Source organism: Calyptranema fuscum S582 (genome assembly GCF_055793305.1).
The window spans coordinates 1-48,588 of sequence record NZ_JBSLYH010000053.1 but is presented as its reverse complement, the minus strand read 5'-3'; the positions used below and the strand labels follow the sequence as shown (position 1 = coordinate 48,588).

Annotated in this window: 37 protein-coding genes and 2 pseudogenes; 26 read left to right on the top strand and 13 right to left on the bottom strand. The window is 48.8% G+C overall.

Annotated elements, in window-relative coordinates:
* The first annotated feature begins 340 nt into the window (after window positions 1-340).
* The gene (locus tag ACR6Z4_RS26640; protein WP_479720376.1) at window positions 341-3,256 is read left to right on the top strand and encodes a hypothetical protein; all 2,916 of its coding nucleotides are present in this window, start codon (window positions 341-343) and stop codon (window positions 3,254-3,256) included.
* A gap of 84 nt (window positions 3,257-3,340) precedes the next feature.
* Here ACR6Z4_RS26640 and ACR6Z4_RS26635 read toward each other — a convergent pair whose 3' ends face one another.
* The 4 genes from ACR6Z4_RS26635 to ACR6Z4_RS26620 form a co-directional block, all read right to left on the bottom strand.
* The gene (locus ACR6Z4_RS26635) at window positions 3,341-3,529 is read right to left on the bottom strand and encodes a hypothetical protein (RefSeq protein ID WP_479720375.1); all 189 of its coding nucleotides are present in this window, start codon (window positions 3,527-3,529) and stop codon (window positions 3,341-3,343) included.
* A 761-nt stretch (window positions 3,530-4,290) separates the two neighbouring features.
* Window positions 4,291-5,604 (bottom strand): M16 family metallopeptidase, encoded by a 1,314-nt coding sequence (locus tag ACR6Z4_RS26630; RefSeq protein WP_479720377.1) that lies wholly within the window; start codon window positions 5,602-5,604, stop codon window positions 4,291-4,293.
* 91 nt (window positions 5,605-5,695) lie between these two features.
* Window positions 5,696-6,967: a M16 family metallopeptidase gene (locus tag ACR6Z4_RS26625; protein WP_479720374.1), complete on the bottom strand. Its 1,272-nt coding sequence runs from the start codon at window positions 6,965-6,967 to the stop codon at window positions 5,696-5,698.
* 312 nt (window positions 6,968-7,279) lie between these two features.
* A complete protein-coding gene (locus ACR6Z4_RS26620; RefSeq protein WP_479720373.1) occupies window positions 7,280-8,383 on the bottom strand; it encodes a glycosyltransferase family 2 protein in 1,104 nt (367 codons plus the stop codon).
* A 128-nt stretch (window positions 8,384-8,511) separates the two neighbouring features.
* On the opposite strand from ACR6Z4_RS26620, the gene ACR6Z4_RS26615 reads away from it, so the two are divergent.
* The 4 genes from ACR6Z4_RS26615 (at window position 8,512) to ACR6Z4_RS26600 (ending at window position 14,462) form a co-directional block, all read left to right on the top strand.
* Window positions 8,512-8,994, top strand: a complete 483-nt coding sequence (locus ACR6Z4_RS26615; protein ID WP_479720372.1) for a type IV pilin-like G/H family protein — start codon at window positions 8,512-8,514, stop codon at window positions 8,992-8,994.
* Window positions 8,995-9,959: 965 nt separating this feature from the next.
* A complete protein-coding gene (locus tag ACR6Z4_RS26610) occupies window positions 9,960-10,445 on the top strand; it encodes a type IV pilin-like G/H family protein (RefSeq protein ID WP_479720371.1) in 486 nt (161 codons plus the stop codon).
* A 368-nt stretch (window positions 10,446-10,813) separates the two neighbouring features.
* A complete protein-coding gene (locus ACR6Z4_RS26605; RefSeq protein ID WP_479720370.1) occupies window positions 10,814-13,018 on the top strand; it encodes an O-linked N-acetylglucosamine transferase, SPINDLY family protein in 2,205 nt (734 codons plus the stop codon).
* A gap of 184 nt (window positions 13,019-13,202) precedes the next feature.
* Entirely contained in the window at window positions 13,203-14,462 is a 1,260-nt protein-coding gene (locus ACR6Z4_RS26600; RefSeq protein WP_479720369.1) for an SAM-dependent methyltransferase, read from the top strand.
* Here the strand turns inward: ACR6Z4_RS26600 and ACR6Z4_RS26595 are convergent.
* The 3 genes from ACR6Z4_RS26595 to ACR6Z4_RS26585 form a co-directional block, all read right to left on the bottom strand.
* Window positions 14,446-17,046: a tetratricopeptide repeat protein gene (locus ACR6Z4_RS26595; protein WP_479720368.1), complete on the bottom strand. Its 2,601-nt coding sequence runs from the start codon at window positions 17,044-17,046 to the stop codon at window positions 14,446-14,448. The genes ACR6Z4_RS26600 and ACR6Z4_RS26595 overlap by 17 nt on opposite strands.
* Window positions 17,047-17,257: 211 nt before the next feature.
* Window positions 17,258-18,277 carry a long-chain acyl-[acyl-carrier-protein] reductase gene (locus ACR6Z4_RS26590; RefSeq protein ID WP_479720367.1) on the bottom strand — a complete coding sequence of 340 codons (1,020 nt, stop codon included), beginning with the start codon at window positions 18,275-18,277 and terminating at the stop codon, window positions 17,258-17,260.
* Between the two features lie 353 nt (window positions 18,278-18,630).
* Window positions 18,631-20,448 (bottom strand): dipeptide ABC transporter ATP-binding protein, encoded by a 1,818-nt coding sequence (locus ACR6Z4_RS26585; RefSeq protein WP_479720366.1) that lies wholly within the window; start codon window positions 20,446-20,448, stop codon window positions 18,631-18,633.
* A 310-nt stretch (window positions 20,449-20,758) separates the two neighbouring features.
* On the opposite strand from ACR6Z4_RS26585, the gene ACR6Z4_RS26580 reads away from it, so the two are divergent.
* The 3 genes from ACR6Z4_RS26580 (at window position 20,759) to ACR6Z4_RS26570 (ending at window position 23,202) form a co-directional block, all read left to right on the top strand.
* Window positions 20,759-21,235: an Lrp/AsnC family transcriptional regulator gene (locus ACR6Z4_RS26580; RefSeq protein ID WP_479720365.1), complete on the top strand. Its 477-nt coding sequence runs from the start codon at window positions 20,759-20,761 to the stop codon at window positions 21,233-21,235.
* A gap of 122 nt (window positions 21,236-21,357) precedes the next feature.
* Complete coding sequence (locus tag ACR6Z4_RS26575; RefSeq protein WP_479720364.1) at window positions 21,358-21,978, top strand: LysE family translocator; 621 nt, start codon at window positions 21,358-21,360, stop codon at window positions 21,976-21,978.
* Window positions 21,979-21,990: 12 nt separating this feature from the next.
* Window positions 21,991-23,202: a murein hydrolase activator EnvC family protein gene (locus ACR6Z4_RS26570; protein WP_479720363.1), complete on the top strand. Its 1,212-nt coding sequence runs from the start codon at window positions 21,991-21,993 to the stop codon at window positions 23,200-23,202.
* A 74-nt stretch (window positions 23,203-23,276) separates the two neighbouring features.
* On the opposite strand, the gene ACR6Z4_RS26565 is transcribed toward ACR6Z4_RS26570, so the two are convergent.
* Window positions 23,277-23,462 (bottom strand): hypothetical protein, encoded by a 186-nt coding sequence (locus tag ACR6Z4_RS26565; RefSeq protein ID WP_479720362.1) that lies wholly within the window; start codon window positions 23,460-23,462, stop codon window positions 23,277-23,279.
* Between the two features lie 216 nt (window positions 23,463-23,678).
* Here ACR6Z4_RS26565 and ACR6Z4_RS26560 point away from each other — a divergent pair, with 216 nt between their 5' ends.
* Window positions 23,679-23,858, top strand: a complete 180-nt coding sequence (locus ACR6Z4_RS26560) for a DUF4278 domain-containing protein (RefSeq protein ID WP_479720361.1) — start codon at window positions 23,679-23,681, stop codon at window positions 23,856-23,858.
* Between the two features lie 315 nt (window positions 23,859-24,173).
* Here the strand turns inward: ACR6Z4_RS26560 and ACR6Z4_RS26555 are convergent, their stop codons facing one another.
* Window positions 24,174-26,213 (bottom strand): DNA polymerase III subunit gamma/tau, encoded by a 2,040-nt coding sequence (locus tag ACR6Z4_RS26555; protein WP_479720360.1) that lies wholly within the window; start codon window positions 26,211-26,213, stop codon window positions 24,174-24,176.
* Window positions 26,214-26,593: 380 nt separating this feature from the next.
* Here ACR6Z4_RS26555 and ACR6Z4_RS26550 point away from each other — a divergent pair, with 380 nt between their 5' ends.
* The 3 genes and pseudogenes from ACR6Z4_RS26550 to ACR6Z4_RS26540 all read left to right on the top strand — a co-directional run.
* Window positions 26,594-27,823 (top strand): M20 metallopeptidase family protein, encoded by a 1,230-nt coding sequence (locus tag ACR6Z4_RS26550; protein WP_479720359.1) that lies wholly within the window; start codon window positions 26,594-26,596, stop codon window positions 27,821-27,823.
* Window positions 27,801-28,409: a DUF3318 domain-containing protein gene (locus ACR6Z4_RS26545; protein ID WP_479720358.1), complete on the top strand. Its 609-nt coding sequence runs from the start codon at window positions 27,801-27,803 to the stop codon at window positions 28,407-28,409. The genes ACR6Z4_RS26550 and ACR6Z4_RS26545 overlap by 23 nt, the downstream gene beginning before the upstream one ends.
* A gap of 180 nt (window positions 28,410-28,589) precedes the next feature.
* Window positions 28,590-28,772: pseudogene (locus ACR6Z4_RS26540) on the top strand (response regulator transcription factor); the annotation flags it as partial.
* A 72-nt stretch (window positions 28,773-28,844) separates the two neighbouring features.
* Here the strand turns inward: ACR6Z4_RS26540 and ACR6Z4_RS26535 are convergent.
* Together ACR6Z4_RS26535 and ACR6Z4_RS26530 are read right to left on the bottom strand one after the other, a co-directional pair.
* Entirely contained in the window at window positions 28,845-29,306 is a 462-nt protein-coding gene (locus ACR6Z4_RS26535) for a hypothetical protein (RefSeq protein ID WP_479720357.1), read from the bottom strand.
* Window positions 29,307-29,505: 199 nt separating this feature from the next.
* On the bottom strand, window positions 29,506-30,666 hold the full coding sequence (locus tag ACR6Z4_RS26530; RefSeq protein WP_479720356.1) for a hypothetical protein: 1,161 nt from the start codon (window positions 30,664-30,666) through the stop codon (window positions 29,506-29,508).
* Between the two features lie 453 nt (window positions 30,667-31,119).
* On the opposite strand from ACR6Z4_RS26530, the pseudogene ACR6Z4_RS26525 reads away from it, so the two are divergent.
* From ACR6Z4_RS26525 to ACR6Z4_RS26470, 12 genes and pseudogenes are all read left to right on the top strand, one after another.
* Window positions 31,120-31,248: pseudogene (locus ACR6Z4_RS26525) on the top strand (NADH-quinone oxidoreductase subunit NuoH); the annotation flags it as partial.
* 122 nt (window positions 31,249-31,370) lie between these two features.
* Window positions 31,371-31,961, top strand: coding sequence for an NAD(P)H-quinone oxidoreductase subunit I (gene ndhI / locus ACR6Z4_RS26520; protein WP_479720355.1), 591 nt, complete (start codon window positions 31,371-31,373; stop codon window positions 31,959-31,961).
* 132 nt (window positions 31,962-32,093) lie between these two features.
* Entirely contained in the window at window positions 32,094-32,687 is a 594-nt protein-coding gene (locus ACR6Z4_RS26515) for an NADH-quinone oxidoreductase subunit J (RefSeq protein ID WP_479720354.1), read from the top strand.
* Window positions 32,688-32,807: 120 nt separating this feature from the next.
* A complete protein-coding gene (gene nuoK, locus ACR6Z4_RS26510; RefSeq protein ID WP_479720353.1) occupies window positions 32,808-33,113 on the top strand; it encodes an NADH-quinone oxidoreductase subunit NuoK in 306 nt (101 codons plus the stop codon).
* Window positions 33,114-33,274: 161 nt separating this feature from the next.
* Window positions 33,275-34,192 (top strand): NAD(+) kinase, encoded by a 918-nt coding sequence (locus ACR6Z4_RS26505; protein ID WP_479720352.1) that lies wholly within the window; start codon window positions 33,275-33,277, stop codon window positions 34,190-34,192.
* Window positions 34,193-34,460: 268 nt separating this feature from the next.
* A complete protein-coding gene (gene ruvA, locus ACR6Z4_RS26500; protein ID WP_479720351.1) occupies window positions 34,461-35,087 on the top strand; it encodes a Holliday junction branch migration protein RuvA in 627 nt (208 codons plus the stop codon).
* A 54-nt stretch (window positions 35,088-35,141) separates the two neighbouring features.
* A complete protein-coding gene (locus tag ACR6Z4_RS26495) occupies window positions 35,142-36,308 on the top strand; it encodes an aminotransferase class I/II-fold pyridoxal phosphate-dependent enzyme (RefSeq protein ID WP_479720350.1) in 1,167 nt (388 codons plus the stop codon).
* Complete coding sequence (locus ACR6Z4_RS26490) at window positions 36,301-36,984, top strand: alpha/beta fold hydrolase (RefSeq protein WP_479720349.1); 684 nt, start codon at window positions 36,301-36,303, stop codon at window positions 36,982-36,984. The genes ACR6Z4_RS26495 and ACR6Z4_RS26490 overlap by 8 nt, the downstream gene beginning before the upstream one ends.
* 190 nt (window positions 36,985-37,174) lie before the next feature.
* Window positions 37,175-38,017, top strand: a complete 843-nt coding sequence (locus ACR6Z4_RS26485) for a methyltransferase domain-containing protein (protein ID WP_479720348.1) — start codon at window positions 37,175-37,177, stop codon at window positions 38,015-38,017.
* A 3-nt stretch (window positions 38,018-38,020) separates the two neighbouring features.
* Window positions 38,021-38,659 (top strand): dethiobiotin synthase, encoded by a 639-nt coding sequence (gene bioD, locus ACR6Z4_RS26480; protein ID WP_479720347.1) that lies wholly within the window; start codon window positions 38,021-38,023, stop codon window positions 38,657-38,659.
* Window positions 38,660-38,668: 9 nt separating this feature from the next.
* The gene (gene bioA, locus ACR6Z4_RS26475; protein WP_479720346.1) at window positions 38,669-39,943 is read left to right on the top strand and encodes an adenosylmethionine--8-amino-7-oxononanoate transaminase; all 1,275 of its coding nucleotides are present in this window, start codon (window positions 38,669-38,671) and stop codon (window positions 39,941-39,943) included.
* Between the two features lie 104 nt (window positions 39,944-40,047).
* Window positions 40,048-42,060: an ABC transporter ATP-binding protein/permease gene (locus ACR6Z4_RS26470; protein ID WP_479720345.1), complete on the top strand. Its 2,013-nt coding sequence runs from the start codon at window positions 40,048-40,050 to the stop codon at window positions 42,058-42,060.
* A 102-nt stretch (window positions 42,061-42,162) separates the two neighbouring features.
* Here ACR6Z4_RS26470 and ACR6Z4_RS26465 read toward each other — a convergent pair whose 3' ends face one another.
* Both ACR6Z4_RS26465 and ACR6Z4_RS26460 read right to left on the bottom strand, forming a co-directional pair.
* Window positions 42,163-45,123: a glycerol-3-phosphate acyltransferase gene (locus tag ACR6Z4_RS26465; RefSeq protein WP_479720344.1), complete on the bottom strand. Its 2,961-nt coding sequence runs from the start codon at window positions 45,121-45,123 to the stop codon at window positions 42,163-42,165.
* 9 nt (window positions 45,124-45,132) lie between these two features.
* Window positions 45,133-45,996: a mechanosensitive ion channel family protein gene (locus tag ACR6Z4_RS26460; protein WP_479720343.1), complete on the bottom strand. Its 864-nt coding sequence runs from the start codon at window positions 45,994-45,996 to the stop codon at window positions 45,133-45,135.
* A 471-nt stretch (window positions 45,997-46,467) separates the two neighbouring features.
* On the opposite strand from ACR6Z4_RS26460, the gene ACR6Z4_RS26455 reads away from it, so the two are divergent.
* Window positions 46,468-47,889 (top strand): hypothetical protein, encoded by a 1,422-nt coding sequence (locus tag ACR6Z4_RS26455; RefSeq protein ID WP_479720342.1) that lies wholly within the window; start codon window positions 46,468-46,470, stop codon window positions 47,887-47,889.
* On the top strand, window positions 47,886-48,588 hold a 703-nt coding region (locus ACR6Z4_RS26450), incomplete at its 3' end, for a DUF1822 family protein (RefSeq protein WP_479720341.1). The genes ACR6Z4_RS26455 and ACR6Z4_RS26450, both read left to right, overlap by 4 nt.

The following is a 48,588-nucleotide window of genomic DNA, read 5'->3' as shown; positions in this document are numbered from 1 at the left end:
GACTAAATTTCATGCCGTTTTGCTCACAGATCTATATATAGAGAGATTGGATAGGGAGAGAGTGCAGAGCACTGCTTAACAACGGGATGAATTTGAACGTGAAACCCTTGGTTTCACGTTCAAATTCATCCCCAAAATCAGCAACGCCGATTGCAGATCTTCCAAAACTTGAAGAAGGTGTGCCGCGTTCGTAGATACATCCGCTAACATCAGCCTGTCCGTGATGAATGGGCAGACTCCTAAATTAAATGGTTATTAAGTAGCCGGACTGCGGTTGAATTGAGGAGAGAGGAACCTTTATCCGATATAGTTCCCTATAGTTCTCTATGGACAGACTTTTTTGAACGTTAGATTGGCGATCGCCCAGGAGCGTAGTGGCGTGTTGGGTATTCAGTGGGGCTGGAAGAAGATGAAAGGATTGCTAGCGGTTTTGTTAGCCATAGTGCTGAGTGTGGGTGTTGTAGGGTGTGGCGATCGCCCTAAAGTTCGCAGTTCCACCCCTGCACCTGGGGCTGCCAGTTCTTTAGGTGCAAAACTAACCGAAGTCTCTCCGCCAGAGATTTTCCAGGAACTTCGTCCGGCGTTAGACGCTTACCAACCGCAGGTGAAGATTTTGAGCCCGCGAGCAGACGAAGTTTTAAAGGATACCCGTGTGTCTGTGCAGCTCCAGGTCAAAGACTTTCCGACGTTTAAGAATGAAGATTTGGGGCTTGGTCCTCATCTCCATTTCATTGTGGATAATCAGCCTTACCAGGCAATTTACGATCCTGAGCAACCTATTGAACTAACGGATCTATCCCCCGGTAGTCATACCTTGCGAGTATTTGCGTCTCGTCCCTGGCATGAAAGTTTTAAAAACGAAGGAGCCTACGCTCAGACGACGTTTCATGTGTTTACGCAGACTGCCGACAATAATCCCCTGCCGAACCAGCCTTTGCTAACCTATAGCCGACCCCAGGGGACGTACGGGGCAGAACCCGTCATGTTGGATTTTTATCTAAATAATGTGCCGCTGCATTTGATTGCGCAAGACAATCCAGATGACGACATTTTGGATTGGAAAATTCGTTGCACTGTCAATGGCGAGAGTTTTCTCTTAGATACCTGGCAACCGATTTATCTGAAAGGACTAAAGCCTGGAAAAAATTGGGTGCAACTGGAGCTGATCGACGAAAAGGGCAACCCATTTGCCAATGTTTTTAATGACACCGTTCGTCTGATTACCTATGAACCGGGTGGACAAGATACCCTGTCTAAGCTGGTGCGTGGTGAATTGGCGATCGCCGACGTTATGGGCATTGTTGATCCCAATTACAAACCTGAAATTCCAGAGCCGGAGCCAGAGCCAGAGCCAGAGCCAGAACTGGAAATTACGCCTATCGAACCACCTACGCCAGAACCGAGTCCATCTCCTGAACCAATTGAAATTCCTGTTGTTATTCCATCTCCAGAACCATCTCCAGAGCCAGCGATGGAACTGCCATTCGTCAGCCCTGAGGTTGAGGAACCGTCAGAAAGTGAAGACTTACCTGCCTTACGCGAACCTGTGGTCGAACCTTCTGTCGAAGCGCCACTCAAACCTGACTTCCGCGATCAGTTAAAAAGACGTTGGCAACGGCAAGAGCGATCGCCTGCGGTTGAGCTATCTCCGTCGCCCGAAGAAACAGTGATCCCGACCCTTGAAGGAACAGAAGACAACCCAACAGACATAGTGCCGATTGCACCCGACGCGTCAGAAACATTGCCAGAATTCCTACCTGAAGCCCCTCAACCGTCACCGTCACCTCAATCGAAATTCAATCAATTTTTCCAAAAGGCGCGTCAGCGTGCCCAGGAATTAACGAAGCCCAAGAGCCTCCCAACTCCTTCTGTGGAAACGAACGCTCCATCAGAAACAGTTCCAAACGAAGATCTAACTCCTGAGGCTGTTCCGACAGAGTTGGAGGCACCCGGATCTGCTGAACCAGACGTTGTTCCAGACGTGAGTCCGGCGATCGCTCCATCTCCAGCTGCGTCTCCCGGTTCTGCCTCAGCTAAATTCAATCAATTTTTCCAAAAGGCGCGTCAACGTGCCCAGAAATTAACGAAGCCAAAGGTGCTCCCAACACCTTCTGTGGAAACGGACGTGCCATCAGAACAAATTCTGGACAATAACTCAACGACTGAGGCTGTTCCGACAGAGTTGGAAGCACCCGGATCCGCTGAACCAGACGTTGTTCCAGAGACAAGTCCGGCGATCGCCCCATCTCCGGCGGCGTCTCCCAGTTCTGCCTCGACTAAAGTCAATCAGTTTTTCCAAAAGGCGCGTCAACGTGCCCAGGATCTGACGAAGCCAAAGGTGCTCTCAACACCTTCTGTGGAAACGGACGTTCCTTCAGAACAAATTCTGGACGATAACTCAACGCCTGAGGCTGTTCCAGCAGAGTTGGAAGCACCCGGATCCGCTGAACCAGATGTTGTTCCAGACGCGAGTCCGGCGATCGCTCCATCTCCGGCTGCGTCTCCCAATTCTGCCTCAGCTAAATTCAATCAATTTTTCCAAAAGGCACGTCAACGTGCCCAGGAATTAACGAAGCCAAAGGTGCTCCCAACACCTTCTGTGGAAACGGACGTGCCATCAGAACAAATTCTGGACAATAACTCAACGCCTGAGGCTGTTCCAACAGAGTTGGAAGCACCCGGATCAGTTGAACCAGACGTTGTTCCAGAGACAAGTCCGGCGATCGCCCCATCTCCGGTTGCGTCTCCCAGTTCTGCCTCGGCTAAATTCAATCAATTTTTCCAAAAAGCGCGTCAACGGAGTCAAGAACTGACCGCTCCCCGCACCCCCTCTCGGCTGACTAGCCCAACTGAGACTCAACAGGCAGAGGAAAGTCCAGCGAACGATCGGTTAGAATCTGCTACGCCTGGGGCAACGGTTGAAGATGCGATCGATGCGATCGAATCCTCAGATGGCTCGTTTTCTAATCCGGCGAACCAGACCGACGGGTTAGAAACTCCTATCGGTTCCCCAACCCTGTTCCGACCCTCATCTAGTGCTAAAGCAAACTCTGATCCGTTTGATCAAGTCAATCAATTTCTCAATCGGTTTCAACGTCCTCAGTCAACTCCCATCCAACCTGACGCTGGCAAAATGTCAACCTCTCCTGCGGGCGACACATTAGAGTTGGAAGAAGCGATAGAAAATAACCTAAAACCTGAGGCTGTCCTAGCGCCAGAGCAGGTTCCTGAAGGTGTGCTTCCATTTGGGCGTTGATCCGGTTGCTCGTGTTCTGAACCTGATTGGTGATTGTGTTCTGAACCTGATTGGACCGTTGAATCTCAGAACCGAATCTTAGACCTAAGATTCAACAATTTCAACTTCATCCGCAGCAAATGGTCCATATACCAGGGGACGAATGGATGGATCTCCCCAAATCACATAAACGCCGTGTTGGGTGCTACCTGATAGCAGTCCTGTAACGCCTTTGAGTGTTCCTTTCGTAACTCGAACCTGCACACCACGCTGACACATTTCAACTGAGTTCATTGAAGTATTCTCCAAGAATAAATGACCCCTGAATGAAAGACCTCTTGGAAGATTTCGCTCTACCTTCATGCAAAAGTCTTAAGAGATCGTAAAGTGAAGTTAGAAAAACTCCATCTCCAATAGGGTAGATCTAGAGGCTCTACTAACGTGTGCAGAGACGGATTACAGTGACTCTGCACTCATTGTTCGAACTTCAGGCATCAGGTTCTACCCGAAATGATGCCTCTCAGGACTAAGACTTGAAAGCAATGATGCAAGGAGCTGACTTGCCAGGTTTAAGCTTGAACCAAGTGTTGTGACTTTCTTAAGGGAAGTTACAGTTGGGAGCTATTAAAACAGGTTAGTAAAGGTAGTATTGCTGGATTCACAATGGGTCTGAGCGCGGAGTATGAACTCCTGGGTTCAGGTTCACTGCGAACGATTTGCAATATCTGAGGATCACAAATTAATCAGCCTGCAATTCTTTTGAGAGTGACGGCAAAGTCGCCACTCCCAAAAAGAACTGAGTTTTATGAAATCTACGATCCTTAATCAACAGCTAAATAGTGCGACGAATCCACGTCGTACAGTCGGACTCAAGACACAACGGGAGGCAAGCACACAACTGAAGTAGCGTTTTGTCAGGCTTATTTGCCAATTTCTGCGTGTGTTTACTTAGAGTACAGTAATAAACTTTCAAACCATCGGTAATTACACCGTTCTTAATATAGCAATCCCAAATGAGTTGTAAGAGGCGCACCCCATCGCGGTGCGCCTTTGCTCTATGGAGTAACAGCAAGTTCCAGGTGTGTGACAGCGGACTCTGGTCCAACTAAGGAAACATAGGGGCGATCGAAATATCGGCGGGCAACTACTTGAGCGATGTCGGGTGTAACGGCTGTGACTTGCTCTTGGAAGTCTTGATCAAACTCGATGCCTAAACCTAATGCTTCATACCAGCCATAGATCTGAGCGATTTGAGCGTTGGTCTGTTTGCCCAAGGCATATTGCCCGAGCAGCTTGTTTTTAGCAGTTTGCATTTCTTCTGCCGACAATGGCGTGTGGCATAGCCGATCGACCTCTCGTTGTAACCCTTCCAGGGCGATCGCTGTATTGGCGGGAGCAGTTCCTAAGTAAGCCACAAATTGTGATACATCAATGCGGGTCGGGTAAAATGCCGAAACTTCGTAAGCTAACCCTTGCTTTTCTCGTAATTCAACAAATAAGCGGCTCGACAGTCCATTGCCCAGATAGGTGTTGAGTAGCTTGAGTGCAACATAATCAGGGCTTTGTAAGGAGGCTGCTAAATACCCCAGCATCACCACCGATTGCTGCGTATCTTGAGCCGTAATGATCGACTCGGGTCGGGGGCTAATGTTCGGTAGCTGTAGCTCTGGCAATGGCTGGGGGCTGCTATTCGGTTGAAGCGGAACCTGCCAATCGCCAAATGCCTGATGAACCAGGGCGATCGCCTGTTCTGCCGGAATCCGACCGACGATGCTGACTACAAGATTGTCGGGACGAAAATAGGTTTGGTGATAGTGCAATAAATCCGCTTGCGTCAGTTGCGATACGGTTTCTTCTGTTCCCAGACTGGGGAGAGCATAGGGATGATCTTGATACATGGCACGGCGCAGTTGTTGCTGAGCTACCGAAAACGGCTGCTCTTGAATCGAGCGAATTCCTTGCACCGTTAATCGACGCTCTAGTTCCACTTCCGACTCAGGAAAGGTGGGCGATCGCAATAATTCAGCCGCCAGTTGCAAAATCTCTGAGAAGTCTGACGACACCGTTTTAAGGCTGAGGAGACAATAATCAGCCGCCGCGTCAGCAGATAAGCTTGCCCCCACAGATTCCACTTGCTCAGCAATTTGCTGCGAAGATAGGCGTTCGGTTCCCTTTGTCATCACCGACATCATCAGATGCGAGATTCCCGACTGATCTGGTGCTTCATATCGGCTACCGACCCGCACAAAAATCCGAGCAGCCACAATATCGGCAGCCGGATTTTCGACGGCTAAAACCACGATTCCGTTATCCAAAACGGCACGGTGAACGTTACGGTCTTGGATAACCTGCGCTACGCCTAAATTCATTGACATATGGTTTCCTAAAATGGCTGAACCTTAAAGGCTCGATGTCGGTTTGTATTTGTAAACATTTTAGAAGACTGTATCGCGGATTGACTCACTCCAGGGGTTCTAAAACGGTAGATGCGTAGTGATATGGCGATAGATATTGCCGCACGATCGCCTGTAATTCTTCGGCTTGAAGGCTTTGGATGTGGTCTGGATAGGTAACGGCTAACTCAACCTGCGCAATGGTGTTGTAGTAACCATATAAACCGGCTAACTGACTCGATGTTTCCGTAGAAAACGCATAGTCGTTGCAGAGTAAGCGTTTCTGGCGAGCAAGTTCGGCTTCAGGGATCGGATGGGCAGCCAGTTCAGACAGGCGATCGCAAATAATGGCTTCTACCCGATCTACATGCTCTGGATCTAACCAGGCACTGATGGTAAATAGGCTAGAGTCTCGTTGCAGTGAAAAACTACAATCAATGCCCTGTACCAATTGCCGCTCTTCGCGCAACTCGCGCACCAATCGAGACGATCGCCCCCCTGCCAACAATACAGAGATCAGATCCAGCCCGTAAGCCGTCCGCAATTGCTCAACTCCAGGGCCCACCCATGCCATCATCAACCGACCCAACTCCAATCGAGGTAGCTGTAGGCGTTGACGACGAATTTCGGTGATGGGTGGCTCAAGCTCAATCTGCCCTTTCGGACAAATGATGCGATCGGCAAATGAGTTAAATGACCGATGAACCAGGTCTAGCGTCGGTTCTAATGCCACATCGCCGACGACTACCACGGTCATATTTTCGGGTTGGTAATGGGCACGATGAAACCGCCGCATTTCTTCAGGCGATCGCTCTAGCAACCCTTCGGCATAGCCCAATACAGACCGTCCATAGGGATGACATTGGTAGGTCAACTCCAGTAATGCTTGAAACCCAAGCCAATCTGGATCATCTTCTGCCTGTCGAATTTCTTCCAAGACGACATCGCGTTCGCGTTCAAACTCTTCATCTGGAATCGCAGCGTTTAGCAGCAAATCTGCCAAAGCCGGAAACGTTTCATCCAAATAAGCGGAGGCGGTATGAATAAAATAATGGGCGTAATCGTGGCTGGTTGCCGCATTCGTTATCCCTCCACGACTTTCAATCACCTGATCAAACAAACCCGGTGGCAGCCGATCGGTGCCCTTAAAAATCATGTGCTCTAAGAAATGGGCAATGCCCCACCAAGGCTCGGGCTCAATCATTGCTCCGGCTCTGACCCAGACATCGGCAGCAACAACTGGAGCCGTTGGAATTTCTTGGTGAATAATAGTCAGCCCATTATCAAAGCGATAAAGGTTGGCTGGGAATTGGGTAAATGGAGCTAGAAGTGTTGACAAATACTCTTAACTCAATCTTGATTAGACTTTAGCAATTCACTAACTCATTCATATTAACCCCTTAAAAGAACTTTACTCCTATTTTCGTGATGCCAGTCTGAATTTGGGGGTAGTGCTGAAGCGCAGCTCTCAGGATCCTGACAATTTTAAAAAGCCGTGGCTTATTGGGGAGGGTGCGGCTCTGCCGCACCCTCCCCAATAAGCTATTCCCGTTATTGTTGTGAGGCTCCTACAGCGATTTTCAATCGCTTACAACCAGGTTATTTTTGTGAGAACTGTGCGGAGCGCGGTTCTCACAAAAATAATTGTGGCTTACTCAAGCGCAAAGTGCTGTAAGTGTGTAAGTGCGTCTAAAACTGGGGTGTAATTGGGGTCAAAAGTCAGTGCCCGGTTGAATGCGGCTACTGCATCAGAGGGTCGGTTTAGATCCCCGTATGCCAAGCCCAATTGATGCGCCGGAAAAACGCCCATATATCGTTGGTCAAATGATTCTTGGCGCAGATAATTCCCCAGCTGACCCATCTCTAAACACGCCTCAAAATAGGCGATCGCCCCTAACGGAAAGCCCATGTCTCGCAAGATTAGACCTGCTAGATAATTCAGCGGTGGATAGTCAGGAAACCACTCCACCCCTCGACGACTGATCAACACAGCCGCATCATAATTTTGTTGCTCTAGTAAGAAATCTAACCCCAACGTCAACAAAATTGCAGGTAGTCGCAATTTCTCCAGAGGCTTCTCTCCACTGAGCAAATTTGGCAAAATCCGCTCAAAAATTTCTGCCCAACACTCCCTCGCTTTATCAATTTGGTCTGTTCGCAGATAATTGTCAGCCAACGTCCCGAGTAATAACAAACTCAAGCCTTGTTGTTGGTGAATTCGTGCCAACATCGGAATATCCCGCTGCAAATTTTTGCGCAGAATTAAATCAGGGTCATATCCATAATGTCGAATCTTGATGCAGCTTTGGTGAGAAACAACATTCTCATTCGGATCGGGACCCAGGTATTTCAGGTCTTCATGGTAAGGCTCTACATAGCGTAGATGTGGGGAATTTCTGAACAATCTGGGGTAATAAACCGGAGTAATGGCTTGCTCAGGATTGTCGATCGATACCCAGTACGCCAAAATCGACGGTTTTAAGAGGTGTTCCCGCCAGTCGGGGTTCTCGACGACTAATTCATCATCAGCATCCAGGGTTAAAATCCAATCTCCCTGAACCTGGGAAAGAGCAAAATTTCGGGCTGCCGAAAAATCATCACACCAGGTAAAGTGTGCCACTCGCGCCCCATACTGTTTGGCAATTGCGATCGTTTCATCGGTAGACCCCGTGTCTACAACCACTATCTCGTCTACATAGGGTTGAACGCTGGCGAGGCAACGCCTAATTCGGTGTGCTTCGTCTTTGGCAATCATGCAAAAAGAAACGGCAGGTTTAAGCACAGCAAAAAAAAGTTTGAGAGTGATATGAAACGCCTAAGAGTTGGGCAAGTTATATCCAGGAGTTAGAAATCCAGTATCCCGCAACTCAAGGAGAAACTTCAATGAAGACCGAACTGAAAGCCAAATTCCTTCAGCACCTACTCCAAAACAAAGACGAAAAGGGTTTCACCCTGATCGAACTGCTCGTAGTTATCATCATCATTGGTATTCTGTCTGCGATCGCTCTGCCTTCCTTCCTCAACCAGGCAAACAAAGCCAGACAGTCTGAAGCCCAAACCTACGTGGGTTCCATCAACCGGGGTCAGCAAGCTTATTTCTTGGAAAAGAACACCTTTGGTAACCTCTCCAACCTGGAGCTAGGCATCAGCAACACCAAGAACTACACCTACACCACAACGCCTTCTGGTAGTGGCATCACTGGAGCTGCTCTCACCAACGCTTCTCCCGCTGGCACTCTTAAGGGCTACGCAGGTCGCGTCTTTATTGGCACCGGCACTGACGGTACTGCAACTGCTTTGGCAATCCTTTGTGAAGGCACCGCTGGCACCATTCCTGCTGTTGGTACTGGCACCGTTTGTCCATAGGAATTGAGATGCTAACGATCCTGTCGTAAAGGATGTTGTAAACGATACAGGCACGAACCTCAACGTTCCACCATCCCTTTCTCAGACAGTCTTGCAAAATGTAGAAATTGAAAAGCTACCAGGCGAGTATCCCACCTCCTGGTAGCTTTTATCTATTTTTAGGCAAATTGGAGGAGTTAGGGCACCTGATCCAACACTCAAAGTGCTTCAATTCTAACTTCAGTTTAGCTAATGTCAAGAGCCAGCGTTTTCCTATGGCACTTCTCAAGTCTATGAAGGATAGCGGTACGCATTAGGGTTAGGACGGGGTGCAGAGGTTTCACCCCTGCGTGGGGACACCGCCCCCACCCCACCCCGATGTTCTAACTGGATCGCGTAGAGCCATACAAGTTTTTGATAGAGAGCCCCGTGGAGCGCAGCTCTCTATCAAAAACCGTAATTCATTCAGGTGCGAAGCACTATATTTTTGTAGAACTGATAAACCCGGAGAGGTTTTGTGAATGCTAGCTTAGCCGTAGTTTCACAGAATCTCTCCGGGTTTTTTTAATTCTTGGCGCATAGCTAAATAGGGTGTGTTGGATTTGTTAGACGCGCCAGCACACAGTGTAGCCATGCACTGCCAAATTTACACGACGCTTGCATGAACTGGCTGATGGTTATCAACAGGTAGGATGTCTATCCCTCAAAATAGCCGCTCCTTCAGAGTGATGTCTAAAATATGACATCATTTTTGGAGTGCTCTTTTGAAACGAAATTTTTTTGAGACTATTTTTCTTGCTCTGCGGGCATTTTTGAGAAAATGCCCGCAGTTTTATTGAGTGAAAACACGCATTTAATAAAGTAAAAAATAGTTTAATTGGGTGATATGAAGTACTGAGAATTTGGGCAAGATAGCTCTAGAAATGAGAAACGACATACAGGGGCTATAAATACCAGCATCCAATTACTCTAAGGAGACCATTTCAATGAAGACTGAACTCAAAGCCAAATTTCTTCAGCATTTAGTACAGAGCCAGAAAGGAGAAAAAGGTTTTACCCTGATTGAGCTACTGGTTGTCATTATCATCATTGGCATTCTGTCTGCGATCGCTTTGCCGTCTTTCCTCAACCAGGCAAACAAAGCCAGACAGTCTGAAGCGCAAACCTACGTCGGGTCAATTAACCGGGGGCAACAAGCGTATTTCTTGGAGAAGAATATGTTTGGCGCACTCTCCAACCTGGAACTGGGCATTTCTAACACCAAAAACTATACCTACGTGACAACCCCTACGGGTTCAGGCACGACCGCCGATGCCATCACCAATGCGTCTCCGGCTGGTACGCTCAAGGGTTATGCCGGTCGCGTGTTCATTGGGACTGGTTCTGACGGTACTGCTACTTCTCTAGCCATTCTGTGTGAAGGTACAGCGGCTACTATTCCGTCAGTCTCCGGTTTGACCCTGTGTCCATAATCAGGATGGATGCTCACACTAATGAGGTGTCGTGTTAGGGGAATAAACCTAAACGTCGTGCTTCATTGTTGACTGGTATCGGTCGAAATATAGCCCGTAAATTAAACAGCTACCAGGTCAGTATGCTTCACTCCTGGTAGCTTTTTTACTTTTTGATGAGATTGAGAAGGAATGTGGGGCATCCAGTCCAGCATTCAAGTAGTCTATAGCGTTGCGCGTTTGGATAGATTACGGTTGTTGTGTGAGAGCCGTGCGCCGCGCGGCGTCGCGTAACACCTTGCACTTCACGCCATTGAGAATTGCTATATCTCTCAAACTTTAGTGAGCTTATGTCAAGATCTACTGTGACGTCACAGGTTATATCTGAAATGTCCTTTGCCCTACAACAACAAGCTGACACATTCTGGGCACAGAAAGATTATGAACAGGCAGCTGCGCTGTATGAGCAGCTAATTGTCGCCCATCCTGATATTCAATTTTATTATTGGCGGTTGGGTTTGCTGCATCTTTTGCAAGGGCAGGAGTCTGAAGCCCAGTTTGTCTGGGCGATGGTCATGTCAGAAGCAGAAGCGGAAGATTTGGAGCCGAGCATTAACGAACTTGTAACTATTTTGCAGACAGAAGCGGAGCAGCAAGAACAGATCGGTCAGCTTGAAACCGCCTGGCTGATCCGGAGGCATATTTACGAGCTTGTTCCCGATGATATTAATAATGTGCTTCATAGTCTGCGGCAGTCGTTGACCTTGGGGCAATGGGATGAATCGCAACTTCTAGAGATCTCTGGTCTATTACAAGATCCTGCGATCGCCGTTGATTCCACATTACTGTGGCAGGTGTTGCAGCAACTGGTAGAACATGCACCTCGCAATACCGCTGTCATTGATGTGATAGAAGCGAGTTTGCCGTGGGCAAACGAAGATGCTGAAGTTTGGCTAGAACACTTGCTCGAAACAGCAACGATGTTGGGTCGGCGGGTGGGTGATACGGCAGTTGGTAGCCGTTACGCTGAGTTGTGTTTGCGTCTCAATCCTGATCATGCGATCGCTTTATTGCGCCTCAGTACTTTTTATCAAGATGAATTTCGTTACGACGAAGGCATTGAAGCAGCCAAACACTATTTTGCAAAATGTCAGACCCCGATCCAAAAAGTTTTGGGGAATGCCGTTATCTTGCGAGGGCTGATGGGTACGGGTGCCCGCTGGCAAGAAGCGCAGGCAACACTGCAACAAGAAACCCAATTAATTCAAGACTTTCTCGATCACTATGAAGTAGACCCAGGCTCTCATCTGGATGCGTCGATTGTCTGTACGCCCATGTTTTTCTATCCTTACTTGGGTGATCAACCCGACATTGTGCGTCCTTTGCAAAACCAGCTTGCCAGCGTTTTTCAATCGGATTTACAACGTTTTGTCGAAACCTATGTCGAAGACTTCACGCCATATCCGGCTGCCCCTTTGATTCGTTCGAGCGATCGCAAAAAACTAAGAATTGGCTATCTCTCACGGTGTATGCGGATGCATTCGGTGGGTTGGTTATCGCGTTGGGTGTTTAAGCATTTTGATCGCGATCGCTTTGAAGTCTATGCCTACTTCAACCAGATGACCAAGATAGAACCTTTTTCACAACAGTGGTTTGCCGATAAAGCAACCGTTGCCTGTTGTATTGAAGGTGATACCTGGGGGATTGCCCGAGATATTCAACACGACGAAATCGATATTTTGGTGGATTTAGACAGTCTCACCTCTGATTACACCTGTGGGGTGATGGCGTTGAAGCCCGCGCCCGTTCAAATTACCTGGTTAGGGTTAGATGCAACCGGGTTACCTGCGGTCGATTACTTTCTAGCCGATCCGTATGTAGTGCCGGAGGAAGCGGATCACTATTATGCTGAAAAAATCTGGCGCTTACCTCAGACCTATATTGCCGTGGATGGCTTTGAAGTCGGTGTGCCCACTTTGCGTCGCGATCATTTAGGAATTCCCAGTGATGCGGTGACATTTTTTACCTCTCAATTTGCCTATAAGCGTTATCCAGACACGATCCGGATGCAAATGCAAATTTTGCGGGAAGTTCCCAATGGGTACTTGCTGGTCAAAGGGTTGGGAGATGAACGAGGCATTCAAACCCTGTTTGAACAGATTGCAGATGAGGAAGGAATTGCCTGCGATCGCCTGCGGTTTTTACCCAGAGATACCAATGAATTTATCCACCGTGCCAATTTAGGGGTTGCTGACGTTGTGCTAGATACCTTTCCCTATAATGGGGCGACAACCACGCTAGAAACGTTGTGGATGGGGATTCCGATTGTGACGCTTGTGGGCAAACAGTTTGCCAGTCGTAACAGTTACACCATGATGCTGAATGCAGGAATTACCGAAGGGATCGCTCATACGCCTGAAGACTACGTAGCATGGGGAATCCGGTTAGGGCAGGATGTGGAACTGCGACAGCAGATTAGCTGGAAACTACACCAATCTCGGCAAACGGCTCCTTTGTGGAATGCTCAAACCTTTACTCGCAACCTTGAACGTGCTTATGAGCAGATGTGGCAACACTATCTTGAAACACGCTAAGAACTCCAATTAATTCACTTCTAATTTTTTTTGAGAGAGCCACGGCTCCGCCGTGGCTCTCTCAAAAAAAATTAGGTTTTATTAAATTCGTGGTGCTAAGGAATATGAGTAGTGGTATTCATGTCATGATTTCTTGTGGTGCACTGTACCCCAAGAAATCATAACTTTTTAGGACTACTGGAGCATGAACTGGAAAGACACGTTTTTATATCAAGGTAAACCGCTTTACTACAATCGGATTGAATACAACAATGTTGCCGAACGTGCAGTTGAAATTCCGGTTGCGTTTGATTATTTAGCAAGATTGAAAAACAAAGCAAAGCTTTTAGAAATTGGCAATGTTCTTTCAAATTACGAAAATACATTAAGTGATGTCTTGGGGATTAGACCTCGACGAATTATTGATAAGTTTGAGGTTGCTCCTGGGATTGAAAATATTGACTTGATGGACTTATCCCCTCAAGAAAAGTTTGATGCTATCATTTCGATTTCGACGGTTGAACATATCAATCAAGGTTACAAGGGTAATCAGGAAAATCATGATGTGGAAGCACCGCTAAAGGCGATCGCTAAAATCTATGATTTGCTCGAACCTGATGGTAAAGCTTTGATCACAGTTCCGTTTGGAAAACTGTTAGATGGTGGTTGGTATATCCACTTTAGCTATGATTATCTACAACTATTAACCTCAAAATACGCTATTCCGGAAGCAGCAATTTCAACTCATTATCTCAAACGAATTTTGACAGAATTGGAAGCCGATCATCCCCGTCAACTATGGATTGAGACGTCTGCCGAAGCCTTGCAAAATACAGACTATGGCTGGCTATGGCCTTATGGCAATGGGTTAGCAGTGATTGAATTAACGAAAGTATCTGATCAGTACGCATTGAACTTAGACGTGGAACCAACACCCATGGAGTTTGGTCAAGCGGCGATCGATACTCTGAGTCAAGATTTTATTCAGGCAACCTACGCAATTCTCACCCACACTCGTGAGATCAACTTGATTGCTTTTTTAGATTGGCAAGCCTCAGAACGATCGATTGATCAAGCCTTTAACGCTATCATCAGTGCTGTTGCGAAGCATCCCGATCAATCAAAGATTTCTGTCTTTATTCATGCCGATGACGCTTCGGAAGAAGATGCTGGGTTGACTATTTCAGCCGCATTAATGAATTTATTGATGGAAACCAATATCAGTCCTAGCCAAGTACCCAGCCTGCATTTGCTGAAGAATTTGGATCAGTTGCAATGGCAAGCAATTTTATCGCTGGTTCAGTGTCGGATTGCCTTGAAAATTGACAATTCAGTTGCGATCGCCCAAGTCCAGGCTCAATCTATCCCCACCTGCGCAATCAGTAAACTCAGTAAATTTCGAGCCGTTGAGTTAGAGACAGGGGTATGGGAATTTCAGTCATCAACGATCAAGTCTCGGAAATAATAGTGGCAATCTGCAAAATATGACGCATTTCTGATAAATCAATCCAAATATCTTCCAGTCGGGAATTGGGATAGAGAAGTTGGTGAAGTGCGGTTCCTTCGGGCATTTTTCCGGCTAGATAAAAGTAGTCTAAACCCGCTAAATTTGCTAAATACCAATAACAGGGATAGATATAATTTGGCGAAAAAAGTTCAATCACTTTTATTCCGGGTTGGCAGAAGATCAGATTGGTTAACCCACTTCCATGGGGAGCAATCACAACGGCGGCTTCTGCCATGAGTGCAATTTGTTCTAACACTGATAACGTTTCAAACACTACAGACTCAAATCCCATCGGTTCCAGCACTGCTAGAATTTCGGCTTCATTAATCACTCGCCGAGTGGTTGCATATCTTCGACTAATATAAATCTTGCGGCTGGGTTGATGAAGTGGTTGAGGCAGTTGGTTTAGAAAAACGGTTCTAATAAATTCGTAGGCAGATTTTGACATCCAGGCAACAGCACCAGAGAAAGATGGCACGATTAATTGACTGGCTTGAATATGTTGGTAATCTTGAGGTTCTAAAACTTTAGAGTCTGGAATTCCTAATAGATTCAAAGTCTCTTTTTGAAATGCTAAATGCTGACTGACTAAGACATAATCCACAGTGTCAAACTCTATTCCAGCCAGTTGCAGTAGTTGAATTCGGGGTAAAACATCACAGATCCAATGAAAATACATATCATTGGATAGTCCCGATAAAACTACAACGGTACCCTCAATTTTTTCAGGGGGTTGTAGTTTTGCGGCGGTGATTAAAGAGTGGCGATCGCCTGTTTTATCTGGATGTCCGGGACTGAGGATCGGAGAGTCGGGAGACAGATCAACAAGGAGCGAATAGTCGGCTGTAATAATCGCAGTCGCCGTTTGATCGGGATCTATCCAATAGCGTCCTTCAGGAATAATCGCGACAAAACTTTCAGGCAGTTCAATGCCATCCCCAAATCTAAAACTAAAGTGGATGTCCGACTCTAAGGTATGGGGTGGAACGAGTGAAATGATTTGGGGTGGCGCAATAAGCCTGTAATGGCTAACCTCTAATGAATTAGCGATCGCCCATGCTTTCGTCGAAACGTAGAAAGAGCGGGGCGGATCGATCGGCATTATCGGGTGGATATCAGCAGACGTGTGAGTCAACTGATTCTGCTGCATCAAATCGTGCAGGATCGTCCAGATAATTTCTGCTGTATTGGAGTTGAGCTGAAGTGCTTGTTTAAAACAGGCGATCGCCTCGGCTTCATCTCCTGCTTGAGCATACGTAATGCCCAATTTTATGTAGGTTTCAATTGAGTGAGGTGATAACCGCAGTGCCGTTTGATAGCAATCGATGGCTGGTTTTATTTGACCTCTATTGGCATAAAGATGACCCAGTTGAATATAGGTATCTGGGACGTTGGGATGGATCTGTAGGGCAGTTTGATATGCCTCTATAGCTTGATCGATCTCCCCTATTTTTGCGAATGCTTTACCGAGTTCTAAGTAAGAAATTACAGAATCAGCATCCCGTTCAATGGCAGTTTGGTAAAGTGCGATCGCTTGATTCACATGATCAAAGCCTACCAATATCTTGCCCAGTTCAAGATAACTTTCGACGTCATTGGGTTGCTGCTGGATTGCGTGTTGATAGGCTAACCCCGCTAAGTTGAAATCTCCGGTTTTGACGAATAATCTACCCAAGATTGAATACAGGGATTCAGCCTCGGCGGGATTTGAAATTGCCTGGAAAAATGCAGCATTTGTGCGCAGAGAGTCACTGATATTTTCAGCTTGGTTGACCCAGGTGCAGTACTGCTTAGGAAAGGTTGGCTCGGCCTGTGCCATTTGTCTCAGCAACGCGATCGCCGGGTCTAACTTGCCCTGTTGCAGCAAACTATAAGCGGCATCTCCATAGGCAGGCGAAAACGACGGCTGTTGTTGAATCACTCGCTGAAAACAGGCGATCGCTTGGTCAAATTCCTGGGCGTTCACCCAACACAGTCCCAATTGATACCAAACGTCTGTCTGGTCTGGGTGCTGTTCCACCACACGGGTATAGGCAGAAATGGCATCGTCATACTGGCCTAATCGTTGCCAGATCTGCCCCAGGGCTAAAGGAGCTGATGTTAAACCGGGTTGCAACTCAGCCGCTTGCTGCCAGTAGGCGATCGCCTGATCCAAACGCCCCAGTTGTGCCAGCGTCTGAGCCAGACGGGCACAGACTTCGACCTGATCACCGTCTAGTTCCAGACTTTGTTGATCTAATGCAATCGCCAGAGACAAATGGTTTTGGGTCAGTTGCCATCCTGCCTCTGTGTTGAGGATTTGCAACAGGTCTGCCATCCATTCGTCCGCATCATCGGGAGTGTGATCAGCGATCGCCGCCAGCCAGATCGATTGGGCATGATCAATCTCCCCCTGCAACACCCACACCACACCCAGATACCAGTACGCCAATAAATCATCGGGCGTACGATCAATGCACTGCTCATAGAGGGCGATCGCGTCTTCGTATCGTCCTTGCCTCAGGATTGTCAATGCGTGTTGGAGCGGTGCAGAGAGATCCATCGATGGTGTATGCCATGAGGCAGTGCATATTGATGTTGGTGAGACAAACAACAAATCTAATAGTGTATGGCGCGCCAATCATCGCCCACTATTAGATGGGGCAGCGAATCTGGGGATGAATTTGGATGCGAACCCTTTGGGTTCGCATCCAAATTCATCCTTGAAATCCACAACGCCTCAGATGTTGCTGACATGGGGGTGGTGATGCGATTTAAATCAGCAAGGGGCGAAAGCCATGTTTTTGTGAAACTTGCCCAATGAGATCCATTTTTTCCAGGGTGATCTGATTGCGACCCCATGAAAAGTTGGTGTAAAGCTTTTCAAATTCCAGCAGCATTGATTCGGCAAAACAAGCAAATAGTTGGCGAGCAGGCACGTCCATGCTAACGATTTGCATAATCTTCCAGTCAATGTCTAAGGAATGCTCAACAATGCCACCATTGAGCACGTTGACCCCCGGATATTGGACTTTTGTCGCTAGATTTTTGGGATAGCCGCCATCAATTAATAGACAGGGTTGTTTTAAGGTAGCCGGATTAATTTCTACACCCTTGGGCATACTGGCAACCCAAACAATAATATCTGCCTGGGGTAGCGCTTCTTCCATGCCCATGATCTTGCCTCGACCCAGTTCTTCCTGCAATAACAGCAGGCGTTCCTGGTTGCGCGCCACATACACCAACTCTGCAACATCGGTACGAGCATCAATCCACCGACAGACAGCACTGCCAATATCGCCCGTCGCACCACAGACGGCAACGGTTGCCTCTGAGAGGTTGATGCCTAGCTTAGGAGCCATTTGCTCTAGCTGGCGACAGATAATATAGGCGGTGTGGGTGTTGCCCGTGGTGAAGCGTTCAAATTCCAGTTTAATATTGCGAACTTGCTGAATTTGATTGAGGTTGAAGTTCTCAAAAATGATTGAGGAAAATCCACCGAGTGCTGTAATATCGATGCCGTGCTTTTGGGCATGAGCCATCGCATTAATAATTTTGCGGGTGGCTGCTTTGATGCGCCGGGTTGCCAACATCTCTGGGAGAAAACAGGATTCTACGTAGCGACCTTCGATCCGTTGCCCAGTGACACTTGTAACAATGATATTGTCAACAATTTGTGGAGGCGCACTACACCAAAAATCTAATCCTTGGTCGGCATATTCTGGATAACCTAGCTCTCTAGCGACGGATTGAGCGTGTTCTAAGCTTGTAAGATGACCAATTAAACCAAACATGGATAGTTCTAATTTATGCCTGCGGGTTAGGCAAGGGAGTAACAATAAGGGAGTAAATGAATACTCTTCAAAATACTACACAAGAATATGAGCTTAAGTGTCAACTCATAGTATAAGGTTGACAAAATTACCCGTATCTCTAGTAGACCCAATTAAACGTTTGACAACGGGGTGCAGGGGTGGAACCCCTGCGTGGGGGCGCAGCCCCACAATCTTTAGAAAACAAGACGATTTTCGGTAGTGTTTCAAATCTGTTGTTAATTTTTGGGAAAAGCGCGCGGAGCACGCTTTTCCCAAAAATTAACAATAAACAATAGATCTAGAACATCACCCAATTTTCTAACCCCTCCGGATCAATTTTGCAGGTGGCTGAGTAAAGGAGCGGCTGAAAGCAATGTCTTGGTGTAAGGATGTTGAGGATGGGTAAAGATAGTTTGAGTATTCCCTATCTCAACAATTTTGCCAGCATTCATGACGGCAATGCGATCGCACAAAAATCTTGCCACCAAAAGATCATGGGTAATAAATAAATAGGTCAGGTCAAATTCTCGCTTTAGCTCCAGCATGAGTTCTAGCACCTGCGCCTGCACACTGGCATCGAGCATACTCACAGGTTCATCGCAGACGAGCAATTTCGGTCGAGTAATCAGAGCACGGGCGATCGCCACTCGTTGCTGTTGCCCTCCCGATAAATCTCCGGGATAGCGATGATAGAAGTCTGTCGCAGGCGTTAACCCTACCCGTTCCAGCATAGCGCAGACCTGGGTTTTCGCCTCGGCAGGTGTTGCCAGATGGTGAATCAACAAGGGATCTGTAATACTTGCCCCGACCGTCATTAAGGGATTAAGACAGGCATGGGGGTCTTGAAACACCATCTGCATCTGCCGTCGCTGATCGCGGAGAGCCTGCCGCGATAGCGATGTCAAATCTTGTCCTAAAAACTCGACATGTCCGGCGGTGGGTCGGATGAGTTGCAACAAGGTGCGCGATAAGGTGCTTTTGCCACAACCCGATTCGCCAACCAGACCTAAAATTTCGCCCGGATAAAGGTCTAGAGTCACTCCATCGACGGCTTTGATCGTTTGGGTCGGGGCTTGAGAGAAGAGGCGGGCAATGAAATTTTGTTCCAGGGAGTAGTGCTGCTGGAGGTCTTGGATTTTGAGAAGGGGTGAAGGGGTGGAGGAGTGAAGGGATGGAGGGGTGGAGGGATGAAGAGACGGAGGGGTGGAGGGGTGTTTGCTGGGTTGCCACGGCTCCTCTGCTTTTTGATCCTCTAATTGTTCGAGTCCTGGTTCGCCCAGCAGTTCTGCCAGAGGATTGATGATCTCTGATTCCTTACCCTTGCCGCTGGCTTGTAGATGTAGGGCAGATTGAAGCAGCGATCGCGTATAGCTATGTTGTGGTTGGGTAAAAACGGTTGGAGTAGCACCGGCTTCTACAATGTTGCCGTTGTACATGACGGCAATGCGATCGCAATATTCACCGACCATTGCCAAATCGTGGGAAATCAATAACAATCCCATTTGCCGTTCGGCACACAGGCGCGTTAGCTCTTTCAAAATTTGCGCTGACACGGTGACATCTAAACTGGTCGTCGGCTCGTCTGCCACGATCAACTTGGGATTGAGCAAGAGTGCCAGGGCGATCGCCACCCGTTGTCTCATGCCACCGCTGAACTCATGGGGATATTGCGCCCAGCGATTAGCCGGAATATTCACGGCTGCTAACGTGGCGATCGCGTCTGCTTTTGCAGCTTTGCGAGACAGCTGGGGTCGGTGGGCTAATAACGTTTCTACACAGTGTTCGCCAATGGTCATCAGCGGATCAAGGCGGGTCATCGGGTCTTGGAAGATCAGGGCGATCGCCTCTCCCCGAAACTTGCGCAACTGCTCGGGAGAAAAGTCAAAGACCGATTCTCCGTTAAACCTGACCTGTCCCTCTATGCGGGTTGAGGCAGGCATAAGCCGCATGGCTGCCCGACCTAAGGTAGATTTGCCGCAGCCCGATTCTCCCACTAACCCCAACCGTTCTCCCGGATTGAGATCAAACGACACCCCATCCACAGCCCAAGTGACCGAGTCGGCAGAGGCGATCGCAGTAGTTCCTGCCTGCCCTCTGGATTGAGGATAGGCAACCCGAAGATTTTGGATCGAAAACAACGGCTCACTCATCGTGGTAGTTCAGCGTCGGCACTATAGATATTCAGCATGATTGAACGGCAACCCTGAGGCTGCTGGCAATCTATTGATTATCACGTAAAGTTGAGGACTTGTTTTTGAAACCTGGGGACTCGTGCGTTGTCAGTATTAAATTTGGGATTGCGATCGCGAATTGGCTCCTCCGGAATTGGAAAAATTAGCAGATCTAGAACCTTGGAAAGAAAGGCGATCGCCCACATTGCTCTTTGAAAAGAAAGCTTTGATTTGACTTTACTTTATAAAATAAGTATTATTTAGTTTATTGCCTAGTAAAAATAGGTTTATGAGCTTAGATGATTTAGATTTTAAGGTTGTGCAGCAGCTAATGCGCCAGGGACGGATGACCTGGTCGGAATTGGCTGGAATTTTGGGGCTATCAGCCCCCGCCACTGCCGATCGCGTACGCCGATTAGAAGAACGACAGATTATCGAGGGGTACACCGCTGTGGTCAACCCAGAAGCGGTTGGTTGTGGTCTGACGGCTTTTGTGGCGATCGCTCTCGAACATCCTCGGTACCGCCAGGATTTTCTCCAATTGGTTGAGACATTGCCCGAAATCCAGGAATGTCACCACATTGCGGGCGAAGACGATTACTGGCTCAAAATTCGCTGTGCTGGAACCAAGGAGTTAGAAAGGGTGATTAGCGACGACATTAAAGGTCTGTCCGGCATCCTGAGAACTCGCACAACGATCGTGCTCTCGACGGTCAAAGAAACGGTGGTATTACCCCTCAAGCCACCGACTGCTAATCCCGGATGACGGTGAATTAAATCGCCCTGAAGTCCTGTTATGGCAACCCTAAATAGGTTGTGAGCGGCGCACCCCGAAGGGGTGCGCCGCTCACAACACCGTACTGAATCAATAAATCGGTTTGAACAACGATGGATATTTCTTTTTTCTTCCGGGGCTTGATTATTGGCTTTTCGATTGCTGCGCCTGTGGGTCCAATTGGCATTCTTTGTATTCGTCGTACCTTAGTCGAGGGCAGACTCTTTGGATTGCTCTCTGGGCTTGGTGCTGCTACTGCCGATGCCACCTATGGCGCGATCGCCGGGTTTGGATTAACCTTCATTTCTGCTATTCTGATGGGTCAAGCATTCTGGTTTCGCCTGCTCGGTGGTGCATTTCTCTGTCATTTGGGCGTTAAAACCTTACTGTCTCAGCCCGCGACAGAACCCGCTTCAGCCAAACGACTGGGGCTTTGGGGTGCCTATGTGTCTACTGTGTTTCTAACACTCACCAATCCCGCCACTATTCTTTCCTTTGCTGCTGTTTTCGCGGGTTTGGGGCTGGCAAATACTGGAGGCGACTATGGGGCTGCAACTATTTTGGTGTTAGGGGTGTTCACCGGATCAGCCGGGTGGTGGCTGTTTCTCAGTAGTGGAGTCAGTGCATTGCGATCGCGATTTGACCCGCGTGGTTTAAGATGGCTCAACAGAGTGTCAGGCTTAATTCTCCTAATCTTTGGCATAATTGCGCTTAGCCCAAAATCATGGGGCTAAAAATTTTTCGATATGACTAGAGTGTTGACGCGATCGATTGGCTGGACGTTAATTTTGGGGCTGTTGCTGACGCTGCTTGGCTTTCCTTTGTTTACAGGTTGGGGTTGGGCAGCTACATTGCCAGATCTGCGGGGCGCTTCACCCCTGATCGCTCAAACCTCTACCTCGCTGCAAGAGCTACAACGTCAACAACAGCAACTCGAACAACAGCGATCGCAACTCAACCAGCAACAAGAACGCTTAGAAAATCTGCAAAACTCAGCAGAAAGCCAGCTAGAAGGCATTCAAGGTAATATCCAAACCACCAGTGAAAAAATTGCCTACAACGAACAGCAACTGGCGATCGCCAATCAACATTTAAAAGAACTTCAGGCAGATCTGGCAAAAGCAGAAAAAGCGTATCAAGATAGCCAATTTGCGACGGTTGCTCGGCTACGCTTCTTGCAGCGACAAAAAAATAGTGAAGGCTGGGCAGTGCTGCTGCAAAGCGATAATTTAAACGAATTTTTAGATCGACGTCGGCAACTCAAGCTGGTCTATACGGCGGATCGAAAAATCTTGACGCAATTGAAAGCTGCCGCTGATGAACTGGAACGTCGTCGCCGTAATATTGAACAACAGAAAAATGAAATTGCCCTCCTGACGCAACAGCTTCAGGCACAAAAATCGGAATACCAGGCACAGGCACAAACCCAACAGGCTTTGATTAATCGCCTCCAGGCAGATCGCCGCGCCCTGGAAGCCGCTGAAAATCAGTTAGAGCAAGACTCAAACAATCTGACTCAGATCATTCAACAACGGATCGCTGCCCAAGATCGCAATAGCATTGTTGTGCGGGGAACAGGTCAGTTTAGCTATCCCAGTAGCGGTCGGCAAACCAGTGGCTTTGGCTATCGCGTTCATCCGATTCTGGGGTATCGCCGGTTTCATTCAGGTTTAGATTTTGGTGCCAGTCATGGTAGCCCGATCCGCGCGGCAGATTCTGGAACGGTCATTTTCTCCGGATGGTATCGCGGCTATGGCAGAACGGTGATCATTGACCACGGCGGCAATCTCACAACGCTCTATGGTCATGCCAGTGAACTCTATGTGAGTGAAGGTCAGGCGGTACAACGTGGGCAAACGATCGCCGCAGTCGGCTCTACAGGTCTTTCGACTGGACCTCATTTACATTTTGAAGTGCGTGTTAGTGGAACTCCAGTCAACCCACTCAATTACCTTTAAATCAATCTTGTCGATCTCATGGCTGAAATCACAGTCTCGTCGCTGAAATCACAGCTATATAACCCGGATCTGACTTAATCGGCTGAGTCATCCGGTTCAATGGCTTGATGGATATCTTGAATTAACAAATCCAGATAAGACGCTGTTTCAACCTTTTTAGGGGGTTTTCTAACCTGCTCATCGTCAGTCGCTGGCGACCTTCGTTCTGAATGGGCTATCTGCCGAATCTGCTGAACCAATTGGTCAAGGTGGGATTCCATAATCCTTATCCTACGATAGAGGATGCTTCAACAATACGATGAGTGTAGTCAAAACTCTTCACTCTATTGAATCCTCCAGAAGGGGGATCGTGAATCAGTAATAGTGACTAAACTCACAAGATCATCCAGATCAGAAACACTTGATCTGCCTGGAAAGAGAAAGCTTGGGACTTGAAGTCTTAGAACAGGAACTTCACCCCCCAAGGAACGCGAATAATGAACTCCCCATATCATCCAAATTACAACATTTTAGACTCTGCGATCGCCTCTGAAAGCATGATGACAGGTAAGTATCGAGGTGTTAGTAGTTCTATTCCTGTGCCCCAAATTTATGTCCGTCCCCATACTGCGATCGGCTTAAAGTATCGGGGAGTGTCGTATCTCAAACTCTCGTAGCAACCCGAATGGGCGTATATCCATTAAATAGGAAGCTGCAACTTTTTAAGAGGGGGTGACACCCCTCGCAGGGGCAACGTCCTCTTCACCTCCCTTTTAATCCGGTACATCTTATATAGCAACTGTCGAGACGGTTAAATCAGGAGGTTGTGTGAGAACCCTTGTTCTGATTCACTCCTCAATTGCCATATGTACAACGCTTTGCGCCTGGATAGATTATGGTTTTTGAGGGAGAGCCACGCGGAGCGTGGTTCTCCCTCAAAAACGTGTCACGTCATGTTAAGTGGTCGTGCTCTGCGGGCACAAGACATCCGCTTAAAAGGGTACGTCGTCGTCATCCTCAACGTCTTCTACGTCCGCTGCAATCGGATGCGTCGATAAATCTGCTGGTGTTTGCCCAATCACACTATCTTCAGTACTATCCAAATTGACAATTTGACCATTAAACATTTGAGCCAGACTCTTGGCGGCTCTCAACACGTCATCTTCATCTTGCCAGTAAGTTTGCGGATGGGTGGGCTCTCCCGTCTGATCTGCCATGACCGGAGGCGGAGGTGCTGGGCTGGGTGGACTGGATTCTTTGGCGTGGGGTACGACAGGGCGATCGCCATTGCTCGGCGGGATCGGAGGCGCTGTAGGGGATGGGGTTGGAGCGGGGGATCGAGTTTGAGTCGGTTGGGGCGATCGCGGTGGGTCTGGTGCCGGACGTTCATGGGGCTGTGCATCTGGACTCGGTTGCGCTGGAGACTCAGCGATCGCGGCTACTTCTAAACTGATGCGAATTTTTTGGTTAAAGTGTTTTTCGAAGGCAGCTTCGATATTAGGCAAGCGATCTTTCGCCATTTTGAATAGCTTTTCAGACTTTGCCCCAATTTTGGCTTCACGCCCATTAAAGCCAACCAGATGGCATTGTTGTTGCAGCATAATGCGAGTGGAGTAGGGCTGCACCAGTTTTAAAATCGCTTGCCAGAGCTGCTGAGAATCGGGCGATGGCTCTTGCCTATCTGGCTTATCCGTAGGATTACGGACACTCTCTGCAACCTCTGCCATGTCCTCAGGAGGCTGTGGTTCTTTGACGCTGTCTGCTGCTGAGACGCTGTCTGCTGCTGAAGTCGGCGGAACTGGTTCTGCTTGAGGCTGAGGTGGGCGAGTGGGCGTTGTGGATGGGGCAGGGGATGGGCTGATGCTGGGTGACGGTTGCGGTGGCTGGGGATGGGCGATGGGTTGAGTGGTTGGAGCCGAAGTCGGGAAGGTAGCTTGACTGACCGCAGATGGCAGCAGCCCCAACAACGTGACTTCTAGCCACAGGCGAGGTTGGCTGGTATTTTTGACCTGCACTTCACTGCTGCGCAAATGTTGTTGTCCGGCAGTGATCCAGCCAATTGCAACTGTTTGGGAAAAGTCGCAGAGTTTTGTCCAGGTTGGCGGGGTGATGGCAACCAGATCATTGCGATCGGGCGCAGTCTTGGCAATGAGCAAGTCGCGGTAAAAGCTAGCCAGATTTTGCAACACGATCAGAGGTTCTCGCCCTCGATCCATCAAGTTACGTGATTTATCCAGAACAGTGGATGGATTATCCTGGGCGATCGCCAGCAACAGATCCATCAGATCTCGCTCTGGCACTGCCCCTACCAGATCCCAGACTCGCTCGACAGTAATTTCACCATCCAGCAAACTGAGTTGATCGAGCAAACTTTCGGCATCGCGCAATCCCCCTTGAGACATCTGGGCAATCAGCTGGATGGCATCCAGGGTAATGGGGATCGATTCTTTAGTGGCGATCGCACTTAAATGGGTCACCATATCTGCCAGCGGAATTCGGCGAAAATCAAACCGTTGGCAGCGAGAAATAATCGTGGGCAATACCTTTTGCGGATCGGTGGTTGCCAGCACAAAGACGACGCGATCGGGTGGCTCTTCCAGAGTTTTCAGCAACGCATTAAACGCTGCCGTGCTGAGCATATGAACTTCATCAATGACATAGACTTTGTAGCGACATTGAACCGGAGCAAACTGTGCCCGTTCGATTAACTCTCGAATATTATCAACCCCTGTATTGCTGGCAGCATCAATTTCAATAATGTCGAGGGCAGAGCCTTTGGCGATCGATACGCAGACATCACAGACGCCGCAAGGGTTTTCGGTGGGAACGTCACTCTGGATGCAGTTGAGCGACTTGGCAAAAATTCGCGCACTTGATGTTTTTCCAGTGCCCCGTGCCCCCGTAAATAGATAGGCGGGTGCAATCCGTTGCTGGCGTAGTGCATTGGTTAGGGTGGTGGCGATCGCCTGTTGTCCTACCAGTTCAGCAAAGGTCTGGGGTCGATATTTGTGATGGAGCGGTTCGTAAGTCACAGAGGCGAACAGCCAAACGAATGAGCGATCAGAGTCTAACTCTATTGTGACGCACTCGCTTCATTCGGTCGTAGTTCATCAATAGCAATTCTCAAGCGCGTGACATACAGGCTGTTGTGAGAGAGCCGCGCGGAGCGCGGCTCTCTCACAACAGCCGTAATCCTTCATTCTGTTGGGCTGGCAGAACACGCGATCGGGACAAATTTTCCGAAAGACTTAAGCTTTTTCGTCCGGTCGCATTTCCGTACATTATGAAAGCTTTAAGAGCTTATCCGTATTTTTATGGAAGGGTTTTAATCCATCGATTACCTTAGAAGAAAGGGTGCCCATACGTTACATAACAACGGTTCCGAAGTTTTTTAGCAAGTAAATTTTAAGATATGGTTTCTACCTCCCTGACTCCCCTGTCTGCCAAAGCATCCCGTATCCGACCCGAGATCCAATCCCTTCAGCCTCAATTGGTGACATGGCGGCGAGGGCTACACCAAAAGCCTGAACTTGGGTTTCAAGAAAAATTAACAGCCGCATTTATTTCTCAAAAGCTACGGGAGTGGGGCATTGAACACCGAACAGAGGTTGCTCAAACGGGAATTGTTGCGGTAATTCCGGGCAAACAACCTGGGGCAACATTGGCAATTCGAGCCGATATGGATGCGCTGCCGATTCAGGAAATCAACGAGGTCGCCTATCGCTCGCAACATGAAGGGGTGATGCATGCCTGTGGTCATGATGGGCATGTGGCGATCGCCCTGGGCACGGCATACTATCTGTCGCAACATCGGGATCATTTTAGAGGGACGGTCAAAATCATTTTTCAACCGGCTGAAGAGGGGCCGGGGGGTGCCCAGCCGATGATTGCTGCCGGTGCCTTACAAAACCCGACGGTGGACGCGATCATCGGGCTGCATCTGTGGAATAACCTGCCCCTGGGTACGGTGGGTGTGCGCACCGGGGCGATGATGGCAGCGGTTGAGCTATTTGACTGTGTGATTCAAGGGAAAGGGGGACATGGAGCCATTCCCCATCAAACTGTAGACTCGATTGTGGTTGCGGCGCAGGTGGTCAATGCGTTGCAAACGATTGTGGCGCGCAATGTCGATCCGCTCAAAGCTGGCGTGGTGACAGTAGGCAAATTTCATGCCGGGGCAGCCCGCAATGTGATTGCCGATACGGCTCAAATCAGTGGCACAGTGCGCTATTTTGACCCTGCCCTGACTCATTTTTTTGGAGAACGGATCGAGCAAATTGTGGCGGGGATCTGTCAGGCGCATGGGGCGAGCTATGAGTTTGACTATCGCAAGCTTTATCCACCCGTCGTGAATGATGCGGCGATCGCCGACTTGGTGCGATCGGCTGCCGAATCGGTGGTTGAAACTCCTGCCGGAGTGGTGCCGGAATGTCAGACAATGGGAGGAGAAGATATGTCCTTCTTTTTGCAAGAGGTGCCCGGATGTTATTTCTTTCTGGGGTCTGCCAGTCTTGATAAAGGACTGACCTATCCGCATCATCATCCCCGCTTTGATTTTGACGAAACGACGTTAGCGGTGGGGGTTGAAATTTTTGTTCGGTGTGTCGAGAACTACTGTAATGAATCCCGCGCCAGAAATTAGCCACTTGCTTGATTTAATGCCTGCGTCTGGGCGGATGTATTGTCGTGTGGTGGAATGCCCGACCCAGTCAGCGGTAATAGAGGCTAAGCTACCCTTGCCCTGGCAGGGGAACCGACCGATCGCGATTAATTTTGAATTGTGGAGTCGGCTTTCTAGAGGTCAGCGAGATCTATTATTTTTACGCACGGTTTGCTGGCTGACCCAGGTGACATGGTTGCGGCTCGATCTTTATTCCGGTATGGCTGCGGTGGGTTTGATCGGAACGGTGGTAGAGCTGGTGCAGTCTGATGCCGTTGGTGCCATTGTTGCTGGCGGCTTAACGGCGTTGGCAGGCAGCCAAATCTGGCGATCGCACCGTAGCACCCAACGAGAGTTAGAGGCAGATGAAGCGGCAATTGAGGTATCTCAGCGACGGGGCTATAACCCGACCGATGCTGCGCGATCGTTACTAGAAGCGATCGAAGCAGTCGCCCAGATGGAACAGCGGTCGGCATTGGATTTAGTAGAACTACTGCGGTGTCAAAATTTGAAAGCGATCGCCGGTTTGTCTACCGTTGCGATTCCGGACACGCTGCGTAACCGTTAAGGATTAAGCGTGATTATCTTTGGGATTGCCTGCTTGCCGATCTCGCTGCTGCCCAAGGGCTGGGCTGACCATGACGCTAAAATCTTTGCAAATTTTGCTTGTTAAAGACGATGAGTTGTTTCGTCTGGGGTTGGTGACCCGGTTGCACCGGGAAGCATTTTAGTATTGACATCCCATTCTCAAAAACCAGAAATTCTTGCCCTGATTGCCAGCGGTCAATCTAACCAGGAAATTGCCGAAACGCTCTATATTGCCCCCGGTACCGTCAGAGTTCATGTCCACGCAATTTTGCAAAAGCTAGAGGTTCGCGATCGCAATCAAGCGGTGGCGATCGCAATTGAACAGGGATGGGTCACCGCCTGAAGAGGTTGGCACATCAGTTCAGGGGATGTGTTGATCAAGAGGCGCGGAGCGCCTCTTGATCAACACATCCATCTAATCTGCTTTCACCTTGAGCGAATAGGTTTTACAGCGGCTGCCACGATAGGTGACATAGGTCTCTACCCGTTCCTCCGGAGTTGTAGGACTGTCGGTGCTATCGGTGTGATGGTGATATTTCGTGCCTCGATAAATCAATTCTGGCTCTTCTCCGGCGATCACCAGGGTGTTTTGTGACGCGACATCGAGAATAGCGATCGCTGCCTTGGGTTCTACTGTTTTTGCCGCCGTAGTTTTTGCTGCTGTGATGGTTGTCTCTACCGAAGCTTTTGAGGATGCAGATTGCTTTGGATTGGGTTGCAGAGCTGCTGCTAGAGGGACGGGTGGTTTGAGAAAAAACACCAATAGCAGCAACAGGACTAATGCAATGAGCCAGGGGACAAAAACAAACCCCGCAAGCACAACACCTGCGATCGCTGTAACCAGTGAAGCGATGAGCAACAGAGCGACCAGATCCATGTATGCCACCCCCTTTTTTAAGGAGTATATTCAGCGTATCGGATCATACACCTTGCGCCGGGATCAAGATCGCTATTATTGCTACCAATGCTTTACTACTAGGCTGAATTAAAAGTTTTATAACGGGGTGCAGGGGTGGAACCCCTGCGTGGGGGCGCAGCCCACACACCCCATGTTGTAAAATTTAGTGTTTGCAACACTACCTTGCCTCAATCTGATTCCATTCCTGAATAATCCGTTGCAAATCCGCAGGCAGATCTGATTGAATCATATCGGCATAGGCGGTGAAACCGCCCGGACTGATCAGCGTCACCGTAAAGAAATCGGCAGATCCGGCAGCGGGTTGGTAAGCCACTCCATTGAAATTACGAAACTGGTGCTGGTCTAAAACGTTGGTAAACGCTTGCACTTGTTCTGGCGATAGCCGTCGTAGCACTTGTACATCAGCGGTGCCATCGGCATCGGCAGGCAAATATTCAACCGTGCCGTTATCTAAAAGCCGAACGGCAGAGATGCGCCCAGCAAATCCGCCACTGGTAATTGCCCAAAACAGGACGTTTTCGGGCAGGGTTAAGCCAGTGGTGCGGTGCAAATCTGGGTTGATAACGGATGTCGTTAAGCTGGCGATCGCATTAAACCGAATGTCGGAACCGTCACCATTGATGTGGTAAACCCAACTGCGATCGCCATCGCTAACTACCGCTTGCCAACCTAAAATACCAATCGCCGTACACATGACATTAGGCTGATAAATCCCTAAACAGCCATCCCAGAGTTTTGGAATTGCATGGCTGACGGTCAGGTCTGCTGCCGATACATCCCGATCTTGGGCAGCAAATTGAATTAAGCGATCGCTGACGGAGGGAGGCAGATTATTGTCTTGTTCAGCAAATCGGATTATGTTTCCCGTCAAATCTGTGCGATAAAAATAGCTTTGATTCTCACGTCCGGCGGGCACCACTTCGAGTTGCCAACCTTCGACCGTCTCTGCTAGACAACTTTCAGCGGCGGTTCCCAATCCCAAGCAACTATCCGACCAGGTTTCGCGGCTATGACGCAAGATGCTGAGATCCTCTTTTGGGATATCCATGCGTCCTGAATAGTCATCCAATACCCGATCAACCAGCGTTTGAGGCACCGTTTCTGGTGCTGCACTCGGCGTAGAGATAGGTGTTGGTGCAGGCGTTGGGGTATTAGAACTTTGGGAAGGGGTCATGCAGGCGATCGCAACGGATTGCAATCCGCATCCCATTGCTACTACCACTAGCAGAGATAACAATGAAACTCGTTGTCCAAAGATCCGCTGTGGAGGATTAATGTTTCCCGCTTTTTGGTGAGAACTATCAATCTTACTCATCATGTTTTGGAGCCGTTTTAAGGAGATAGGAGAAGAATAGCCAAACATAGGAAATCCAGATAGCACTCTATTTAGAGTAACTGGGGCAGTTGGGCTGACTAGCTGTCGTTACAAAATCGGAGACAGCGTTGTTATGGTGCTTTGCGCTCGGATAGAACCGATTATGTTTTGAAAGCCATGCAGAGCATGGCTTTCAAAACATAATCGGGATTTCACTCGATAACCCATTGCGATAGACCAGGTTTCAAGCAGGCTTTGTTGAGCGATCGCGATCGCCCAGAGATTAATCGCGTTATGGCGGGTGATAGCGCATCAGATCTTTGAATGGTCTGGTTAATATTTTCTAATCCAAATAATAGGAATCTCTCTATCCAACTGCTCAAACCTACGGATTCAAAAGCATTTGGCGAATTGGATAAAGTCACGATCATCAGGGTTAGGCAAACGAATCTATCGACGGTAGCCAGAGTCCGTATTGATCAACTGCTAAACTTAGGTTGGCAATTCTTACTGCCTGTTGCGCGAGTCAATCTTTGGTTGACGGTTGGTCTCAAACTTGCATTTCCTTTTGCTTTCGGTGGCTAACCTCCGGTCAGTCCTTTGTTTTGTATCGTCCGCTTTGTGACACCAATCTTGCCAGATTGGATTCAGAATGAAGGGGTGTCAAACTCAACGCTCAAACCTTAAACCTGCAACTGCGATCGCTTATGTTGAAATTCCTCAAGCAAGTTAGCGACTATACAAAAGAAACCGTTCAGGCTGCTAAGTATATCGGTCAGGGTTTGGCGGTAACCTTCGACCATATGCAGCGACGCCCGATAACCGTCCAATATCCCTACGAAAAGCTGATTCCTTCAGAACGCTTTAGAGGACGGATTCATTTTGAGTTTGATAAATGTATCGCCTGCGAAGTCTGTGTGCGGGTCTGCCCGATCAACCTGCCTGTGGTCGATTGGGAATTTAACAAAGAAACGAAAAAGAAAAAGCTTAACCACTACAGCATCGATTTTGGGGTTTGCATTTTCTGCGGCAACTGTGTGGAATACTGCCCCACGAATTGCCTCTCGATGACAGAGGAATATGAGCTATCGACCTACGATCGCCATGAGTTGAACTATGACAACGTGGCACTTGGGCGATTGCCCTATAAAGTGACCGAGGATCCGATGGTACAACCCCTGCGCGAATTGGGTTACTTACCCCAAGGCGTGCTTGATCCTCATGATTTACCACCCGGTTCTCGTCGGGCTGGTAAGATGCCAGAGGAGATTTTAGAAGAAGCAGAAACCCAGGCATAATGGGTAAACGATCGCCCTTGCGTCCTTTCTTCGCAGAATCCTTTCTTCGTGGAATAGGGTTCGAGTCAAGGGATGGCTGACCACCGTTCAATGAAGTGCCTGCAAGATAACTCTGATGGAGATTGAAAAATCGTGAATCTAGCGGATGGGGTTCAAATCGTTTCATTCGTTATTCTAGCCACCATGATGCTGGGTGCTGCACTCGGTGTTGTATTGCTGGATAATATTGTCTACTCAGCGTTTTTGCTGGGTTTGGTATTCATTGCCATTTCGGGTTTATATGTGTTGCTCAACGCTGGCTTTGTCGCAGCAGCACAAATTTTGATTTATGTTGGTGCAGTCAACGTGCTGATCTTATTTGGGATCATGCTCGTCAATAAGCGCCAAACGTTTTCCCCTGTCAAAAACTCCTGGTTGGGAAAAGCCGCAACCGGACTGGTGTGTGTGGGGTTGTTTGCCCTGCTAGGAACTATGGTGTTAGCCACACCCTGGGCACTCTCTTCTGCTGTGGCACCGGGTGATAGTGCCACGGTTGTGATTGGTCTACACTTCTTCAGTGACTTTTTGCTACCGTTTGAATTGGCATCGGTGCTGTTGCTGATGGCGTTAATTGGGGCGATCGTCCTGGCGCGTCGGGAATATTACACCGAGGAAGTGGCTGGCGATCGCGAAAGTACCCTAACCCTGCCTGAGCGTCCGCGTGAGCTAACCAGTACCAAGCGTTGATAGCTAATAGCTGATAGCTGATAGCTGATAGCCAATAGCTGATAGCTGATAGCTGGTAACTGATAGCTAGTAGCTGATAGCCAATAGCTGATAACCCCTGACCCCTGACTCTTGATATCTATGCAACTGCAATATTTTTTACTGTTAGCAGCCGCACTGTTTTGTATCGGCATTTATGGACTGGTGACGAGCCGTAATGCGATTCGCGTGTTGATGTCGATCGAGTTATTACTCAACTCGGTCAATATCAATCTCATGGCGTTTTCCAACTTCCTTGATTCTGAAACGATTAAGGGACAGGTTTTTGCCGTGTTTGTCATTACCATTGCTGCGGCTGAAGCTGCCGTTGGGTTGGCAATTGTGCTGTCGATCTACCGCAACCGGGGCACGGTTGATATGGAGCAGTTCAACCTGCTGAAGTGGTAGTCTATCCGTCGCAACTTTTGGTAATTGCTAATCTGAGAGGAAGTAGGGCGATCGCCCTGCTTCCTCTCAAGCATGGTGGATTATTGGTTATCTATGACCGAACTTGATAGGCGATTCTGTTAGACGCTTTATGATTGATTCAAGTTTGGCGATGGGTACTTGTGGAATTAAAGCAGGTCATTATCATTCACAAAGCCGGTGATGTTCTCAGTCACCGTTGGGCAGATCAGTGTGCCCGTCAATTAGAAGCGCGTAATTGTCGAGTGTTAGTGGGGCCCAGTGGTCCTAAAGACAATCCCTATCCCGTTTTTCTTGCCTCTGTCAGTCACCCCATTGACCTGGCACTGGTGCTGGGTGGAGATGGGACTGCCCTGGCTGCTGCTCGACATCTTGCCCCAGAAGGGATCCCGATTCTGGCGGTGAATGTGGGCGGTCATTTGGGATTTTTGACGGAACCGGCTGACGTGTTAAAAGAGCCTGAGTCAGTTTGGGAACGGTTGATCGGCGATCGCTTTGCTGTGCAACGCCGGATGATGCTGCAAGCTACCACGTTTGAAGGTAACCATGGTCGCGAACCGATGAGCGATCGCTATCTGGCACTCAATGAAATATGTGTCAAACCTGCTTCTGCCGATCGGATGATTACGTCCATTCTAGAAATGGAGATTGATGGCGAAGTCGTAGATCAGTATCAGGGCGATGGTTTGATTGTGGCAACTCCTACGGGTTCGACCTGCTATACCGTGGCTGCCAATGGTCCGATTTTGCATCCTGGGATGGATGCGATCGCCGTTACCCCTATCTGTCCCCTCAGTCTTTCCAGTCGCCCGATCGTGTTGCCACCGGGGTCGGTCGTCAGCATTTGGCCCCTGGTCGATCGAGACTTGACGACAAAATTGTGGACGGATGGTGTTTTGGGTACCTCCATTTGGCCTGGACAACGGGTGGATATTCGCATGGCAGACTGTTATGCCAATTTCATTGTCTTGCGCGAAAATTATTCCTACTATCAAACCTTGCGTGAAAAGCTCCAGTGGGCGGGGGCAAATATCCGCTATAGCAACAATCATCGCAATTAGGTTTGGGCGATTTCTAGAAAAGGTCATCCCAGCAAATTGTAGGGGCGAAGCATTCGAACCATGATTTTTGCCATTTGCCAAAGACTATTTAACGAATGCTTCGCCTTTACAGGGGTAACTGAGTCCCTTTAGACCCAGATCAAATCCAGTTTTATAGGAGCGCGGCAGAGCCGCGCTCCTATAAAACTGGAAATTGATTAACGTTTCACAGGGCACTTAATCGTTCACAGACAGTAGAGAATAAGAACAGTTGTTCGTATGATTTCCCATGATCAGCTATCTTCGAGGCAAAGTGGTTGGCATCCAAAAGCTCACCAGCAGTAAAGTGATTTTGGTTTTAGAGGTCAATCAGATAGGCTATGAGGTGCAGATCCCAGCCCGGTTAGCCGGGGAATTGTCGGATCTGGGAGACATGGCTCAAATTTGGACGGAGTTTCAAATTAAGGACGATCGCATGGTGTTGTTTGGCTTTGCCTCAATGGCAGAGCGCGATCTGTTTCGCCAGTTAGTCAGCGTCAGCGGGGTCGGACCCCAACTGGCATTGGCGTTGATCGATAGTCTGGGGTTGTCAGATCTGGTGCAGGCGATCGTCTCTAGCAATACCCGGTTGCTGTCGCGAACACCGGGAGTGGGAGCGAAAACTGCCGAACGAGTCGCATTGGAACTGAAGACCAAATTGGCAGAATGGCGATTGCAGTCGGGTTTAAGTACGGTACCCAATGCATCTCCGATCGGGACGGTGCAAGAAGATGTCGAGATCACGTTGCTGGCGTTGGGGTATAGCAGCAGCGAAATCTTACAAGCATTGCAGGCCGTCGGAATGGAAAAAGCACTGGCAAAAAATGCTGATGCAGAAGTCTGGATTCGAGAATCGATCGCCTGGTTAAGTCGATAGAGCGATCGCCTATGATAAGGTTGCAATTCCTTTGGGTTTTCCAAGATTTCAGTTGTGACCGCCGTAAATAAATTCTCGTTTGTTGACCAAAAATTAGAAGAGCGCCTTCAAGCCCACCAGTTTCGTCAGATGCAGCCCTTTGAACCGGAGGGAGTGATGACGGGATGGCGGGGCGATCGCCTGCTGATCAACTTTAGTGGAAACGATTACTTAGGGTTGTCGCAACATCCAGCCCTAATGACTGCTGCCCAAACCTACACCCAGCGCTATGGTACGGGTGCGCCAGCATCGCGTTTGGTGACGGGCACCTATCGCATTCATCAACACTTAGAAAAACAGCTGGCAGCTGCCTGTGGACGAGAAGCCGCGTTGCTGTTTAGCTCTGGATTTCAAGCCAATTCTACCCTGCTGCCGACGGTGGTGGATGCGTCAGCCGTGGTGCTGTGCGATCGCCTGATCCACAACAGTTTGCTTCAGGGCATTCTTGCCAGTCGGGCGCGGTTTATGCGCTATCGCCACAATGATGTAGACCATCTGCGATCGCTGTTAGATCAGGTGTCGCAACGCACGTATAGCCGCATTGTGATCGTTTCGGAAACCGTATTTAGTATGGATGGCGATCGCTGTGATGTCGATGCGCTGGCTCAATTGGCGCAAACTTACAACGCTATTCTCTATCTCGATGATGCCCATGCGTTTGGGGTGATGGGTGAAGAGGGCATGGGGTTGGCGACGACTCATCCCGGCGTAGATCTGGTGGTGGGGACGTTTGGTAAAGCCTTTGGTGCGTTTGGCGCATTTGTTGTCTGTTCGCAAAAACTGCGTGATTATTTCGTCAACTATTGCTCCGGTTTGATTTACACCACCGCTTTACCACCAGCAGTCATTGGGGCAGTAACCGCCGCGTTAGAACTGGTACCCGGTCTGACTGCTGAACGCAGCCGCTTGAGTCAGTATGGGGAAACACTGCGGATTCATCTACAGCACCTGGGGTACTCAACAGGCAACTCTCAGTCGCAAATTGTGCCGTTGATTGTGGGTGATGAAGAAAAAACGCTACAGCTATCCCAATGCTTAGAGGATCATGGTATTCTCGCCACTGCGATCCGTCCGCCCACGGTGGAGCGCGGTACAGCCCGGATTCGCTTTACCTTGTCCAGTCAGCACACCGCAGCCCATCTGGATCAGTTGATCAAAACCCTGAATGAATGGCATGAGTAACCAATCCGACGCGATCGCCTATCATGGTTGGGGCTACGACCATCGGTGTTGGCTGCCCTGGAACGACCGTTTGGCGAGCTGCCAAATTGCTTTATCTACGTTCGATCGGGGATACTTTGGCACGCCACAGACTCCCCGGTTTACAAGCGAGCGCCCCAAAATTCTATTGACGCATTCCTATGGTTTACATCTATGCTCTCAAGCACAATTTCAGCAGATTGATTTACTCATCATTTTTAGCAGTTTTATTGAGTTTCATCCCCAGGAGGATCGGGCAAAACGGCGATCGCAACGAGTTTTACGACAGATGATCCAGGAATCTCAAACTCATCCCGAAACTGTCTTGCAAACCTTCAAGATTAGATGTGATGATCCAGATATTCAGTCATCACAATCTATTGATGGGTTAGATCGCTCTCTATTAACGCAAGATTTAGAGGATCTCAATACCTGCTGTCTTACGATAGATACGTTGAAACTTATTCCTCAAGTTTTGATCTTGCACGGAACGGCTGATCAAATTGTCCCTGATTATAAAGGACGAGATTTATTTGAATCCTTCAAATCGAATGCGCACTATTTTGAAATTCCTGATGCCGGTCACGCGTTGCCCTTTAGCCATATGAATACTTGCTGGGATTTAATCTATCCATTTTTAAGTGCTCAAAATCTCTAAAAATAAAGCATTGGATCAGTTGGTCATGATGGTGCTTAAGCATCTTTTTACTGCATACTTTACTTCTATCTATAGCGCTGTGCAGGTTGATTCAATACGGTGTTATGGGGCGCGGAGCGCCCCATAACACCGTTTCTGTACTTAACAAACTTGCACACGCTATAAATCCAGGATCGATTTCGTTTAACCCATGCAAATTTCATCTATTGCCGATCCATTAGTAGATTACAAACATCAAGTTGCGGATCGGTTTGGTCAGGCTGTATTGACCTATAATTGTGCGGCAAATGTTCAACAGGAATGTGCCAAAGATCTGGTTGAACTATTACGCAAGTATCCCAATCCCATCCCAGAGGGTGTGATTTTAGAAATAGGGTGTGGTACTGGATTTGTAACACAAGAATTGGTTCATCATTTCCCTCATCATCCCCTAGAAATTACCGACATTTCTTTAGAAATGTTGGAATTTTGTCAGCGTCATCTTCATATTTCTCAGCCTCACAATCAACCCATTTCATTTCAGGTTATGGATGGCGAATGCTTGCCGATCGATCAGCCGACATATGCGGCGATCGCCAGTGGCTTTGTTTTGCAGTGGTTTGAGCAGCCAGCTAAGAGCCTGAAAAAAATGGTGGCGACGCTTAAACCGGGTGGGATCTTGATGGTTTCGTTTCCCAGCGATCGCAGTTTTCCAGAATGGCGACAGATTTGTCAGCATTTAGATCTACCGTTTACCGCAAATGTTCTCCCCAATTCGGAAGCATTAATTCAAGAGCTAACAGGTGATGGTTTAAGCTGTACTGCTTACGAGAAACAGATAAGTTTGAGCTATGACCATGCGATCGCCTTTTTCAAAAGTTTGAAGCTAATTGGAGCCGGATTAAATCGATCGAATCGGGCATTATCATCCACCCAAATGAAGCATTTAGTTCGCTGTTGGGATCAACACAATCCAGAGGGTATAACAATTCAATATCACATCACCTTTCTCATGATCCAAAATTCAACTGTGGCGCTTCATAACGAGGAATAAATAATGACAGACAACCAACCTTTTCAATTTCCCCAACGGTTTTTTGTGACGGCAACGGATACGAATGTTGGCAAAACGGTTGTATCTGCAATGCTGACCTTGGGATTAAAAGGAACGTATTGGAAACCGATTCAATCGGGGCTAGAACCGATAACTGATACGGACTATATTCGTACCGTTACGCAACTCGATGAGACTCACTTTATTCCCGAACGATTTCGCTTAACTCAGCCGCTTTCGCCTCATCGTTCAGCTGCATTAGATGGGGTAGAAATCCACTTATCGGATTTTGTGTTACCCGACACGGGGCGTTCTCATTTAATTGTTGAAGGGGCAGGAGGCTTGCTCGTTCCGATTAACAAAACCGACTTTATTCTAGATCTGATTCAATACTTAAACCTACCCGTTTGTTTAGTGGCGCGCACCCAATTAGGCACGATTAATCACACATTATTGTCCATCAGGCAGTTGCAACATGCCAACATTCCAATCTTAGGGGTGATTCTTAATGGCGATCGCAATCCTGCTAATCGAGAGGCGATCGCAGACTATGGTCAGGTGCCAATTTTGGCAGAATTAGAGCCGTTAGACCCGGTCAATCCTGCTACGCTAAAAAGCGCCTTTGATCACTGGTTTGGCTAGTCACTCTGCATGAATTCTATTTGGTATCCTTACACCCAGGCTAAAACTGCACCACTGCCCCTCAAAGTTAAGTCAGCGCAAGGGGTTTGGCTGGAGTTAGAAGACGGACGTCGTATTATCGATTGCATTTCGAGTTGGTGGGTCAACACTCATGGTCATGCCCATCCCAAAATTGCTGAGGCGATCTATCAACAGGCATTGCAACTGGAGCAGGTGATTTTTGCCGGATTCACCCACGACCCTGCCGAACAGTTAGCCGAACGATTATTAAAGCGGTTACCGTCGCCGTTGAGCCGCGTGTTCTTTTCCGATAATGGCTCGACCGCAGTTGAAGTGGCGCTGAAAATGGCGTACCAATACTGGCATAACCAGAACCAAAACCGCACCACGTTTATTACGTTTGCCGGGGCATATCATGGCGATACGGTAGGGGCAATGTCGGTGGGGGCGCGATCGCTGTTTTCTGAAGTGTTTTCGGATTGGCTGTTTGACGTGAAATCAGTCCCGTTCCCCGGAACGTATGGGGGTGACGAACAGGTGACTGAAAAAGAAGCGCAGGCATTGAGTGAATTAGAACGTATTTTTCAGCAACAGGGCGATCGCATTGCGGCAGTGCTGATCGAACCGTTAGTACAGGGTGCAGGCGGCATGCAGATGTGCCGACCGGAATTTCTTCAACAGGTGCAGCATGTTGTGCGGCAGCATGGGGCATTGCTCATCTTTGATGAAGTGATGACGGGCTTTGGGCGCACGGGGGATTGGTTTGCTTGCCTCAAAGCGGCGGTGACGCCCGATCTCATCTGTTTATCGAAAGGTATCACTGGCGGCTTTTTGCCCTTATCCGTGACGGTGTGTACAGAGGCAATTTACAACGCTTTTTATAGCGACAATCCGTTGCATACCCTCTATCACGGGCATAGTTACACCGCAAATCCCCTCGGGTGTGCAGCCGCACTGGCATCTCTAGACTTGATGCAAGAGAATGAAGTCCGGTTTCGTAGCCTGGAAGCAAAGCACTGGCAGCATCTGAGCCAGTTTCAAGACCATCCTAAGCTAGAAAAACTGCGGGTCACCGGCACAATCGCCGCCATGGATCTAATCACTGCCGATCAACCGGGGTATTTAAATCGCATCTCATTGACTATTCGCGAACAAGCGATCGCCCACCATCTCCTGCTCCGTCCCCTGGGACAGGTGCTCTACCTGATGCCACCCTACTGCATCACCGACGACGAACTAACCCTGGTGTATAACGGCATTCGTGCCCTTCTCGAAACCATATGAGTCTACAACAGACGGGAACCCGATCGAGCTACCCAACATTGCTATGGTTTGCATTACACTTGTTCAGTATTCCTTTCAGATAAGCTAAGTCACGAGAGATCTGAATGACTGCATCCAACTCATCTAGCCCATCCCTCAATCGCCTCAGCCGATTTGATGTGCAACTGTGGAATCGCTTTGTCGCGATCGCTCAACCCTACTGGTATCCCACCGAAGGTCGGCGCAGTGGTGTGATCTTTTTTGGCTTGGTCGCGCTGTTAATCGTATTTCTCATAACATTTTTCTTCTTGTTGATCAGCGCAATTACACTTTTATGCCAACGCCTGTTTCCTGAATTTATGGAGCAGTCAGCGGTAGGACTAGTTCAGTTGATCAAAGGCATTATTCGTTCACCGTATATTGCGATTGTGATTGCCGGATTGGTTATCCCTGCGATCGCCTTTTTTAGTGTTAGACGTACTGTAGTACCTCGGTGGAAACAATGGGCATTTCTCTCCCTCTTATTGCTTCTGTCTCTGTCTGTCAGTGGATTAAATGTACTGATCAGCTATGTCAGCAACTTTTTTACCACGGCTTTGAGTGAAAAGAATCAACCAGAGTTTTGGCGATTTTTGTTTGTTTATGCTGGAGTTTTTGTAGTAGGCACTCCCATCGTTGTTATCTATAAATACGTTCAAGATTTACTCGGATTGTATTGGCGAGAATGGATGACTGATAAATTCTTGAATCAATACTTCAGTAACCGAGCCTACTACGAAATCAATTCGGAGAAACAAATAGATAACCCTGACCAGCGAATTTCGGAAGATATCAAGACGTTTACCTCTACAAGCTTGTATTATCTTTTGCTAATTTTAGGTGCTGTAATTGACCTGATTTCATTCTCAGGAATTCTGTGGTCTATTTCTCAAGGTCTGTCAATCTTTCTGGTTGGTTATGCTGTTTTTGGCACGCTAGTAATAGCATTTTTTGCAAGAAGATTGATCTTTCTAAACTTCACCCAGTTAAGACGTGAAGCGGATTTTCGCTATGGCTTAGTACATATTCGTGATAATGCCGAATCTATTGCCTTTTACCGGGGAGAAGATCAAGAATTAGGTCAGATAGACAACAAATTTGGAGAAGTGATTCGCAACTTTAATTTGTTGGTAGGCTGGCAACGAAATGTTAGATTTTTCACAAAAGGCTATGAATATGCCATTGTCATTCTGCCTTCATTGATTATGGCTCCTATCTATTTTTCAGGGCAAATTCAGTTTGGAGATATTACTCAAGCTAATTTTGCTTTTGGTCAGATTCTGAGTGCATTTTCCATTTTCATCCTTTATGGAGAAATTGAGCGCTTAAGTGCATTGGCGGCTGGCGTTAACCGTCTTGAAACTTTTACCGAAGCGTTAGAAGAAACCAAGGAAAGTCGTTCTAAAGGTTTAACGACGATTGATACGGTTGAAGATGCGCAGATTTCGCTGAGCCATGTCACGTTGATGACGCCTAAAGGGCAGCGTAGTTTGGTGAACGATCTGTCGGCGGCGCTAGAGCCGGGAGAAGGTCTGGTGATTGTTGGTCCCAGCGGTGCCGGGAAGAGTTCCCTATTAAGGGCGATCGCTGGATTGTGGAATACGGGCACAGGTCGCATTACCCGTCCTGACCTGAGCGATATGCTGTTTTTACCCCAACGTCCTTATATGGTGTTGGGCACCCTGCGCGATCAACTGCTGTATCCCCATACCGATACGGTTGTTGATGAAGCTACGTTACGAGAAACGTTAAAGCAGGTCAATCTCGAAGACTTACCCGATCGTCTGGAGGGATTTGATACCGAGTTAGATTGGGCAGATGTGCTGTCTCTGGGTGAACAGCAACGACTTGCTTTTGCTCGGTTACTGTTAACTCAACCGCGCTATGCAATTTTGGATGAAGCCACCAGTGCGCTCGATTTAGCGAACGAAGAACAGCTTTATCAACGTATTCAAAACTCTGCGACTAGCTATGTCAGTGTGGGTCATCGTCCGAGTTTGTTGCGGTATCACAACTATGTGTTGGAGTTAACTGGAGATGCAGGATGGCGGTTGCTGCCTACAACAGATTACGAAGTCGATGTCAATGTGTTTTCGTAGGGATTGCGAAAGAGTGAGATAGTGCTACGTCTTTGGAACTCAAAGAGTGATGTGAAAAAAGCGTCGCTTCGCGACGCTTTTTTCACATCACTAGGCGTCAATCTATAAAATTTCTACGCTTCCGACTGCGCCATTAATGCGGACTCGCTGACCATTTTGCAATTGACGCGTCGCGTCGTGAATATCCATCACGGCGGGGATGCCATACTCGCGGGCAATGATAGCACCGTGGGATAGACGTCCACCCACCTCGGCAATGATGCCTCCTGCTCTTGCTAATAATGGCGACCAGCCCGAATCAGTATAGGGCACCACCAGAATGGTCTGCTTGGTAATCTCTGGAATGGCTTGCAGGTTAAGCAAGATCAAGACGTTGCCTTCGACCTCACCGGGGCTGGCTCCGATGCCCTGCCATTGCCGTGCAGTTATAGCCGCAGACCGATTATCGATTTGGGGTTGAGGTGGGTCATTGCCGTAGACCAGAGAAGGTGGAATCAGTTGGCGATCGCCTGCTAATTTCTCTTTCCGTCTCTGAATCAGCGGCAGCACATGCGCCTTTAAATCTGCGTCTAAATCTGCGGCTGGATTAGCAATTAAGCGTTGAATTTCCGCAAATTCCAAAAAAAATAGATCGCCCTGTTCCTGCAACCATCCAGCGTTGAGCCAATGTTGCTCTAAGGCTACAAAACTCCAGCGCAATTCTGCCAAAAGCCGGCTATAGGTTTCTGTCACGCGTCCTTTTAGATTTAACCGTCGCTGCACGGGTGAAGACGGAGATCGCTTTCTAGAAGCTTGTAAAGATGAAGGGTCTGACGTTGCTGCCGGAGCGGGACTGCGGAGATATTGCACCAACAATTCCTGGACTGGATGGGGATCTTCGCGCCAGCGCGGCACAGAAATATCAGTTCCTACCTGACTGAGATAGCCGTAGTCGTGCAAAAACTGATCGAACTGTTGCAAAACGGCTTGTCCGTCAGCCTGTTCAGCCAGGTGTGCCCAGATCTCTGAGGTTGAAGCCGTGTCTCGTTTCAGATCTGGCAGTAGGGGATCGGCGTGTTGAGCGATCGCCTGGAGTGCTTTCAGAGATGCAATTTCAGGTGTATGAGCATTGTCCAGCTCTGCATCTGGGGTTTTAAACAGGGCTTGGCGTACGGCAAAACTCAAGGGCGCGAGAATGCTGTAATAGGTGGCGCGTTTGAGTAAGTCCAGAATCTGTTCGATCCGCAACAACAATTCCGTCGGGGTCAGTTGGTCTAATGCTTGCGATCGCAGATGGGCGATCGCGGGGTCAAACCGTTTATGGGCATCGCGATGAAACTCTTTCTCTAAACGCAGTTCTCGGTTGGCAAGGCGCAATAATCCTGGCACATTGCTGAGCGTCGAACGCAATGGCGGTTTACTGAACTTGGCTCCTCGGGTCAAAAATTCTAGACTTTCCGCAGGTAGCCCCATGCGTAAAAAGATTTGTCCCAACAACGTTGCATTAAAGTAAGCGGCTGAATGATGTAACGTCGCTGTTTCGTTAAAATCTAGTCCAGCCGTGCGATCGCCCAACACGATCGTAAAAATCTCGCCCCAGACACCGCAGGTAAGTGGACGATTGATCGACCAGGTGAGCGGATGGATAAACCCCGGAATCACCTCAGCGGCAATCTTGCGCGTCCAGATGGGGAGTAGCGTTGTGATCGGGCGCGATTGTAACACCCACAACTGTTCACCGTCGTAGCTCCATTCCAGATCTTGAGGAATACCGTGATAGCGGATCTCTAGATGCCGTGCCAGATAGGCGACGTGTTGAATTAACCGAGGTGGAACTGTGCCTGTGCCTTCGAAATTCAGTTGTACCGCATCCGGCAACGTTCCTGCCTGTCCGGGTTGAGTATTCTCAAAAGATGCAGATGGTACGTCGGTCGCATGAACCCAGACGCGATATTGTTCCGGGGTCACCTTGCCTGACACAATCTGTTGCGCCTGTCCCGGCAATGCTTCGATCAGCACCGCATCGCCCTCCCGCCGGATCGGATCGCGGCTAAAGGCTACCCCAGAAAACACGCCTTGCACCTGCACCTGCACTAATACCGCCATGCCACTGTCTTCGATGCGGCGGTCTTGCCGATATTGCATCGCACCTGGGAAGGTGTAAGACACCTGGCATTGCAAAATGGCGTGTTCTAATGCCGCCTGACTGGTGACATCCAAAATGGATGTGTACTGTCCTGCCGCAGACCCCGCTTCAGAATCCTCACCGATCGCCGACGATCGCACAGCTAGGGGATGCTCGGCATCGGCATGGAGCGAGTTGATGAAGGGTTCCGGGTCATCGCCCGGTGGTAGCACCCAGCCCATCGGCACCGGATAGCCCCATTGCTTGAGTTGTGCCAGGGTTGCCGCTTTTTGCCCTACCTTGTCCACCGTCAGGGGTTGATTGAGCGAGAGCATGGCTCGATTGCCGCGAAAAAATCGGAACATTTTCTGGGAATCGCCCTGGGCAGAGTCTGCCGGTAAATCGAGATCATCCGGGATCTGTCGGTAAATCCATGCCATCACTAAACTCAGAAAAACGGTGGTCACAATTAAGGTGGGTTGATAGGGATGCCGCAATGCCGTAATCATCGGGATTAACGCTAACACCCCCAATCTGCCGAGTTGCCGTTCTCGCAGCACAGTAAACCCCACGCCGCCCAGCAGAAAAATTAAACCGGCTCCCGTTGCGTCAAACACAATATATCCCCAGACGACATTAGTGGTTCCGGCTCCTCGCCCCCAGCCATACCGTCCGAGCACCAGCATGATTAACGCCAACATTTCCCAGGCAGGCTCTGTTGGAAAAAAATAACGAGCCAGCAATACGGCAGCAATGCCCTTCGCCATTTCTGAAACGACTGCCAATCCACCCAGCCAGCGACCGCCATGATAAAAAGCGGCGGAAACGCTGACATTGCCCGTGCCGATGTTGCTGAGGCGTTGACCCGTGAGCCCATACGCAATCCAGTCGATCAGGGGTAGCCCGCCCAATAGCGGACAGAGAACGAAGATGCTGAGAAGCCCCAACGCATATGCCATAGATTCACCCTAGTTGCGATCGCTGCCCGCCTGTTGTTGATCAAAAAAATAGACCGTACGAATAGGATAAGGAATATCAAAATGAGCGTCATCGCAAGCTTGTTTTAAGGTAATCATCACCTGACTGAGGGTGCGTCGCACCTGCACAATGTGCGGAGCCGTCCAATAGCGCACGACAAAATCAATCGAACTGTCGCCAAACCCCACTAGATCTACCTCTACGGCTGGATGCTCCATGACGCCTTCTACGGTGGTAACGGCATCAAGCAAGCCCTGACGGGCTTGCTCTAGAGGCGTATTGTAGTCTAGCCCGATGGCAAGATCGGTACGACGACACGAATATTGGGTCAAGACTTTGATCGGACTGGTAAACACAATGGCATTGGGAATCACTACTTGTTCACCTTGATACGTGCGGATCTGGGTCGAGCGAATGTTGATATCTTCGACGGTGCCTTCGTAGTCATTCACAATAATTTGATCGTTAAGGCGGAAGGGTTCGTTGATCAACAGTAGAATACCCGCCAGAAAATTCTTAAAAATATCTTGAAATGCGAACCCGATGGCAACTGATCCCAGCCCCAATAATCCAATAATGTCGCCTAACCCCAAGTCTGGAAAGACAACGATGCAGGCCAACAAAATACCCATCACCCAGACGGCAACCGATGTGATTTGGATAATGAGAAGTTGCAACGACAGATGGTGCAGAAATCTTTCTACAGCAGTCTTGACCAGTCTGCGAATGGGTTTGACACTGTAGCGCGTCCCGATCAAAATGGCGATCGCCAACAGCAGGGCAGGGAGTAACTCAACCAAACGCCCAATCAGTCTGAGTAAGCTTGCGGTAACGGTTTGCATGACGTCATCCATCGACCTGGATACTCCTTTGTATGTATGAGAGGGCTGATGTTGTGGCTATAGAAATTTTTTGGGGTCTAAGGATCGCGGATTAAATCAGATCGAATATTGCATTGTTTGAAGGGGCGAACGGTCGTTCGCCCGTACAACAAATCATCGACGTTATTAAATTTCCATCCCTTAGGATCACAGATTAATTAACCTGTAATTCTTTTTGAGAGAGCGACGGCGGAGCCGTCGCTCTCTCAAAAAGAATTGGGTTTTATTAAATTCACGATCCTTAGCGTGTGTTGCGATTGGTGTCCCTTGCATAAGTCGAGTGCGATCAGACGTAGAACAGAGTAGTAGGAAGATTGGTAGAGCCATCGAACCGATCCATAGGAGGTGAAATAATTGCGCCCAAACAATAGAAAACAGTGGTATAGGTTGAACTGAATGGGTTGAACAGAGGCTCACCGATTTGTCTACAGTAGGTAAACGTTCATGGGGTCTGCTTCACGATATTGGAGACGGGTACGGCTCGATGCCACAGGTCAGCGTCGAGTAGAAGAAGTGGCGATCGCCAAAGATTTCTTCTGTCAACAGTTTCCAGAATGGATGAATCAAGCCAATGTTCCTGATGCCAGCCTGCAACGCCAACTGGTTGATGAGTGGCGTCAGCATGAGACTGCCCCGGATGTGAATGCCTCCCATTCTGCGGCAGAACTGTGTCTGCGCTGCTATGTCTCTAGTCAGATTGAGCACGTCTGCCTTCAGCTAGAGAGCCAGTTTGGGGCAGAACATGGGTTTACCTGTCGTGACCTATTACCCATGGTGTTAGATGACGACGATCGCTGGTCTACGACTGCAAAAAAACGAACGACGACCCTCTATCGCTCGCTGACAACTGAGATCTTGCAAACCTTTGACCCCAGTCGTGCCAGTTTGAGTACCTGGGTGATTCGGCTGGTGCGTCATCACAAAGATCTCAATCATTTTTTATTAGAGCAAGGGGTTTATTTAGTCAGCGATTGGGCGATTTTGAATGACACCACCCCCAATCAACTTCAGCGCATCTTATCCCAGTTTTATGCCCAGACGCCGACCGAAATTGAGCATGCTCAACGCTTGTTGCACCGCTATCACCAGGTCTATCGCCGCGATCGGTTGCACCAACGGCAGATGGGCGGACGAGGACAGTGTGTCGCACCGACTCCAGAGCAATGCTATCGCATGGCTCAGATGGATCGCCCAACCCCCTCCTCCTGTTCCCCAGAGGAGATCTTGAGTCAACTTCAGGGGTTAGCAACCCAACTACGCCACTATCGAATTTATGCCCGTAGCCACAAGTTGCCTGCCGATTCGCTCGATCAGCCCGAAATCTATACCGTTGTCACGGAAGCACCCCCCAATCCAGCTGCCGACGGAGACGATGAACCGAATGAATTTTTAGCGTTTTACCGAGAACAATTTCTGCATTGTCTGGATAGTACGCTGCAACAGGTGATTCGCGATCGCCTTGCCCTACTGCAACGCAAGAACCCTGAAACTGCCCACCAGTTTCTCCGTGCCTTGCAATTATTTCATTGCCAGGGGCAGTCGATGAGTGCGATCGCCAGCCAGATCGGCTTAAAAGCCCAGTATCAGGTCACCCGCCTGATGAAGCTAAAAGAATTGCGAGCCGATATTCGCCAGCGATTGTTAGTTGCCCTCAGCGATCGCATTTTAGACACTGCCAAAACCTACGCTGACCCCGATCGCCTCCAGAATCTTGATCAACAGCTAAGCCTTGCCCTGGACGAACACATTAACCGAGTCCTTCAGGACGCTGAAGCTGAAGCCAGTGTTGGCAAAAACCGTTCACTTGATAGCCTGTTTGCCCGCAGACTATGCCATCAGTTGGATAGCCGGAGAATAGAGAGATGATGAGTCCAAATCCAAACATGACCGACACCCTGGACTGGGAAGCATTGACCACCGACAGCCTTGACTTAACCCCTGCGGACATCGAACACGCTGCTCAAATCAGTCAGGCGATCGCCAACCCAGATCAGCAGTGGCAGGTTTATCTCAACACATTGGCACGGCTGGGGCTAGAACAATGGCTAACCGAACGGGCACCCGATTTGGCACGCAGCCCCATTCCATCTCCAACCCATCCGACGGCGAGTGGTGCGGCATCAACCCTGCTCGATACCGTTTGGCTGATGCAGGTGGGTGACTTTAAGGTCTGTGTACTGGCGATCGCCAGCCTTCCCGATACCGTGGTCAGCGTACCCGGTGCGGTGGTTGATGCTGCCGATCCGGCTGCCCAGTTTTACATCCTGGTCAACGTTTTAGAAGAACAAGAACAGGTCAGCATTGCCCGTTATCTACGGCAGGATCAAATGATGACCCTGCGATCGCACGCTCAACCCCTGACTACCGATGCCGACGGCAACTACAGCCTCCCCTCAAGCTGGTTTAACGCCGATCCCGACCAACTACTATTAGAACTGCGTTGTTTGCAACCCATCAGCCTTTCCCAAATAACCAGTACCCAAGAGTCAACCACCATGACCCCGGAATTTACCTCCCCATCTTCCTCCACCCCTCCACCCCTCCGTCTCTTCATCCCTCCACCCC

Bases quoted from the DNA above. Each gene is read 5' to 3' on its own strand.
- ACR6Z4_RS26635 (WP_479720375.1), bottom strand. From the start codon at position 3,529: ATGAACTCAGTTGAAATGTGTCAGCGTGGTGTGCAGGTTCGAGTTACG.
- ACR6Z4_RS26630 (WP_479720377.1), bottom strand. From the start codon at position 5,604: ATGAATTTAGGCGTAGCGCAGGTTATCCAAGACCGTAACGTTCACCGT.
- ACR6Z4_RS26620 (WP_479720373.1), bottom strand. From the start codon at position 8,383: ATGATTGCCAAAGACGAAGCACACCGAATTAGGCGTTGCCTCGCCAGC.
- ACR6Z4_RS26615 (WP_479720372.1), top strand. From the start codon at position 8,512: ATGAAGACCGAACTGAAAGCCAAATTCCTTCAGCACCTACTCCAAAAC.
- ACR6Z4_RS26610 (WP_479720371.1), top strand. From the start codon at position 9,960: ATGAAGACTGAACTCAAAGCCAAATTTCTTCAGCATTTAGTACAGAGC.
- ACR6Z4_RS26605 (WP_479720370.1), top strand. From the start codon at position 10,814: ATGTCCTTTGCCCTACAACAACAAGCTGACACATTCTGGGCACAGAAA.
- ACR6Z4_RS26600 (WP_479720369.1), top strand. From the start codon at position 13,203: ATGAACTGGAAAGACACGTTTTTATATCAAGGTAAACCGCTTTACTAC.
- ACR6Z4_RS26595 (WP_479720368.1), bottom strand. From the start codon at position 17,046: ATGGATCTCTCTGCACCGCTCCAACACGCATTGACAATCCTGAGGCAA.
- ACR6Z4_RS26590 (WP_479720367.1), bottom strand. From the start codon at position 18,277: ATGTTTGGTTTAATTGGTCATCTTACAAGCTTAGAACACGCTCAATCC.
- ACR6Z4_RS26585 (WP_479720366.1), bottom strand. From the start codon at position 20,448: ATGAGTGAGCCGTTGTTTTCGATCCAAAATCTTCGGGTTGCCTATCCT.
- ACR6Z4_RS26580 (WP_479720365.1), top strand. From the start codon at position 20,759: ATGAGCTTAGATGATTTAGATTTTAAGGTTGTGCAGCAGCTAATGCGC.
- ACR6Z4_RS26575 (WP_479720364.1), top strand. From the start codon at position 21,358: ATGGATATTTCTTTTTTCTTCCGGGGCTTGATTATTGGCTTTTCGATT.
- ACR6Z4_RS26570 (WP_479720363.1), top strand. From the start codon at position 21,991: ATGACTAGAGTGTTGACGCGATCGATTGGCTGGACGTTAATTTTGGGG.
- ACR6Z4_RS26565 (WP_479720362.1), bottom strand. From the start codon at position 23,462: ATGGAATCCCACCTTGACCAATTGGTTCAGCAGATTCGGCAGATAGCC.
- ACR6Z4_RS26560 (WP_479720361.1), top strand. From the start codon at position 23,679: ATGAACTCCCCATATCATCCAAATTACAACATTTTAGACTCTGCGATC.
- ACR6Z4_RS26550 (WP_479720359.1), top strand. From the start codon at position 26,594: ATGGTTTCTACCTCCCTGACTCCCCTGTCTGCCAAAGCATCCCGTATC.
- ACR6Z4_RS26545 (WP_479720358.1), top strand. From the start codon at position 27,801: ATGAATCCCGCGCCAGAAATTAGCCACTTGCTTGATTTAATGCCTGCG.
- ACR6Z4_RS26535 (WP_479720357.1), bottom strand. From the start codon at position 29,306: ATGGATCTGGTCGCTCTGTTGCTCATCGCTTCACTGGTTACAGCGATC.
- ACR6Z4_RS26530 (WP_479720356.1), bottom strand. From the start codon at position 30,666: ATGATGAGTAAGATTGATAGTTCTCACCAAAAAGCGGGAAACATTAAT.
- ndhI (WP_479720355.1), top strand. From the start codon at position 31,371: ATGTTGAAATTCCTCAAGCAAGTTAGCGACTATACAAAAGAAACCGTT.
- nuoK (WP_479720353.1), top strand. From the start codon at position 32,808: ATGCAACTGCAATATTTTTTACTGTTAGCAGCCGCACTGTTTTGTATC.
- ruvA (WP_479720351.1), top strand. From the start codon at position 34,461: ATGATCAGCTATCTTCGAGGCAAAGTGGTTGGCATCCAAAAGCTCACC.
- ACR6Z4_RS26490 (WP_479720349.1), top strand. From the start codon at position 36,301: ATGAGTAACCAATCCGACGCGATCGCCTATCATGGTTGGGGCTACGAC.
- ACR6Z4_RS26485 (WP_479720348.1), top strand. From the start codon at position 37,175: ATGCAAATTTCATCTATTGCCGATCCATTAGTAGATTACAAACATCAA.
- bioD (WP_479720347.1), top strand. From the start codon at position 38,021: ATGACAGACAACCAACCTTTTCAATTTCCCCAACGGTTTTTTGTGACG.
- bioA (WP_479720346.1), top strand. From the start codon at position 38,669: ATGAATTCTATTTGGTATCCTTACACCCAGGCTAAAACTGCACCACTG.
- ACR6Z4_RS26470 (WP_479720345.1), top strand. From the start codon at position 40,048: ATGACTGCATCCAACTCATCTAGCCCATCCCTCAATCGCCTCAGCCGA.
- ACR6Z4_RS26465 (WP_479720344.1), bottom strand. From the start codon at position 45,123: ATGGCATATGCGTTGGGGCTTCTCAGCATCTTCGTTCTCTGTCCGCTA.
- ACR6Z4_RS26460 (WP_479720343.1), bottom strand. From the start codon at position 45,996: ATGGATGACGTCATGCAAACCGTTACCGCAAGCTTACTCAGACTGATT.
- ACR6Z4_RS26455 (WP_479720342.1), top strand. From the start codon at position 46,468: ATGGGGTCTGCTTCACGATATTGGAGACGGGTACGGCTCGATGCCACA.